This window comes from Streptomyces sp. A 4/2, from assembly GCF_940670765.1.
Taxonomy (GTDB): Bacteria; Actinomycetota; Actinomycetes; order Streptomycetales; family Streptomycetaceae; genus Streptomyces.
Map to the genome: position 1 here is coordinate 114,324 of NZ_CALNVW010000021.1, position 57,671 is coordinate 171,994.

48 protein-coding genes, 1 tRNA gene and 1 pseudogene (1 of these 50 only partly in view) are annotated in these 57,671 nt (G+C 70.9%); 29 read left to right on the top strand and 21 right to left on the bottom strand.

The annotated features are described in order from the left end of the window. The 3 genes from NBY69_RS17350 to NBY69_RS17360 form a co-directional block, all read right to left on the bottom strand. Positions 1–695 carry the 5' portion of a DMT family transporter gene (locus NBY69_RS17350; protein WP_250301887.1) on the bottom strand. The gene continues 151 nt to the left of window position 1, outside the view, so 695 of the gene's 846 nt are visible here — the first part of the coding sequence; the start codon lies at positions 693–695; the stop codon falls past the left edge of the window. Between the two features lie 250 nt (positions 696–945). After that, positions 946–2,616 carry a penicillin-binding transpeptidase domain-containing protein gene (locus NBY69_RS17355; protein ID WP_250301888.1) on the bottom strand — a complete coding sequence of 557 codons (1,671 nt, stop codon included), beginning with the start codon at positions 2,614–2,616 and terminating at the stop codon, positions 946–948. 138 nt (positions 2,617–2,754) lie between these two features. After that, complete coding sequence (locus tag NBY69_RS17360; protein WP_250301889.1) at positions 2,755–4,524, bottom strand: dolichyl-phosphate-mannose--protein mannosyltransferase; 1,770 nt, start codon at positions 4,522–4,524, stop codon at positions 2,755–2,757. Between the two features lie 61 nt (positions 4,525–4,585). Here NBY69_RS17360 and rsmI point away from each other — a divergent pair, with 61 nt between their 5' ends. The 13 genes from rsmI (at position 4,586) to NBY69_RS17425 (ending at position 20,462) form a co-directional block, all read left to right on the top strand. Continuing rightward, complete coding sequence (rsmI, locus tag NBY69_RS17365; RefSeq protein WP_250301890.1) at positions 4,586–5,476, top strand: 16S rRNA (cytidine(1402)-2'-O)-methyltransferase; 891 nt, start codon at positions 4,586–4,588, stop codon at positions 5,474–5,476. 249 nt (positions 5,477–5,725) lie between these two features. Next, entirely contained in the window at positions 5,726–6,139 is a 414-nt protein-coding gene (locus NBY69_RS17370) for a hypothetical protein (protein WP_250301891.1), read from the top strand. A 99-nt stretch (positions 6,140–6,238) separates the two neighbouring features. Then, the gene (locus NBY69_RS17375) at positions 6,239–7,132 is read left to right on the top strand and encodes a TatD family hydrolase (protein ID WP_250301892.1); all 894 of its coding nucleotides are present in this window, start codon (positions 6,239–6,241) and stop codon (positions 7,130–7,132) included. 155 nt (positions 7,133–7,287) lie between these two features. Next, positions 7,288–8,166: a 16S rRNA (adenine(1518)-N(6)/adenine(1519)-N(6))-dimethyltransferase RsmA gene (rsmA, locus tag NBY69_RS17380; RefSeq protein ID WP_250301893.1), complete on the top strand. Its 879-nt coding sequence runs from the start codon at positions 7,288–7,290 to the stop codon at positions 8,164–8,166. Positions 8,167–8,255: 89 nt separating this feature from the next. Continuing rightward, on the top strand, positions 8,256–9,188 hold the full coding sequence (locus tag NBY69_RS17385) for a 4-(cytidine 5'-diphospho)-2-C-methyl-D-erythritol kinase (protein ID WP_250301894.1): 933 nt from the start codon (positions 8,256–8,258) through the stop codon (positions 9,186–9,188). Positions 9,189–9,267: 79 nt separating this feature from the next. Next, positions 9,268–11,076, top strand: coding sequence for an ABC-F family ATP-binding cassette domain-containing protein (locus tag NBY69_RS17390; protein ID WP_250301895.1), 1,809 nt, complete (start codon positions 9,268–9,270; stop codon positions 11,074–11,076). Positions 11,077–11,306: 230 nt separating this feature from the next. Continuing rightward, entirely contained in the window at positions 11,307–13,175 is a 1,869-nt protein-coding gene (locus tag NBY69_RS17395; RefSeq protein ID WP_250301896.1) for a PQQ-binding-like beta-propeller repeat protein, read from the top strand. Between the two features lie 46 nt (positions 13,176–13,221). Then, positions 13,222–15,147 carry a PQQ-binding-like beta-propeller repeat protein gene (locus NBY69_RS17400; protein ID WP_250301897.1) on the top strand — a complete coding sequence of 642 codons (1,926 nt, stop codon included), beginning with the start codon at positions 13,222–13,224 and terminating at the stop codon, positions 15,145–15,147. Between the two features lie 243 nt (positions 15,148–15,390). Continuing rightward, complete coding sequence (locus tag NBY69_RS17405; RefSeq protein WP_250301898.1) at positions 15,391–16,092, top strand: LuxR C-terminal-related transcriptional regulator; 702 nt, start codon at positions 15,391–15,393, stop codon at positions 16,090–16,092. A gap of 249 nt (positions 16,093–16,341) precedes the next feature. Next, on the top strand, positions 16,342–17,403 hold the full coding sequence (gene galT / locus NBY69_RS17410; protein ID WP_250301899.1) for a galactose-1-phosphate uridylyltransferase: 1,062 nt from the start codon (positions 16,342–16,344) through the stop codon (positions 17,401–17,403). After that, a complete protein-coding gene (galE, locus tag NBY69_RS17415; RefSeq protein WP_250301900.1) occupies positions 17,400–18,392 on the top strand; it encodes a UDP-glucose 4-epimerase GalE in 993 nt (330 codons plus the stop codon). Before galT ends, galE begins: the two co-directional genes overlap by 4 nt. A 3-nt stretch (positions 18,393–18,395) precedes the next feature. Continuing rightward, positions 18,396–19,526: a galactokinase gene (gene galK / locus NBY69_RS17420; RefSeq protein WP_250301901.1), complete on the top strand. Its 1,131-nt coding sequence runs from the start codon at positions 18,396–18,398 to the stop codon at positions 19,524–19,526. A gap of 99 nt (positions 19,527–19,625) precedes the next feature. Then, complete coding sequence (locus NBY69_RS17425; protein WP_250301902.1) at positions 19,626–20,462, top strand: response regulator transcription factor; 837 nt, start codon at positions 19,626–19,628, stop codon at positions 20,460–20,462. On the opposite strand, the gene NBY69_RS17430 is transcribed toward NBY69_RS17425, so the two are convergent. Then, a complete protein-coding gene (locus NBY69_RS17430; RefSeq protein WP_250301903.1) occupies positions 20,424–20,918 on the bottom strand; it encodes a MarR family winged helix-turn-helix transcriptional regulator in 495 nt (164 codons plus the stop codon). The genes NBY69_RS17425 and NBY69_RS17430 overlap by 39 nt on opposite strands. Before the next feature lie 118 nt (positions 20,919–21,036). Here NBY69_RS17430 and NBY69_RS17435 point away from each other — a divergent pair, with 118 nt between their 5' ends. The 3 genes from NBY69_RS17435 to NBY69_RS17445 all read left to right on the top strand — a co-directional run bounded on the left by NBY69_RS17435 (position 21,037) and on the right by NBY69_RS17445 (position 22,974). Then, positions 21,037–21,822 carry a trans-aconitate 2-methyltransferase gene (locus NBY69_RS17435; RefSeq protein ID WP_250301904.1) on the top strand — a complete coding sequence of 262 codons (786 nt, stop codon included), beginning with the start codon at positions 21,037–21,039 and terminating at the stop codon, positions 21,820–21,822. A 10-nt stretch (positions 21,823–21,832) separates the two neighbouring features. Beyond that, positions 21,833–22,195 carry a VOC family protein gene (locus NBY69_RS17440; RefSeq protein ID WP_250301905.1) on the top strand — a complete coding sequence of 121 codons (363 nt, stop codon included), beginning with the start codon at positions 21,833–21,835 and terminating at the stop codon, positions 22,193–22,195. A gap of 149 nt (positions 22,196–22,344) precedes the next feature. Then, on the top strand, positions 22,345–22,974 hold the full coding sequence (locus NBY69_RS17445; protein ID WP_250301906.1) for a Uma2 family endonuclease: 630 nt from the start codon (positions 22,345–22,347) through the stop codon (positions 22,972–22,974). Here NBY69_RS17445 and NBY69_RS17450 read toward each other — a convergent pair. Together NBY69_RS17450 and def are read right to left on the bottom strand one after the other, a co-directional pair. Then, a pseudogene (locus NBY69_RS17450) lies at positions 22,961–23,582 on the bottom strand (Uma2 family endonuclease). The gene NBY69_RS17445 and the pseudogene NBY69_RS17450 overlap by 14 nt on opposite strands. 121 nt (positions 23,583–23,703) lie before the next feature. Continuing rightward, positions 23,704–24,363 carry a peptide deformylase gene (def, locus tag NBY69_RS17455; protein WP_250301907.1) on the bottom strand — a complete coding sequence of 220 codons (660 nt, stop codon included), beginning with the start codon at positions 24,361–24,363 and terminating at the stop codon, positions 23,704–23,706. Positions 24,364–24,448: 85 nt separating this feature from the next. Between def and NBY69_RS17460 the strand changes: the two genes are divergently transcribed. Next, entirely contained in the window at positions 24,449–25,060 is a 612-nt protein-coding gene (locus tag NBY69_RS17460; protein WP_250301908.1) for a helix-turn-helix domain-containing protein, read from the top strand. Between the two features lie 31 nt (positions 25,061–25,091). Here NBY69_RS17460 and NBY69_RS17465 read toward each other — a convergent pair whose 3' ends face one another. Both NBY69_RS17465 and NBY69_RS17470 read right to left on the bottom strand, forming a co-directional pair. Beyond that, complete coding sequence (locus NBY69_RS17465) at positions 25,092–25,781, bottom strand: TetR/AcrR family transcriptional regulator (protein WP_250301909.1); 690 nt, start codon at positions 25,779–25,781, stop codon at positions 25,092–25,094. After that, positions 25,778–26,761, bottom strand: a complete 984-nt coding sequence (locus NBY69_RS17470) for a fatty acid desaturase (RefSeq protein ID WP_250301910.1) — start codon at positions 26,759–26,761, stop codon at positions 25,778–25,780. Before NBY69_RS17470 ends, NBY69_RS17465 begins: the two co-directional genes overlap by 4 nt. 237 nt (positions 26,762–26,998) lie before the next feature. On the opposite strand from NBY69_RS17470, the gene ppc reads away from it, so the two are divergent. The 5 genes from ppc to NBY69_RS17495 all read left to right on the top strand — a co-directional run bounded on the left by ppc (position 26,999) and on the right by NBY69_RS17495 (position 32,619). Next, a complete protein-coding gene (ppc, locus tag NBY69_RS17475; protein WP_250301911.1) occupies positions 26,999–29,734 on the top strand; it encodes a phosphoenolpyruvate carboxylase in 2,736 nt (911 codons plus the stop codon). Between the two features lie 114 nt (positions 29,735–29,848). Next, on the top strand, positions 29,849–30,316 hold the full coding sequence (locus tag NBY69_RS17480) for a hypothetical protein (protein WP_250301912.1): 468 nt from the start codon (positions 29,849–29,851) through the stop codon (positions 30,314–30,316). 67 nt (positions 30,317–30,383) lie between these two features. Beyond that, positions 30,384–30,905 (top strand): hypothetical protein, encoded by a 522-nt coding sequence (locus tag NBY69_RS17485; protein ID WP_250301913.1) that lies wholly within the window; start codon positions 30,384–30,386, stop codon positions 30,903–30,905. A gap of 80 nt (positions 30,906–30,985) precedes the next feature. After that, on the top strand, positions 30,986–31,750 hold the full coding sequence (locus tag NBY69_RS17490) for a thioredoxin domain-containing protein (RefSeq protein ID WP_250301914.1): 765 nt from the start codon (positions 30,986–30,988) through the stop codon (positions 31,748–31,750). Continuing rightward, positions 31,747–32,619, top strand: coding sequence for a cytochrome c biogenesis CcdA family protein (locus NBY69_RS17495; RefSeq protein WP_250301915.1), 873 nt, complete (start codon positions 31,747–31,749; stop codon positions 32,617–32,619). The genes NBY69_RS17490 and NBY69_RS17495 overlap by 4 nt, the downstream gene beginning before the upstream one ends. A gap of 93 nt (positions 32,620–32,712) precedes the next feature. On the opposite strand, the gene NBY69_RS17500 is transcribed toward NBY69_RS17495, so the two are convergent. From NBY69_RS17500 to NBY69_RS17530, 7 genes are all read right to left on the bottom strand, one after another. After that, positions 32,713–33,177, bottom strand: a complete 465-nt coding sequence (locus NBY69_RS17500; protein WP_250301916.1) for a hypothetical protein — start codon at positions 33,175–33,177, stop codon at positions 32,713–32,715. Positions 33,178–33,242: 65 nt separating this feature from the next. After that, on the bottom strand, positions 33,243–33,836 hold the full coding sequence (gene pth / locus NBY69_RS17505) for an aminoacyl-tRNA hydrolase (RefSeq protein WP_250301917.1): 594 nt from the start codon (positions 33,834–33,836) through the stop codon (positions 33,243–33,245). Positions 33,837–34,027: 191 nt separating this feature from the next. Beyond that, positions 34,028–34,615 carry a 50S ribosomal protein L25/general stress protein Ctc gene (locus tag NBY69_RS17510; protein ID WP_250301945.1) on the bottom strand — a complete coding sequence of 196 codons (588 nt, stop codon included), beginning with the start codon at positions 34,613–34,615 and terminating at the stop codon, positions 34,028–34,030. A 198-nt stretch (positions 34,616–34,813) separates the two neighbouring features. Further along, a complete protein-coding gene (locus NBY69_RS17515) occupies positions 34,814–35,791 on the bottom strand; it encodes a ribose-phosphate diphosphokinase (RefSeq protein ID WP_250301918.1) in 978 nt (325 codons plus the stop codon). A gap of 164 nt (positions 35,792–35,955) precedes the next feature. Then, positions 35,956–37,398: a bifunctional UDP-N-acetylglucosamine diphosphorylase/glucosamine-1-phosphate N-acetyltransferase GlmU gene (gene glmU / locus NBY69_RS17520; protein WP_250301919.1), complete on the bottom strand. Its 1,443-nt coding sequence runs from the start codon at positions 37,396–37,398 to the stop codon at positions 35,956–35,958. Between the two features lie 105 nt (positions 37,399–37,503). Further along, a tRNA-Gln gene (locus NBY69_RS17525) sits at positions 37,504–37,578 on the bottom strand. A 15-nt stretch (positions 37,579–37,593) separates the two neighbouring features. Continuing rightward, the gene (locus NBY69_RS17530) at positions 37,594–38,454 is read right to left on the bottom strand and encodes a hypothetical protein (RefSeq protein ID WP_250301920.1); all 861 of its coding nucleotides are present in this window, start codon (positions 38,452–38,454) and stop codon (positions 37,594–37,596) included. A gap of 142 nt (positions 38,455–38,596) precedes the next feature. On the opposite strand from NBY69_RS17530, the gene NBY69_RS17535 reads away from it, so the two are divergent. Then, the gene (locus tag NBY69_RS17535; RefSeq protein WP_250301921.1) at positions 38,597–39,898 is read left to right on the top strand and encodes a sensor histidine kinase; all 1,302 of its coding nucleotides are present in this window, start codon (positions 38,597–38,599) and stop codon (positions 39,896–39,898) included. 60 nt (positions 39,899–39,958) lie between these two features. Here NBY69_RS17535 and NBY69_RS17540 read toward each other — a convergent pair whose 3' ends face one another. Together NBY69_RS17540 and NBY69_RS17545 are read right to left on the bottom strand one after the other, a co-directional pair. After that, a complete protein-coding gene (locus tag NBY69_RS17540) occupies positions 39,959–40,468 on the bottom strand; it encodes an SUKH-3 domain-containing protein (protein WP_250301922.1) in 510 nt (169 codons plus the stop codon). 10 nt (positions 40,469–40,478) lie between these two features. After that, entirely contained in the window at positions 40,479–40,991 is a 513-nt protein-coding gene (locus NBY69_RS17545; protein WP_250301923.1) for a YwqJ-related putative deaminase, read from the bottom strand. A gap of 275 nt (positions 40,992–41,266) precedes the next feature. Here NBY69_RS17545 and NBY69_RS17550 point away from each other — a divergent pair, with 275 nt between their 5' ends. The 3 genes from NBY69_RS17550 (at position 41,267) to NBY69_RS17560 (ending at position 46,168) form a co-directional block, all read left to right on the top strand. Continuing rightward, positions 41,267–42,250 (top strand): SMI1/KNR4 family protein, encoded by a 984-nt coding sequence (locus tag NBY69_RS17550; protein ID WP_250301924.1) that lies wholly within the window; start codon positions 41,267–41,269, stop codon positions 42,248–42,250. 7 nt (positions 42,251–42,257) lie between these two features. After that, positions 42,258–44,975 (top strand): SUKH-4 family immunity protein, encoded by a 2,718-nt coding sequence (locus NBY69_RS17555; RefSeq protein ID WP_250301925.1) that lies wholly within the window; start codon positions 42,258–42,260, stop codon positions 44,973–44,975. Positions 44,976–45,277: 302 nt separating this feature from the next. Further along, positions 45,278–46,168 (top strand): cellulose-binding protein, encoded by an 891-nt coding sequence (locus NBY69_RS17560; RefSeq protein ID WP_250301926.1) that lies wholly within the window; start codon positions 45,278–45,280, stop codon positions 46,166–46,168. Between the two features lie 36 nt (positions 46,169–46,204). Here NBY69_RS17560 and NBY69_RS17565 read toward each other — a convergent pair whose 3' ends face one another. Beyond that, positions 46,205–46,498, bottom strand: a complete 294-nt coding sequence (locus tag NBY69_RS17565; protein WP_250301927.1) for a hypothetical protein — start codon at positions 46,496–46,498, stop codon at positions 46,205–46,207. Between the two features lie 488 nt (positions 46,499–46,986). On the opposite strand from NBY69_RS17565, the gene NBY69_RS17570 reads away from it, so the two are divergent. Then, positions 46,987–47,775 (top strand): ABC transporter ATP-binding protein, encoded by a 789-nt coding sequence (locus tag NBY69_RS17570; protein WP_250301928.1) that lies wholly within the window; start codon positions 46,987–46,989, stop codon positions 47,773–47,775. Beyond that, positions 47,772–50,345, top strand: coding sequence for an ABC transporter permease (locus NBY69_RS17575; RefSeq protein WP_250301929.1), 2,574 nt, complete (start codon positions 47,772–47,774; stop codon positions 50,343–50,345). Before NBY69_RS17570 ends, NBY69_RS17575 begins: the two co-directional genes overlap by 4 nt. 94 nt (positions 50,346–50,439) lie before the next feature. Here NBY69_RS17575 and NBY69_RS17580 read toward each other — a convergent pair whose 3' ends face one another. Both NBY69_RS17580 and NBY69_RS17585 read right to left on the bottom strand, forming a co-directional pair. Beyond that, a complete protein-coding gene (locus tag NBY69_RS17580) occupies positions 50,440–51,003 on the bottom strand; it encodes a hypothetical protein (RefSeq protein ID WP_250301930.1) in 564 nt (187 codons plus the stop codon). After that, positions 50,996–51,487: a SigE family RNA polymerase sigma factor gene (locus NBY69_RS17585; RefSeq protein WP_250301931.1), complete on the bottom strand. Its 492-nt coding sequence runs from the start codon at positions 51,485–51,487 to the stop codon at positions 50,996–50,998. The genes NBY69_RS17580 and NBY69_RS17585 overlap by 8 nt, the downstream gene beginning before the upstream one ends. A 225-nt stretch (positions 51,488–51,712) precedes the next feature. Between NBY69_RS17585 and mfd the strand changes: the two genes are divergently transcribed. Further along, positions 51,713–55,243, top strand: coding sequence for a transcription-repair coupling factor (mfd, locus tag NBY69_RS17590; RefSeq protein ID WP_250301932.1), 3,531 nt, complete (start codon positions 51,713–51,715; stop codon positions 55,241–55,243). A gap of 42 nt (positions 55,244–55,285) precedes the next feature. Here the strand turns inward: mfd and NBY69_RS17595 are convergent, their stop codons facing one another. After that, positions 55,286–57,547 (bottom strand): SpoIIE family protein phosphatase, encoded by a 2,262-nt coding sequence (locus NBY69_RS17595; protein WP_374211291.1) that lies wholly within the window; start codon positions 57,545–57,547, stop codon positions 55,286–55,288. Positions 57,548–57,671 lie beyond the last annotated feature (124 nt).

The window sequence follows — 57,671 nt, forward strand, 5'->3', positions numbered from 1 at the left end:
GGGGCGCGGGTCTGGGCCCACAGGACCAGGCCGTACGCGACGACCGACATCGCGCCGCCGATCAGGCCCTTCGTGGCGTACGGCCTGAGCTGCGCGACGAGTTGGCCGCGTCGGCGGTACGCCGCGTACGCCGGGATGGCGATGCCCTCCAGGACCATCAGCCAGGCGATGTAGCCCAGCGAGGAGCCGGAGTCGCGGACGCCGACGCCGTCGACCGTGGTGTACGAGGCGATGGCCAGGCCCGTCGCCAGTGCGGCGATGATCGCGGGCCAGTGCGGGCGGGAGCCCTTCAGGCCCCATACGGCGACGCCGACCAGCCCGGTGCAGGCGACGGCCACGCCCGCCAACTGCCAGCCGTTCGGGATCTCATGGACGAAGATCGCGGCCAGCACGGTCACCACGAGGGGCGCCGTGCCGCGGGCGATCGGGTACATCTGGCCGAAGTCGCCGAGGGTGAACGAGCGCATCAGCAGCAGCATGTACGTGACGTGCAGCGACGCCGATATGAGCAGGTACGGCCAGGCGGCGGCAGCCGGGAAGGGGACGAACGGCGCGGCCAGCAGGCCGATCAGCAGTCCGCCGCCGGAGATCAGCGTGAAGGAGACCAGCTGATCCTTGATGTGGTGGGCGATGGCGTTCCAGCTCGCGTGTGTGATCGCCGCGAGGACGACCGCGAGGATGACGACCGGTGTCACGCGGTCGGCTCCCGTGCATCGGTGAGCGTGAACCGAGGATGGGCGGCAGGTTCAGGAGTGGTCATGACCTGCACGCTAGCGTTTGCTGTACGGGCCACGCGAACGTGTTACGCGGGCGGTTCAGGACAGGCCTGCGCCCCGGCCGCCGGGATCGCGACCGTGTGACGATCCGGGCAGCCGGTACCGCCGTGTTTACGGCTCGGCCGCCCGAACCCGCCGCGTTTACGGCCCGGCCGCCCGAACCGCCGCGTTACGACCCGGCTGCCAGTACCGCCGCCACCACCGGGCCCGCCGCGTCCCCGCCGTGTCCGCCGGACTGGACGACCGCCGCCGCAGCCAGGTCGTTGCTGAACCCGGTGAACCAACTGTTGGACTTCCCCTGGGCGTCGACCTCCGCCGAACCGGTCTTGGCGCCCTTGTAACCCCCGACACCGGACATGGCCACGGTGCCCGTGCCGTACGGAGCGGTCGCCGTCGTGTGCATCATGTCGCGCAGCTGCTGCGCCGTGTTGTACGGCAGCGGCTGGGCGGTCGCGACGGCCCCGTCGAGCATCGACCTGGGCACGATGACCGGCTGGTGGAAGCTGCCGCTGCGGGCGGTTGCGGTGACGGCCGCCATGTTGAGCGGGTTCATCTGGACCAGGCCCTGGCCGATCATCGCCGCCGCCGTGTTGGGGCCGGTCGTCTCCGGGACGCTGCCGTCGGCCGACGCGATGCCGACGTTCCAGACCTCACCGATGCCGAAGTACTTCTTGGCCGTCGACGGCAGCGCGGTGTCCGCGACGTGGAGGTCCGAGAGCTTGCTGAGCGGCTTGATGAAGGCGGTGTTGCAGGAGCGCGCGAAGCTCGTCTCCAGAGTGCCGCCGGCGATCGAGAAGTTGTCCAGGTTGTGGAAGGTCTGGCTGTGCCAGATGGCCTCCGACGGGCAGAGGACGGGGCTCTTCTCGGAGGCCACACCGTTGTTGATGAGCATCGCGGCCGTCATGATCTTCATCGTGGAACCGGGGGCGAGCTTGCCCTGCATGGCCGCGTTGAAGGAGTCGGCCCGGTGGTTGGCGACGGCGCGTATCTCGCCGGTGCTCGCCTTGACCGCCACCACCGAGGACTCGTCGAACTTCTTCACCGCCGTCTCGGCCGCCGCCTGCGTCCGCGCGTCGAGCGTGGTGTGCAGCAGACCGGGGGTGCCCTTGGCGAGGACCACCAGCGTCTTGGCGGGGGCCGTGTCGGCCGACGTGCCGTCCGAGGACTTCTCGATGTACGTCTCGATGCCGGGCTTGCCGCCCGCCTTGCTGCCGTACCGCTCCCGCATGGCGTCCAGGATCGGGCCGAGCGAAGGGTACTTCTCCTTCGTCAGCTCGATGTTGTTCCGGTCGACGGCCTTGACCGGGGCGGCTTTCGCCTCACCGGTCGTGAGCGTGTCGCCCTTCTTGAGCTGCGGGTGGATGACGGACGCGTCCCAGTCGACCAGCGCCCGGCCGGTCGTCAGCCCCCGTACGACCGTGAGTGACGAGGAGTACGACCAGGGCTTGGTCTTCCCCTCGAACGACAGGGTGGCCTCGACGGTGAACGGCACCTTCGCGCCCGTCGGCGCACCGGGCGTCAGCGTCACCTTGGTGACGTGCGCGTCCTCGCGGTAACCGGCCAGCAGGGGCTGCGAGTCCCCGGCGTTGTTGGTGAGCTGCGAGGCCTTCTCGGCGTCGCCGTCGGACCAGGCGGTGAGGAAGTCCTTCGCCGTCGAGCTGATCTCGTCGTCGGTCGGCGGGCCGGTGCGTACCGGCGCCGCCTGGGTCGTACTGCTCGTGCCGCTGCCCCCGCCGGAACTGTTCAGCCCGGTCCAGATGTTGTACGCGCCGTAGCCGACCCCACTGGCCACGACCGCCAGTACCCCGCTGACCATTCCTATCTTTGCCCCGTTGCGCATCGCTGCGTTCCCTCCCCAGGAATCTCCTTGAACACGTTCAAGAGAGTTACGCCGAGCAGCGTACGGGACAGCGGTGACACCCGGCCGGGGTCGTTACCCGACCGGGACCTGCGGCGGACGGGGCGTCCGAAACCGTTCCTAGATCCAGGTGTTCAGCCACATCCGGTTGTTCCACTGGCTCAGCGGAATCGCGTCCCCGGTGAACAGCGGCCAGAAATAAATGAAGTTCCACACGATCAGCAGCACCAGCACGCCCGCGCCGATCGCCCCCACCGCTCTGCGCCGCTCACTGGACCCGCGCGGCCCCAGCATCGCGCCGATCATCATGGCGACGGCCAGGCAGAGGAACGGCACGAAGACGACCGCGTAGAAGAAGAAGATCGTCCGCTGCTGGTACATGAACCAGGGCAGGTACCCGGCCGCGATCCCGCACGCGATGGCCCCGGCCCGCCAGTCCCGGCGGAAGATCCAGCGCCACAGGATGTACAGCACCGCGAAGCACGCCGCCCACCACAGCAGCGGGGTGCCCATCGCCAGGACCTCGCGGGCGCAGCTCTCGGTGCCCTTCGGGCAGCCGTCGACGCCCGGCTTGGGGGACTCGTAGAAGTACGAGACGGGGCGGCCCATCACGAGCCAGCTCCAGGGGTTCGACTGGTACTGGTGCCCCTCGGTCAGATTCACGTGGAAGCTGTAGACCTCGGCCTCGTAGTGCCAGAAGCTCCGCAGCGACGCCGGGACCCAGCTCATGTCGAACTGCGGCAGGTGGACCGTGCCCAGCACCGGGAGCTTGACGTGGTCGGGGGAGAGCCCGGCGCGGTGGGCGGCCCAGTCGCGGAAGTAGCCGCCCTTGGTCACGAACCAGCCGGTCCAGGACAGCATGTACGTCACCACGGCGACCGGCACCGTCGATACGAAGGCCGGGAGCACGTCGTGGCGGAGCACGGCCCGGTACGGGCGGACGGCGCCCGCCGTGCGGCGCGCGCCCACGTCCCAGAGCACGGCCATCACGGCGAAGAAGACCAGGACGTAGAGCCCGTTCCACTTGGTCGCCGACGCCAGGCCCAGCATCACGCCGGCCGCGATCCGCCAGGGGCGCCAGCCGAGCCGCAGGCTCCCGGCGACCGCGTTGTCGGGGCGCGGCCCGCCCTCCTCGCCGACCGGCAGGGCATCGGCGAGCCGGGCTCTGGCTCTGTCCCGGTCGATCAGCAGACAGCCGAAGGCCGCGACCACGAAGAACATGACGATGAGGTCGAGCAGCGAGGTGCGGCTCATCACGAAGTGCAGCCCGTCGACGCCGAGCAGCAGCCCGGCCAGGCACCCCAGGAACGTCGAGCGCAGCAGCCGCCTGCCGATCCGGCAGATCATCAGCACCGAGAGGGTGCCGAGCAGGGCGGTCATGAAGCGCCAGCCGAACGGCGTGAACCCGAAGAAGTGCTCACCGAGGCCGATGACCCACTTACCGATCGGCGGGTGCACCACATAGCCGGGGTCGGTGGGCACCGAGACGCGCGAGGGGTTGGCGAGGATCGCGTTGTTGATGTTGTCCGGCCAGTGGCCCTCGTACCCCTGGTGGATCAGCGCCCAGGCGTCCTTCGCGTAATACGTCTCATCGAATATCACCGCATGCGGGCTGCCCAGGTTCCAGAACCGCAGGATCCCGGCGACCAGCGTGACCAGCAGCGGACCGCCCCACGCCGACCAGCGCAGCAGCCGCTCGGCGAAGGCCGGGGAGATGCCCAGCACGGTGAACGCCTGGGGGCCCGGTGCGGCGTACGGAGGCACCAGCCGTTCGCGCAGACCGGTCCCGCGCGGGGCCGCGTAGCCGAACCGGCGCAGCCGGTGTCCCCAGCTGGGCGGCTGATTCCCGGCGTCGTGGCCCTTCGGGGGGTGAGGCGCTGTACTCGTCACCGCGCCATCGTAGGGAACCCGACTGTGTGAGTGGTGTGCACGGGGCTGGGAGAATGGAGTCGTGACAGGAACGCTGGTACTCGCAGGCACCCCCATCGGTGACGTCTCGGACGCGCCGCCCCGGCTGGCCAGGGAGCTGGAGACGGCCGATGTCGTCGCCGCCGAGGACACCAGGCGGCTTCGCAGACTGACCCAGGCTCTCGGGGTGCACACCACGGGGCGTGTCGTGTCGTACTTCGAGGGCAACGAGACCGCCCGTACGCCGGAGCTGGTCGAAGCGCTGGTGGGCGGTGCGCGGGTGCTGCTGGTGACGGACGCGGGCATGCCGTCCGTCTCCGACCCCGGGTACCGGCTGGTCGCCGCGTGCGTGGAGCAGGACATCAAGGTGACGGCCGTCCCCGGCCCGTCGGCCGTCCTCACCGCGCTGGCACTCTCCGGGCTGCCCGTGGACCGCTTCTGCTTCGAGGGCTTCCTGCCGCGCAAGGCGGGCGAGCGGCTGGGCAGGCTCCGGGAGAACGCCGCCGAGCGCCGGACGATGGTCTACTTCGAGGCCCCGCACCGGCTCGACGACACCCTCGCCGCCATGGCCGAGGTCTTCGGGGACGGGCGCAGGGCGGCCGTCTGCCGGGAGCTGACCAAGACGTACGAGGAAGTGAAGCGCGGGCCGCTGAAGGAGCTCGCCGAGTGGGCCGCCGAGGGCGTACGGGGCGAGATCACCGTCGTCGTCGAGGGCGCGGGCGACACCGGGGAGCAGGACCTGGACCCCGCTGAGCTGGTGCGCAGGGTGCAGGTGCGCGAGGAGGCGGGGGAGCGGCGCAAGGAGGCCATCGCCGCGGTCGCCGCCGAGGCGGGACTGCCCAAGCGGGAGGTCTTCGACGCGGTGGTCGCCGCGAAGAACGCGGCCAAGGACACCGCGAAGAACGCCGCCAAGGACGCCTCGAAGGATGCTTAGAAGGACGCCGCTCGCGCGGGGACGCCGGGGGGCCGTGCCGTACCCCCGGAGGAGAATGCCACCGGAAGGTAAAGGACGCGCGTGAATGGCAAAGGCCGCAACGTGATCACGGGGCCTTTGCCCACGAGCAGGCCAAATCCGCTCCAATAGTCGGCTGCCCCTGGTGCATTCCGGGAGGTGGAGGCGTCCACTGGAAGTGGGACGAAATCGTTCCACGGAAGGCTTGTCCGCAGGGCAAGAGGAGCTGGCATGAGTGAGATCACTGAAACCACCGCTCACGAGGCGTATGCGTTCGCGTGCATGCGGTGTGGCCACGGCTGGGAACAGGCGTACGAGATAGAGCATCACGTCGATGCTTCCGGTCAGGCATTTGTTGTGTACAAGGCCGATGGCGAACGGGTTCCGTCGCCGCTGTCCAACCCGAGCTGCATGAACTGTGGCGGGCACGTCATCAGGATCATGCGGTCGGGGCGCGTCTCCTCCGTGCAGAACCTGCTGTACCACCCCGAGCGGGTGACCACCGCACCCGCGACCACTCCCGCGTCGGCGCTCACGACCGCCGCCGCCCCCGAGCCGCTTCCCGCCCCGGTCGGCGGGGCGTCGCCGGCGCCGCACCACCACTGGCATCTCTCGGATCTGCTGCACCCGTTCCACCGGAAGTAGCCCGACGGCCACCGGGAGCAGCAGCCCGTCGGCCACCGGGAGCAGCCCGCCGGCCACCGGAAGCAGTCCACCGGGCGGGTGACCGTAGGATCGGGCGCCATGAGCCCGAAAGCCCCCAACGACACACCGCCGCCGCTGCCCGAACCGCTGAAGGTGCCGGTCGCGGACTCGCACACCCACCTGGACATGCAGGCCACCACCGTCGACGAGGCCCTGGAACGGGCCGCGTCGGTGGGGGTGACCGCGGTCGTCCAGGTGGGCTGCGACCTGACGGGCTCCCGCTGGGCGGCCGAGACGGCGCGGGCGTACGAGAACGTGCACGCGGCGGTCGCGCTGCACCCCAACGAAGCACCCCGCATCGTGCTGGGCGATCCGGAGGGCGGAGCGCGGCAGGGGGTCCGCGCCCCGGGCGGCGAGGCGGCCCTCGACGAGGCGCTCGGCGAGATCGAGCGACTGGCGGCCCTCCCGTACGTGCGGGCCGTCGGCGAGACGGGCCTCGACCACTACCGCACCGGACCCGAGGGCATTACGGCCCAGGAACGGTCCTTCCGGGCGCATATCGAGATCGCCAAAAGGCACGGCAAGGCGCTGGTCATTCACGACCGCGAGGCCCATGCGGATGTGCTCCGCATTCTCGAAGAAGAAGGCGCACCCGAACGCACCGTATTCCATTGCTATTCCGGCGATGCCGCAATGGCGGAAATCTGCGCGGCAAAGGGCTATTTCATGTCCTTCGCGGGGAACATGACGTTCAAGAACGCCCAGCCGCTGCGTGACGCCCTCGCTGTCGCACCGCTGGAACTCGTTCTCGTCGAAACGGACGCGCCTTTCCTCACCCCGGCTCCGTACCGTGGGCGGCCCAATGCGCCTTATCTGATTCCGGTCACGGTAAGGGCGATGGCCCAGGTGAAAAGCGTCAGCGAGGACGCCCTGGCCACGGCGATCATGGCGAATACGGTCCGGGCGTTCGGGCTGGGCGGCGAAACCGGCTGAGGCGGAGTCGGGGGCGAGCCGGGGGCGCGTCAGGGGCGATACGGAGGCGATACGGGGGCGCACCGGGGCCGCCGGACCGGTCCGATGCGCCTACGAGCCTGGCGTCCGGCCCCGGGGGCGAGCCCGGAGCCGTACCGCGGCCGTAGGCTTTACGGGTGAGCAGCACTGAACCCGACGCCCCCGAAGCCTCCGACGCCCTTCTGGGCCCCGCCGACATCCGTGAGCTGGCGACCGCACTCGGCGTACGCCCGACCAAGCAGCGCGGGCAGAACTTCGTCATCGACGCCAACACGGTGCGCAGGATCGTACGGACGGCCGAGGTGACCCGGGACGACGTGGTCGTCGAGGTCGGCCCCGGCCTCGGATCGCTGACCCTGGCCCTCCTCGAAGCGGCGGACCGGCTGGTGGCCGTCGAGATCGACGACGTGCTGGCGGGCGCGCTGCCCGCGACGATCGAGGCCAGGCTGCCCGCCCGCGCCGACCGCTTCACGCTGGTCCACGCGGACGCGATGCAGGTCCAGGAGCTGCCGGGCCCGCCGCCCACCGCGCTGGTGGCGAACCTTCCGTACAACGTGGCGGTCCCGGTCCTGCTCACCATGCTGGCCCGCTTCCCCACGATCGAGCGCACGCTGGTGATGGTCCAGGCGGAGGTCGCGGACCGGCTCGCGGCGGAACCGGGCAACAAGGTGTACGGCGTGCCGTCCGTGAAGGCCAACTGGTACGCGCACGTCAAGCGGGCGGGCTCCATCGGCCGCAACGTCTTCTGGCCCGCACCGAATGTCGACTCGGGCCTCGTCTCCCTGGTCCGGCGCACCGAACCGATCCCGACGACGGCCACCAAGGAAGAGGTCTTCGCGGTGGTCGACGCGGCGTTCGCACAGCGCCGCAAGACGCTGCGGGCCGCGCTGGCGGGCTGGGCGGGGTCGGCGGCGGCGGCCGAGGCGGCGCTGGTGGCGGCCGGGATCTCGCCGCAGGCACGCGGCGAGTCGCTCACCGTGGAGGAGTTCGCACGGATCGCGGAGGGCAAGGCGTGAGCGTCCCGGACGGTAGGCGTGTCCCGTCGACGTCGGGTACAGGCGGTACGAGTACGGACAGTACGGGCGGTACGGGGGCTCCCGCGGGCGTGACCGTCCGCGTCCCCGCCAAGGTCAATGTCCAGCTCGCGGTCGGCGGCGCACGCCCCGACGGCTTCCACGACCTGGCCAACGTCTTCCTCGCGGTGTCGCTGTACGACGAGGTCACCGTGACCCCCGCCGACTCCCTCCGCGTCACCTGCACGGGACCCGGCGCGGACCAGGTCCCCCTGGACCGGACGAACCTGGCGGCGCGGGCCGCCGAACTGCTCGCCGCGCGCCACGGGATCACCCCCGACGTACACCTCCACATCGACAAGGACATCCCCGTCGCGGGTGGCATGGCGGGCGGCAGCGCGGACGGTGCGGGCGCCCTGCTGGCCTGCGACGCGCTCTGGTCCACCGGCGCCTCGCGCGAAGAACTCCTGGACATCTGCGCCGAGTTGGGCAGCGACGTGCCCTTCAGTCTGGTCGGCGGTGCGGCGCTGGGCACCGGCCGCGGAGAGCTGCTGACGCCGCTGACGGTCGGCGGCACGTTCCACTGGGTGTTCGCGATGGCCGACGGCGGCCTCTCCACCCCGACGGTCTTCCGCGAGTTCGACCGCCTCACCCCCGACGCCGCCCCGCCGGAAGCCGCACCGGCCCTGCTGGCGGCGCTGCGCACGGGCGACACGACGGCGCTGGCGGGAGCCCTCTCGAACGACCTCCAGGCGGCGGCGGTCTCCCTGCGGCCCGCGCTCGCCGACACCCTCGCCGCCGGTACCGCGGCGGGCGCCCTGGCGGGACTGGTCTCCGGCTCCGGCCCCACGACTGCCTTCCTGGCCAAGGACGCGGAGTCGGCGGAACGGATCGCCTCCGAGCTGCGGGCCTCCGGGACCTGCCGGGCCGCCCGGGTGGCATCCTCGGCGGCGCCCGGGGCGACGGTGGTCGGCCGCCCCGCCAGGCGTCCCGGGCCCGGCAACGATCGGCCGGCCAGGTCCTAGGCCGGAGGAGGTGCGGCAAGGAGGCCCCGTCGCCGCGCCGTACCCTGGAGGCCGATCCATCCCCTTCCCAGGAGCGTCAATGGCCGTCAACCTCGTCAACGTCGAGGCCGTCAGCAAGGTCTACGGCACCCGTGCCCTGCTGGACGGTGTCTCTCTCGGCGTCTCGGAGGGCGACCGCATCGGCGTCGTGGGCCGCAACGGCGACGGCAAGACCACGCTCATCCGGATGCTCGCCAAGCTGGAGGAGCCCGACACCGGCCGGGTCACCCACAACGGCGGCCTGCGCAGCGGCGTCCTCACCCAGCACGACTCGCTGGACCCGGCAGCCACCATCAGGCACGAGGTCATCGGCGACCTCGCCGACCACGAATGGGCGGGCAACGCCAAGATCCGCGACGTACTGACCGGACTCTTCGGCGGGCTCGACCTGCCCGGCTTCCCGCAGGGCCTGGACACCGTCATCGCCCCGCTCTCCGGCGGCGAGCGCCGCCGGATCGCCCTCGCGAAGCTGCTCATCGCCGAGCAGGACCTGATCGTGCTCGACGAGCCCACCAACCACCTCGACGTCGAGGGCATCTCCTGGCTGGCGGGCCACCTCCGCGCCCGCCGCTCCGCGCTCGTCGTGGTCACCCACGACCGCTGGTTCCTGGACCAGGTCTGCACCCGCATGTGGGACGTCCAGCGCGGCGCCGTGCACGAGTACGAGGGCGGCTACAGCGACTACGTCTTCGCCCGCGCCGAGCGCGAACGCATCGCGGCCACCGAGGAGTCCAAGCGCCAGAACCTGATGCGCAAGGAGCTCGCCTGGCTGCGGCGCGGCGCCCCCGCCCGTACGTCCAAGCCCCGCTACCGCATCGAGGCGGCCAACGAACTCATCGCCGACGTGCCGCCGCCGCGCGACACCTCCGAGCTGATGAAGTTCGCCAACGCCCGCCTCGGCAAGACCGTGTTCGAGCTGGAGGACGTCACCGTCCGGGCCGGTGACAGGACGCTGCTCCAGCACCTGACCTGGCAGCTCGGCCCCGGCGACCGGATCGGCCTGGTCGGTGTGAACGGCGCGGGCAAGACCTCGCTGCTGCGCGCGCTCGCCGAGGCGGCCCGTACGCAGGGCGATGTCCAGCCCGCCGCCGGGACGATCAAGGTCGGCAGGACCGTCAAGCTCGCCCACCTCTCGCAGGAGGTCTCCGAACTCAAGCCGACGCTGCGGGTCCTCGAAGCCGTCCAGCAGGTACGGGACCGGGTCGACCTCGGCAAGGGCCGGGAGATGACCGCGGGCCAGCTGTGCGAGCAGTTCGGCTTCTCCAAGGAGAAGCAGTGGACCCCGGTCGGCGATCTCTCGGGTGGCGAGCGGCGGCGGCTCCAGATCCTGCGGCTGCTCATGGACGAGCCCAACGTCCTGTTCCTCGACGAGCCGACGAACGACCTCGACATCGAGACCCTGACCCAGCTGGAGGACCTGCTCGACGGCTGGCCCGGCTCGATGATCGTGATCTCGCACGACCGGTTCTTCATCGAGCGGACCACGGACCGGGTCTTCGCGCTGCTCGGCGACGAGGCCCTGCGGATGCTGCCGCGCGGGGTCGACGAGTACCTGGAGCGCCGCCAGAAGGTCATCGAGTCCCGCACCCCGGCCGCTGTCCAGGCCCCTGCGAAGGACGTCCCGGGCGTCGTGTCGTCGAAGGACGGCCGCGCCGCGAAGAAGGAACTCCAGAAGATCGAGCGCCAACTGGACAAGTTCTCCGACCGGGAGAGCAAGCTCCACGCACACATCACCGAGAACGCCACAGACTTCGGGAAAGTGGCCGAACTGGACGCGCAGCTGCGCGAACTGAAGGCGGAGCGTGAAGAGTTGGAGCTGCGCTGGCTGGAGCTCGCGGAGGACGCGTAGCCGTACGGCGGGACTCGCGTAACGGCGGTATCACGGGCCGGTTCTCCCTTGGGAACAGGGGTGGACCGGCCCTGCTTGTCATGAACTCCGGGTGATAGAAAGAACTCCCGCTCGACTGACGTTGATCTGTGGGATCCACACCCGATTCGCTCCTTTCCGGCGCCGCTGGCTGCCGGAATTGCGGGGGAGGCCGGTCGGGCAGCGGACCCCGCGTGAAGAGGTGTGTGCTGATGACTCAGCCGCCTGACCAGCAGCCGCCGCAGGGCGGTTTCGGCGCTCCGCAGAATCCGCCCGGTGAAGGTCCGGGCGGTTTCGGCGCCCCGCCGCCGCCCGCTCAGCCGCCGCAGATGCCGCCACCGCCGCAGGCCCCGCCGGGTCCGCCGCCCGCGCAGGGTCCGCCGCAGAGCGGACCGCCGAGCGCGCCCCAGGGGCCGCCGCCCCAGCCGCAGCCCGGTTACGGCTACCCCCAGCAGGCGCCGCAGCCCGGCCCGTACGGTCAGCCCCAGCAGGCGCCGGGACCGTACGGACAGCCGCAGGCCGGTCCCTACGGCCAGCCGCAGCAGGGCCCGTACGCGCAGCAGCCGCCGCAGGGACCCTACGGTCAGCAGCAGGGTCCGTACGGCTACCCGCAGCAGCAGTACCCGGGCGCCCCGGTCCCGCCTCAGGGCGGTGGCAAGAACCCCTTCAAGGGCAAGCCCGGCGTCATCATAGGTGCGGCCGTCGCGGGGCTTCTCGTGGTGGGCGCCGGGGTGTACTTCGCGGTCGGCGGGGGCGGCGACGACAAGAAGCCGGTCGCGAGCGACACCAAGAACTCGGACGACAAGCCGTCCCCGACGGGAAGCGTGGACCGGGGCGACGGCACCGGGGACGGCCGTCAGGGGAACGACGACCTCAACGCCGGGCGCAAGCCCGGTGAGGCCAAGGTCGACTGGCTGCAGACGAACGACGTCGCGCTGCCGCAGAACGGCGCCGAGAGCTACGGCATGTGGTTCGCCGGCGACACCGTCGTACGCGCCATGTACAAGAAGGTCGTCGGCTACGGGGTGAGCGACGGCAAGGTGAAGTGGACGCTGCCGTTCGACCACGCGATCTGCGCCGCGCCGCACCAGGCCACCGCCGACGGCAAGATCGTCATCGCGTACAAGAACAACGACACCGACAAGTCCGACTGCAACCAGTTGCAGGTCGTCGACCTCGCCACGGGCAAGGGCGGCTGGAAGAAGGAGATCCCGAAGGAGGGTCTGTTCGACATCATGACCTCCGTGGAGCTGACGATCGCGGGCAACACCGTGACCGCCAGCCGGATGGGGTCCTCCAGCGCCTTCTCGGTCACCGACGGACACAAGATCTTCGGGAAGTTCGAAGGGGCGTGCCAGCCCGACGCGTTCGCGGGCGGCAGCAAGCTCATCGCGGTCGAGGAGTGCACCAAGAACGGCCAGCCGGACGCGACGGAGCAGGTGCAGGAGCTGGACCCGGCGACCGGCAAGTCCAAGTGGACGTTCGGGCTGCCCGCGGGCTGGCAGGTCAAGAAGGTCTACTCGGTCGATCCGCTGGTCATCTACTCGACCAACGAGAAGAAGAAGTCCTGGAACATCTCCGTCCTCACGCACAAGGGCGACAGGCGTTCCCAGCTGACCACCAAGGACAGTTTCCAGCCCGAGTGCGGCATGTCCTTCATCGACCGTGACCTCCAGGGCTGCACCGGCACCGCCGCCGACGCCAACACGCTCTACCTGCCGACCGAGGCGAAGAGCGGCGCCAACGACGTCGTGGCGTTCGACCTGAACACCGGCAAGGAGAAGTGGCGGGTGCCCGCGGACGACGACCGCACGATGCTGCCGCTGCGGATGGACGGTGCCAACCTCCTCGCGTACAAGGAGCCTTCGTACGACGGCGGTGGCGCGGTCGTCAGCATCCCGCCTACGGGCGGCAAGGCCACGGTGGTCCTCCAGCACCCGGAGTCGACCGCGAGCATCGAGAACTCCTTCTTCTCGAAGACGGTCGCCTACCAGGACGGACGGTTCTTCCTGATGTCCGGGCAGGTCAGGGGCAAGAAGGGCGACAACACCGAGAAGACGATGCTGGTCTTCGGCAAGTGAGCTGTCCCCGGTCCCTCAACTCCCCTTCCGCAAAGGCAGAAAAGCGATGACGCAGCCGCCCCAGCCGCCCGACGGACCCCCGCAGGGGGGTTTCGGCAAGCAGCCCCCGGCACAGCCCCCGGCCGGGGGGTACGGCGCACCGACGCCGCCCCTCAACCCGCCACCGGCCCCGCCACAGATGCCCCCGCAGGCACCGCCCCCGCAGGCACCTCCCGTGCAGGCACCGCCGCCGCAGATGCCCCCGCAGGGTGGGCCTCCGCAGTTCGGCCACCCGCAGCACCAGCAGCCGCAGCCCGGTCAGCACCAGCAGCCCGGTCAGCCGCAGGACCCGGCGTACGGCTATCCGCAGACGCCGCCCGGCCAGCCCGGCTACGGCTATCCGCAGCACCAGCAGCCCACGCCGCCCTACGGCCACCCGCCGCAGCACCAGCAGGGTCAGCCGCCCGCGTACGGCTTCCCGACGCAGCCCACGCCGCAGTACGGCGGTCCGGGCGCCGGTCCGGGCGGCTCCGGCTCCGGCGGAGGCGGGAAGTTCGGCGTCCAGGCGAAGATCATCACCGCTGCGGCCGTAGCGATCGTGCTGATCGTCGGCGCGGGCTTCGTGTACTCGTCGAGCAAGGACGACAACAAGAACCAGGTGTCCACCGCGGGCCCGACCGGCGGCGGCAAGGACGGCAAGGGCGACGGCGGCGACAGCGGCACCGCGGGCGGCAAGGAGAAGGTGCCCGCGAACACCGACTCCAAGGTGCTCTTCCAGATCCCGGCGCCCAAGGTCGCCGACGTCACCGGTGTCAACGGCTCCTGGATGACGGACAAGCTGTACGTGAAGTCCGGCGTCAACGAGATCATCGGCTACGACGCGGTCAAGGGCAGCCAGGTCTGGAAGCTGCCGCTGCCGGGACCGCTCTGCGTGGCCAGCAGCGAGGTCAGCAAGGACCACCGGACGGCGATCGGCTTCCAGGAGAAGGTGCCGACCAAGGCCAAGCCGTACTGGGGCTGCACCGAGATCAGCGCACTCGACCTCGACACCGGCAAGCTGCTCTGGCAGAAGTCGTACAAGGACGGCGACCGCAAGGTCGACGTCAGCGAGCTCACGGTGGGCCCCGGCGTCGTCGCCGCGGGCAGCCTCAGCGGCGGCGCGGCCTGGGACCTGGAGAGCGGCGCCCTGCGCTGGTCGCCGAAGCCCACCACCGACCGGTGCGAGGACGCCGGTTACGGCGGCGGCAACGCCCTGGTCGCCGTGCGCCGGTGCGGCGACTACGAGAACCCGCAGCTCAGCATCCAGACCCTGGACCCGAAGACGGGGGCACCGGCCTCCACGTACCGGATGCCGTCGGGCATCCAGTACGGGCACATCGTCTCCTCGGACCCACTGGTGGTGGCCGCCGACATCAACGACAGCGCGGGTGACGGCAGCAGCATCTCCGACTACTTCTCCATCGACGGGAAGACCGGCAAGCTGCGCGCCCGGATCTCCGCCGACGCGGACCAGTACGGCGGCGACTGCGACAGCACCGAGGTCCAGCCGTGCACCAACCTGGCGGTCGGCAACGACCGGCTGTACGTCCCGACGGAGAAGCACGACGGTGTCGGCGAGGGCGCCGGCCAGACGAACGAGATCGTCGCCTTCGACCTGGCCACGGGCAACCTGGCCCCGGGCAAGGCCAACGCGGGACCCGGCTACGCCGCGTACCCGGTGCGGATGGACGGCTCCAACCTCATCGCGTACAAGACGGGCCCGTACGACAAGGGCGGCCAGGTCGTCTCCATCAACGGCACCACCCTCAAGGAGACGGTGCTGATGAACAACCCGGCGGACGAGGCGGTGCGCCGGGCGGAGCAGACGTTCCTGCCGGACCACGCCGAGATCCGGTTCGCCAACGGGCGGCTGTACCTGGCCGACGACACGATCAGCGACCTCACCTCCGAGTCGGAGAAGAGCTATCTGGCCATCGGCTTCGGTACGGGCTGACACCCGGTCCGACGCAGTGATGTGGGGGTGCCGCCCAGGACGGGGCGGCACCCCCACACGCATGTCCGGCCCGCGAATAGCCCTGATTGGCCGGGAATTAGACAATCCGGTGGGCTTCTGATCCGTAGAGGGCGCGCCGCGTCGAACTAGCGTGTAACTTGCCGGGGCAGGCGGGGGCCGGTGCGCCGGTGAGCCGACGGCAGGGGTGGCCCCGGTGCAGGGGTATCAGGGGGGAAGGGCTCGATGGGCGTGCGGCTCATGGTGGTCGACGACCACCGATTGCTCGCCGAGGCGCTGGCCTCGGCGCTGAAACTCCGCGGGCACCGGGTGCTCGCCGCCGCGGCGCCCACCGGGGGCGCGGCCGAACTGGTGGTGAGCCGGGCGCCCGAGGTGTGCCTGTTCGGTACGGCGATGCCCGCCGAGCCCGGGGTCTTCGACCCGATCACCCGGATCAGGCAGGAGCGCCCACAGATCGCCGTACTGGTGCTGGGACCGGTGCCCAGCCCGCGCGGCATCGCCGCCGCGCTCGCCGCCGGTGCCTGCGGGTACGTGCGCCACGACGAGCGCATCGAGGGCGTCGAGCGCGCCATGGTGAAGGCCAGGGCGGGGGAGGCGGCGATCGCGCCGCAGCTGTTACAGGGGGCCTTCGCCGAACTGCTCAACCCGGCGGCCCAGCCGGACGACGAGGGGCTGCGGCTGCTGGAGCTGCTCACCCCGCGCGAGGCCGAGGTGCTGGTACGGGTCGCGGAGGGCGAGGACACCCGGCTGATCGCGGCCGGGATGCGGATAGCGCCCAGCACCGCCCGTACCCATGTGCAGCGGGTCCTGATGAAGCTCGGTGTCGGCTCCCGGCTGGAGGCCGCGGCGCTGGCGGCGCGCACCGGGCTGCTCGACCGCGCGACGAAGCGCGCCGAGGGTGCGTCGGCCGCGCCGGAACCGAGCTGAGACCGGCCGCTCCGCCGCCGGGCCTGACCTCGGCCGGTACCGGCCGTCCGCAGCGGGGCGGCTCCGGATGCCATGAACCCGGCGCCCGTCAGCCCCTGGTGTTCTTTGTTTGATCGTGAGCGGGCGTACAGGCGTGCCCTGAGGGAAGCGCTTGCCGCAACTCAGCAATTCCCTCCCATTGACTGTTCTGTTGAGTTGTGGTTTGTTGTGTTCGGTTCTGTTGGGTGGGAGTGGGCGAGGAGCGCCAGCGTGAAGAAGACATCGACCCGACTCGCCGACGGTCGTGAACTGCTCTACTACGACTCCCGGGACGACGCGGTGCGTGCCGCCGTCGACCGGCGCCCCCTCGGCCCCGTGGCCACCGCCTCCGAGATCCGCCGCGACCCGCTGCTCGGTGACGCGGTCGCCGTCTCCTCGCACCGCCAGGAGCGCCCGTACCACCCGCCGGCCGACGAGTGCCCGCTCTGCCCGTCGCGGGACGGCAGACTGAGCGAGATCCCCGACGCGGACTACGCCGTCGCCGTCTTCGAGAACCGCTTCCCCTCGCTCGCCGGGGACTCCGGCCGCTGCGAGGTCGTCTGCTTCACCTCCGACCACGACGCCTCCTTCGCGGACCTCACCGAGGAACAGGCCGCACTGGTCCTCGGCGCCTGGACCGACAGGACCGCGGAACTCGCCGAACTCCCCCAGGTCAAGCAGGCGTTCTGCTTCGAGAACCGGGGCGCGGAGATCGGCGTCACCCTCGGCCACCCGCACGGCCAGATCTACGGCTACCCCTTCGTCACCCCGCGCACCGCGCTGATGCTCCGCTCCGCCGAGGCGTTCCAGGAGAGCAGCGGCGGGCGGAACCTCTTCGACGAGACCGTTGCCCGCGAACTGGCCGAGGGCACCCGGGTGGTGCTGACGGGCGAGCACTGGGTGGCGTTCGTCCCGTACGCCGCGCACTGGCCGTACGAGGTGCACCTCTACCCGCGCAAGCGCGTGCCCGACCTGCGCTACCTCGACGAGGAGGCGCGCACAGAGTTCCCACAGATGTATCTGGAACTGTTGAGGCGGTTCGACCGGATCTTCGGCGAGGGGGAGCCGCCGACGCCGTACATCTCCGCATGGCACCAGGCGCCCTTCGGCGAGCTGGAAGGATTCGGTGTCGACCGGGACGAATTCGCGCTGCATCTTGAGCTTTTCACCATTCGCCGTACTACGGGCAAGCTGAAGTTCCTCGCGGGTTCCGAGTCGGGCATGAACGTCTTCGTGAATGACGTGCCGCCGGAGGCCGCGGCCGAGCGACTGCGAGAGGTAGCGAGCAAGTGAGTAAGAAGTACCTGGTCACCGGTGGTGCGGGATATGTCGGCAGTGTCGTGGCCGCACACCTTCTGGAGGCCGGTCACGAGGTGACCGTGCTCGACGACCTCTCCACCGGCTTCCGGGAGGGCGTCCCGGCGGGCGCCGCGTTCATCGAGGGCCGTATCCAGGACGCCGCCCGGTGGCTCGACCCCTCGTACGACGGAGTGCTGCACTTCGCCGCGTCCTCACAGGTCGGCGAGTCGGTGGTCAACCCCGAGAAGTACTGGCTGAACAACGTGGGAGGCAGCACCGCGCTGCTCGCCGCGATGCGGTCCGCGGGCGTGCGCACGCTGGTCTTCTCCTCCACCGCCGCGACCTACGGGGAGCCGGAGAGCGTACCGATCAAGGAGAGCGCCCCCACCGCGCCGACCAACCCGTACGGCGCGACCAAGCTGGCCGTGGACCACATGATCGCCGGTGAGTGCGCGGCGCACGGCCTGGCCGCGACCTCGCTGCGGTACTTCAACGTCGCCGGTGCGTACGGGAGCCACGGCGAGCGCCACGACCCCGAGTCGCACCTCGTCCCGCTGGTCCTCCAGGTCGCGCAGGGCCGCCGCGACGCGATCTCGGTGTACGGCGACGACTACCCCACCCCGGACGGCACCTGCGTCCGCGACTACATCCATGTCGCGGACCTCGCCGAGGCCCATCTGCTCGCCCTCGACGCGTCGACGCCGGGCGAGCACCTGATCTGCAACCTCGGCAACGGCAGCGGCTTCTCGGTCCGCGAGGTCATCGAGACCGTACGGAAGGTCAGCGGCCACCCGATCCCCGAGATCGCCGCCGGGCGCCGCGCGGGCGACCCGGCCGTGCTCGTCGCCGCCGCCGACACCGCCCGCGACCGGCTGGGCTGGACCCCGTCGCGCTCCGATCTGGCCGGCATCGTCTCCGACGCCTGGACCTTCGCGCAGAACATCCGCCACGACAGTGGCATCTCACAGCAGGGGAGTTGCTGAGGCATGAGCTTCGAGGAGCTGTACGGAACCGCCCCGGAGGGCAGCTGGGCCGCACCGGGCCGGGTGAACCTCATCGGCGAGTACACCGACTTCAACGACGGCTTCGTGATGCCGCTCGCCCTGCCGCACACCGCCGTCGCGCAGGTCTCCCGGCGCACGGACGGAGTCCTGCGGCTGTACTCCGCGGACATCGAGGGCGGCATCGTCCAGCTCCGCACCGACGAGCTGGAGCCGCTCACCAACACCAGCTGGGCCGCCTACCCGGCGGGCATCGTCTGGGCGCTGCGCGAGGCGGGCCACGCGATAACGGGCGCGGACATCCACCTCAGCTCCACGGTCCCCACCGGCGGCGGGCTCTCCTCGTCGGCGGCCCTGGAGGTCGTCACCGCGCTCGCACTCAACGACCTGTACGAACTGGGCCTGAGCTGCCAGGAGTTGGCACTGGTCGCACAGCGCGCGGAGAACGCCTTCGTGGGCGTCCCCTGCGGCGTCATGGACCAGACCGCCTCGGCCTGCTGCACCGAGGGCCACGCGCTGTACCTCGACTGCCGTGACCTCTCGACCCGCCAGGTGCCCTTCGACCTGGCCGCGCAGGGGCTGCGGCTGCTGGTCGTCGACACCCGGGTGAAGCACGCGCTGGGCGACGGCGCGTACGCGGAGCGCCGCGCCGGATGCGAGGAGGGCGCGCGCATCCTGGGCGTCCCCGCGCTGCGCGACGTGCCGTACGGGGAACTGCCCGCGGCGCTGGCCAAGCTCACCGACCCCGTCGTGCACGGCTACGTCCGCCATGTCGTCTCCGACAACCACCGGGTGGAGCAGACCATCGCACTGCTCGAATCGGGCGATGTGCGCGGCGTCGGGCCGATCCTGACGGAGGGGCATGCCTCGCTCCGGGACGATCTGCACGTCTCGTGCGAGGAGCTGGACCTGGTGGTGGAGTCCGCGAACGCGGGCGGCGCGCTGGGTGCGCGGATGACCGGCGGCGGCTTCGGCGGATCGGCGATCGTGCTGGTCGGCGAGGAGCACGCGGACGCGGTGGCGAAGTCGGTGACGGAGGCCTTCGCGGCAGCCGGTTACACACCGCCGCGGATCTTCCCCGCGGTGCCTTCCGCGGGGGCGCGACGGGTCTCGTAACGGCGCACGCACGGCGCTCCCGGCCGCGCATTGTCCCCAATCACCGTACGGGCTCCAGTTACCGCCCGTACGCTGAACCACCCGCACCGGTGGGGGCCGATGCGCGCTCTGGGGGTTCATGTGGTTCGTATCCGGGTTCTGGTCGCCGACGACCACCGCATCTTCGCCGAGTCGCTCGCCGCGGCTCTCGCCGCCGAGCCCGACGTGGAGGTCACCACGGCCGGCAGCGGGCCCGCGGCGCTGCGCTGTCTGGAGCGAGCCGTCGCCGACGGGCGAAGATACGACGTGCTCCTCGTCGACGCCGACCTCGGCGTCACGGTCCCGCGGGGGCGCGTCCCGTCGCAGTCGCCGTCCCTGTCCCCGTCCGCCTCCCCGTCCCCGGACGGCGCGGAAGGCGCCCGGGAGAGCGTCCCGGCCGACGGCATCTCCCTGGTCGCCGTCGTGCGCGCGGGCCGGCCCGCCGTCCGTATCGTGGTGCTCGCCGAGCAGGACGACCCGCGCAGAGCCGCCCTCGCGCTCCAGGCGGGGGCGTCCGGCTGGGTGGCCAAGGACAGTTCGCTCCAGCGGCTGCACGCGGTGATCCGGGGCGTCCTGCGGGACGAGACGCATCTGCCGCCCGCGCTGCTCACCGGCGTCCTGCGGGAGTTGACCGCGGCCCGCAAGCACCGCACCGAGAGCGAGCGGCTCGTCGAGGCGCTGACGCCGCGGGAGCGCGAGGTGCTGCGCTGCATGGTGGCGGGCTTGGGCCGCAAAGCCGTCGCCGAGCGGCTGTTCCTCTCCCCGCACACGGTCCGTACGCACATGCAGAACGTGCTGGGGAAGCTGGGTGTGCACTCCACCCTGGCGGCGGTCGCGCTGGCCAGACGGGCCGGGGTGGGACCCGCGAGCGCCGACCCGCTAGGGGATGTTGTCGAACGGGGCGGTCAACTGGCGTAGCAGATTGGCCAGTTCGCCCCGCTGGGTGCGCGACAGCTCGGCGAGCAGCGCGCGCTCCTGGGCGAGCAGCCCGGCCAGCGCCTGGTCGGCGCGGTCACGGCCCTCGGGGGTGAGACGGACCAGGACGCCGCGCCGGTCGCTGGGGTCGGGCAGCCGCTCGACGAGGCTCTTGGTGGCGAGCCGGTCGATCCGGTTGGTCATGGTGCCGGAGGTGACGAGCGTCTGGGTGAGCAACTGACCGGGGGAGAGCTGGTACGGGGCGCCCGCGCGGCGCAGCGACGTCAGTACGTCGAACTCCCAGGGCTCCAGATTGTGCTCGGAGAAAGCCAGCCGACGGGCCCGGTCGAGGTGGCGGGCCAGCCTGGACACCCGGCTGAGCACCTCCAGCGGTTCCACGTCGAGGTCAGGGCGCTCTCGGCGCCACGCAGCAACCAGCCGGTCGACCTCGTCCTCCATGTCGATCAGTGTAAAGGGTCCCTCGACATGAAGTCTCTTGATTTCAACTATCTCGATTCCAATGATCTCAAGGATAACTATCTTGACATCGAGACACATTGGCGGGAATGCTTCCACCATGACGCCACCCACCTGGGATCCAGAGCAGTACCTGCGCCACGCGGACCATCGGACCCGCCCCTTCCACGACCTGCTCAGCCGCATCACCGGCACACCCACCCGGATCGCCGACCTCGGCTGCGGCGCCGGGAACGTCACGGCGCTGCTGTCCGAACGCTGGCCCGAGGCCCGGGTCACCGGCTTCGACAACTCCCCGCAGATGCTGGAACAGGCCCAGCGTTACGCGGGCCCGCGCCTGACCTTCCGGCCCGCCGACGCCGCGACCTGGACCCCCACCGTCCCCTACGACCTGCTCGTCTCCAACGCGCTGTTGCAGTGGGTCCCCGGCCACGCCGACCGCTTCCCCGACTGGCTGGACGCCCTCGCACCCGGCGGCACCTTCGCCTTCCAGGTGCCCGGCAACTTCACCGCCCCCAGCCACACGATCCTCGCCGACCTGCGGGAGTCCGCCCGCTGGAAGCCCCGGCTGGGCGGCGTCGGAGACCGCACCGCAGCCGTCCTCGCGCCCGGTCAGTACCTCACCCGCCTCGCCGACCTGGGCTGCGCCGCGGACGTCTGGGAAACGACCTACCTCCAGCTCCTGACCGGCGACGACCCGGTCCTGGACTGGGTCAAGGGAACGGCCCTGCGCCCGGTCCTCACCGCACTGGCCGACGACCCGGAGGCCACCGCGGCCTTCCTCGCCGAGTACCGCGACCTGCTCCGGGCGGCCTACCCGCCGGGCCCGCACGGCACGGTCTTCCCGTTCCGCCGCCTCTTCGCCGTCGCCCGCAAGAAGTCCTGAAGGAGTCCCGATGATCGCCGCGATCGACCATGTCCAGCTCGCCGCCCCGCCCGGCACCGAGCCAGAGCTGCGGGCGTACTACGCAGGGGTGCTCGGGATGACGGAGATCCCCAAACCGCCGGTCCTCGCCGCCCGCGGCGGCTGCTGGTTCCAGGCCGGGCCCGTACAGCTGCACCTCGGGACGGAGGACGGATTCCGCCCGTCCGCGAAGGCCCACCCGGCGCTGCGCGTCACGGACATCGAGGCATACGCGGAACGGCTGACGGCCCGCGGCGCGAAGGTGACCTGGGACGGCAACCTCCCCGGCCACCGCCGCTTCTACTCCTGGGACCCGGTCGGCAACCGCATCGAATTCCTGGAACCGGTGTCCTGACCGCCCGACCCCTCTGGCCTGCCAGATCTCACCCTTTCGGATGATCGGACCGCATACCGGCCCAGCGGGCCGCAGGGGCTCCTAGCTTGGCGGTGTCGCTTGTGCCGCAGTGGCGCCCGCGCCCACACTGATGGAGGAGGTGCTTCACGATGACCGCTCTCGCACACGAGGTTTCCCCGGCTGTGGACGAATACCCGGTCTCCGACCTGGACGAGGTCCTTTGGCAGGCGTGGAAAGCCATGGATCTCCCCGAGGGCTACCGGGCCGAGATCATCGAGGGGTCCATCGAGGTGTCACCTACTGGCCGTCGCCGTCACGGCGTGCTCATCGGACGAATCCGCCGGGCGCTGGACGCTCACCTGGCGGGCGGAGATCACGGAGACGTCGTCCACCATGACATCAACGTGATCCACCACCGGAAATCGTGGATTCCGGATCTCTTCGTGGCGCCGCTCGATCTGGACCAGATCCCGGACGAGGAAGGTCTCGGAGTCGATGCCGCCGGGGTCTCCATGGTCATCGAGGTTGTCTCCCCGGGGCACCGGAACGAGCAGCGGGACAGGGTCCGCAAGCGCCGTGAATACGCCCGCGCGGGCATTTCGCTCTACGTCCTCGTCGACGACCACGACGGCGACGGCACGGTCGTCGTACTGGCGTCGCCCAACTCGGAAAAGGCCAATTACGCCGACGAGCACCGAGTCCCGTACGGCACGGACGCGGTGATCCAGGAGGGCCCGGCGAAGGGCTTCGTCATCGGCGCGGACATCACCCGGAGCTGACTGCCGGGATCCCGGTCAGAGTGTCGTACGGAACGGTGACCTTGAGCTGGTCGTGATGGATGCCGGACAGCGCGTACGTCTTGGACAGCGGGTCGAGTTCGTAGACACGTACGACCGGGTGCTGGTCCGCCCCGGCCATCTCGACGAGCCAGAAGTACGGGATACCGGCCGCGGCGTACTTGCGTGGCTTGGTGTCGCGGTCACGGGACTCGGAGTCGGGGGAGACGACCTCGACGGCGAGCAGGAGGTCGGCGGCTTGGAAGCGGGTCGAGGTCGGCGGCTTGGAAGCGGGTCTGTTCAAGGTGCGCCCGTGCTTCGGCCCGAACGATGCAGATGTCGGGTTCGGGCCCATTGCGCCGGTCCAGAACCACGGTCATCTCCCGGCGGACCTTCAGCTCCGGGGGCACGGTGCGACGCAGCCCGGCCATCAGCAGGTCGATCACTGTGCTGTGAAAATCCCGCTGAGGACTCGCGAATACCAGGCTCCCGTCGATCAGCTCTGTATGAGGCGGGAGATCAGGCAGCGTGAACAGATCGTCCACGGTGTAGCCGTCCTGTGGCGGCACAGGCCAGCGGCAGCCCGGTTCGGCGATCGACTCGGCGGTCATGGCGCCTCCCATGGGGGGATTGTCGGCCTGCCCTTCCAAGGTAGCGGTCAGGATCCGGCAGCGTCATCACGAAGAGTGACACCCCGCCCGATGGCGACTTCAGCCCCCACGGGCACCTGACTCACTTGCCCAGATCCCTGGCCCTGGCGGCACGCCGGGCGAGCATCTCGTCCTTCGACGCGGCCATTTCACGGAGGGCCGTCTTCCGTTCCCGCTGGGCGAGCCGGTCCAGGTACAGGCGGCCGTGAAGGTGGTCCGTCTCGTGCTGCAGGCAGCGGGCGAAGTAGCCCCGGCCCTCGATCACCAGCGGCCTGCCGTCCTTGTCACGGCCGCGTACGACGGCACGGTCCGGTCGGGGCACCACGCGGTACGGGCCGGGCACGGAGAGGCAGCCTTCCGGCTCCTCGATCAGCTCGCGCCGCTCGGCCGGGATCTCGTCCAGGACGGGATTGGCGAGGTGCCCGACGTGGCGCACCCCCCACTCGTCCGTGATGTCCCATACGAACAACTGCAGGTCCACGTCGACCTGGTTGGCGGCGAGCCCCGCGCCTTCCGCCACCTGGTTCGTGGCGAACATGTCGTCCACCAGCTGTGACAGTTCCGGCGTGCCGAACCGGGTGACCTCCTGGCACCGGCGGTGCAGGATCTGCTCCCCGACGACGGTGATGCGGCGCACCGCACCCCGTCCGGCCTCCGGTACGAGCCGGGGGTAGGAATCGACGGGGTCGCCCAGCACGCGTACCCGGCGGTCCTGTGCGGTGTCACCGGACCGACCAGCCATGAGTATCAACGCCTTCCGCGCGTGCAACGCGTGCCCCGGCCGCCCGACTTGACCGACCGCTTTGCAAAGTAGCACTCTTTGCAAAGTGAGCGATGAGAAACGTCAAGCCGCATCCGAGAACCCGCTGCTGAACCGCGCCCGGCAGGTCCTCCCCGACCATCCCGTGCGTATCGCCCTGCTGGACCTGCTCGCCGAGACCGGCACCGTCACGTCCACGCAGGCAGCGGCCCGCCTCGGCCACAGCTCCGGGCTCTGCTCCTTCCACCTGCGCCAGCTCGCCCGGCACGGCCTCATCGAAGAAGCGCCGCACGACGGCGGGCGGGCCCGGCCGTGGCAGCTCCGCTGGGCGCCCTCCCAGCCGTCCGGTCAGCCGTCGGGCCAGCCGTCGGGGCAGCAGACGCCGGAAGAGTTCGACGCGCTCGCACGCGGACTGGAGGACGAGAGCTACCAGCACTGGCTGGCCCACCGGGAGCAGGCGCCGGCCGAGTGGCAGCAGGACGAATCCTTCAGCGCCGTACTCCACCTCACCCCGGCGGAGACGGCCGAACTGGCCGCCGCCGTCCGCCACCTGCTGGCCGGCTACCGCGAACGGGACCGGAACCCCGCCACACGCCCCGCGGGCACCGCGGCGGTAGCGGCGGTCACCCGGCTGTTCCCCCTGCTGCCCGAGAACCCAGGGCAGCCACCGTCGGCCTGAGCTGCCCGGACCGGACGGCGGGCCGGGGCCGTCAGTTCTTCCGGTGCCCTATCAACCTCGGCTTCGGCTCCAGATTCTCCAGACCGTGCCACGCCAGATTCACCAGGTGCGCCGCCACCTCCGCCTTCGGCGGCTTCCGTACGTCGAGCCACCACTGGCCGGTCAGCGCCACCATGCCCACCAGCGCCTGCGCATACAGCGGCGCCAGCTTCTGGTCGAAGCCGCGGGCCTTGAACTCGCTGCCCAGGATGTCCTCCACCTGCGTGGCGATATCACTGATCAGCGAGGCGAACGTACCCGTCGACTGGGCCACCGGGGAGTCCCGCACCAGGATGCGGAACCCGTCCGTGTACTCCTCGATGTAGTCGAGCAGCGCGAACGCGGCCTGCTCGCACAGCTCACGCGGATGGCCCGCCGTCAGCGAGCCGGTCACCAGCTCCAGGAGCTGGCGCATCTCGCGGTCGACCACCACCGCGTACAGCCCCTCCTTGCCGCCGAAGTGCTCGTACACCACCGGCTTGGAGACCCCCGCCTTCGCGGCGATCTCCTCCACCGACGTGCCCTCGAACCCCTTCTCGGCGAAGAGGGTGCGGCCGATGTCCAGCAGCTGCTCGCGGCGTTCCTTCCCGGTCATCCGGACCCGGCGCGGACGCCGCCCCGAGGCCGTTCTGTTCTTTCTGCCGCTGGTACTGCTGCCTTCGATCGCCACGTCTGTCATCATGCCGTTTCTGTGAGCTCGCTCTTGCGCCGGGCATCGATCCGGGAAGCGGACGGCCAGCGCACGTCGTACGCCCAGCCGAACTGCTCGAACCAGCGGATCAGGCGGGCGCTGGAGTCCAGCTGGCCGCGCAGGACCCCGTGCCGTGCGGACGTCGGGTCCGCGTGGTGCAGGTTGTGCCAGGACTCCCCGCAGGACAGGACCGCGAGCCACCACACATTGCCTGAGCGGTCCCGCGACTTGAACGGGCGCCTGCCCACCGCGTGACAGATCGAGTTGATCGACCAGGTGACGTGGTGGAGCAGCGCCACCCGGACCAGCGACCCCCAGAAGAACGCCGTGAACGCGCCCCACCAGGACATCGTGACCAGACCGCCGACCAGCGGCGGGATCGCCAGCGAGACCACCGTCCAGTAGATGAAGTTCCGCGAGATCCACCGGATCGCCGGGTCGTTGACCAGATCAGGCGCGTACTTGCGCTGCGGCGTCTGCTCCTCGTCGAACATCCACGCCATGTGCGCCCACCACAGCCCCTTGAGCAGGGCCGGGAAGGTCTCGCCGTACCGCCACGGCGAGTGCGGGTCACCCTCGGCGTCGGAGAACTTGTGGTGCTTGCGGTGATCGGCCACCCAGCGGACCAGCGGCCCCTCGACCGCGAGCGACCCCATCATGGCCAGAACGAGGCGCAGCGGACGCTTCGCCTTGAAGGCGCCGTGCGTGAAATACCGGTGGAAACCGATCGTGATGCCGTGGCACCCGACGTAATACATCACCACGAGCAGCCCCAGGTCGAGCCAGCTCACACCGCCCCAGCTCCAGGCCAGCGGCACCGCCGCGACCAGAGCGAGGAACGGCACGATGATGAAGAGCAGAAGACCGAACTGCTCCACGGAGCCCTTGCTGTCCCCGCCCAGTGTCGCGGAGGGGAGTGGAGTGCCGGTCGGGGTCTGGGCGTCATCGATCAGATCGGGACCAATGGTCATGAGTGGACGTCCCCCGTGAGGTGAGGAGTGCGGCTGATGCCCGGCTACGGTTCCGTAACCTACGGCCTCGTAAGTATGTCAGCGGGGAGCCTCGCGGCAAGAGGCTGTGGGTGACGCCCCGAGGCGGACACCTATCCTGGGTGCGTGTCGTCGGACAGCGCGGTCCGTTCTGTGACTTCTGGGAATGACACCCAGACCCCTTTGCCAGTCGTGCCAACACTGCAAGGAGCCGCACCTGTGAGCAGTGCCGACCTGACCCCCACCCCGACCGCCAGCCCCGAGCTGCGCGCCGATATCCGCCGGCTCGGCGATCTGCTGGGCGAGACCCTCGTACGGCAGGAAGGCCCCGAACTCCTCGAACTGGTGGAACGCGTACGCGCGCTCACCCGCGAGGACGGCGAGGCAGCAGCCGAACTCCTCGGAGACACCGGCCTGGAGACCGCAGCCAAGCTGGTGCGCGCCTTCTCCACCTACTTCCACCTGGCCAACGTCACCGAGCAGGTGCACCGCGGACGCGAGATGCGCGCCGTACGCGCCGCCGAGGGCGGCCTGCTGGCCCGCACCGCGGACCGGCTCAAGGACGCCGACCCCGACCACCTGCGCGAGACCGTCAAGAACCTCAACGTACGGCCCGTCTTCACCGCGCACCCCACGGAAGCCGCCCGGCGTTCCGTACTGAACAAGCTGCGCCGTATCGCCGAACTCCTCGAGACCCCCGTCATCGAAGCCGACCGGCGCCGCCACGACCTGCGGCTGGCCGAGAGCATCGACCTCATCTGGCAGACCGACGAACTGCGCGTCGTACGTCCCGAGCCCGCGGACGAGGCGCGCAACGCCATTTACTACCTGGACGAACTGCACGCGGGCGCCGTCGGCGACGTCCTGGAGGACTTGGCCGCCGAACTGGACCGCGTCGGCGTGGAACTCCCCGCGGGAACCCGCCCATTGACCTTCGGCACCTGGATCGGCGGCGACCGCGACGGCAACCCCAACGTGACGCCCGCCGTCACCTGGGAAGTGCTGATCCTCCAGCACGAACACGGCATCACCGACGCGATCGACCTCATCGACTACCTGCGCGGTCTGCTCTCCAACTCCATCCGCTACACCGGCGCCACCCAGGAACTGCTCGACTCCCTCCAGCTCGACCTGGAGCGACTGCCCGAGATCAGCCCCCGCTACAAGCGCCTCAACTCCGAAGAGCCGTACCGCCTCAAGGCCACCTGCATCCGGCAGAAGCTCGTCAACACCCGCGAGCGCCTCGCCAAGGGCACCCCTCACCAGGACGGCCGCGACTACCTCGGCACCGCCGAACTGCTGACCGACCTGACGCTCATCCAGGTCTCCCTGCGCGCACACCGCGGCGGACTCTTCGCCGACGGCCGCATGGACCGCACCATCCGCACCCTCGCCGCGTTCGGGCTGCAGCTCGCCACCATGGACGTACGTGAACACGCCGACGCCCACCACCACGCCCTCGGCCAGCTCTTCGACCGGCTCGGCGAGGAATCCTGGCGCTACGCCGACATGCCCCGCGAGTACCGGCAGAAGCTCCTCGCCAAGGAACTCAGGTCACGGCGCCCGCTGGCCCCCACCCCGGCCCCGCTCGACGCCGCGGGCGAGAAGACCCTCGGCGTCTTCCACACCGTCAAGCAGGCCTTCGAGCGCTTCGGACCCGAGGTCATCGAGTCGTACATCATCTCGATGTGCCAGGGCGCCGACGACGTCTTCGCCGCCGCGGTACTGGCCCGGGAGGCCGGACTGCTCGACCTGCACGGCGGCTGGGCCAAGATCGGCATCGTGCCGCTCCTGGAGACCACCGACGAGCTGCGCGCCGCCGACGTCATCCTCGACGAAATGCTCGCCGACCCCTCCTACCGGCGCCTCGTCTCGCTGCGCGGTGACGTCCAGGAGGTCATGCTCGGCTACTCCGACTCCTCCAAGTTCGGCGGCATCACCACCAGCCAGTGGGAGATCCACCGGGCCCAGCGCCGACTGCGCGACGTCGCCCACCGCTACGGCGTGCGGCTGCGGCTCTTCCACGGCCGCGGCGGCACCGTCGGCCGCGGCGGCGGCCCCTCGCACGACGCGATCCTCGCCCAGCCCTGGGGCACCCTGGAGGGCGAGATCAAGGTGACCGAGCAGGGCGAGGTCATCTCCGACAAGTACCTGGTCCCCGCACTGGCCCGGGAGAACCTGGAACTGACGGTGGCCGCCACGCTGCAGGCCTCCGCGCTGCACACCGCGCCCCGCCAGTCCGACGAGGCGCTGGCCCGCTGGGACGCCGCGATGGACGTCGTCTCCGACTCCGCCCACACCGCGTACCGCAGGCTCGTCGAGGACCCCGACCTGCCCGCGTACTTCTTCGCGTCCACCCCCGTCGACCAGCTCGCCGAACTGCACCTGGGCTCCCGCCCCTCCCGCCGCCCGGACTCCGGCGCGGGCCTCGACGGGCTGCGGGCCATCCCCTGGGTCTTCGGCTGGACCCAGTCGCGGCAGATCGTGCCCGGCTGGTTCGGCGTCGGCTCGGGCCTCAAGGCCCTCCGCGAAGCCGGACTCGACACGGTCCTGGACGAGATGCACGAGCAGTGGCACTTCTTCCAGAACTTCATCTCCAACGTCGAGATGACCCTGGCCAAGACGGACCTGCGGATCGCCCGGCACTACGTCGACACGCTCGTGCCCGACGAACTCAAGCACGTGTACGCCGACATCGAGGCCGAACACGAACTGACCGTCCGGGAGGTCCTGCGGATCACCGGCGGCCAGAAGCTGCTCGACTCCCACCCGGTGCTCCAGCAGACGTTCGGCATCCGCGACGCCTACCTGGACCCGATCTCGTACCTCCAGGTCTCCCTGCTCGCCCGCCAGCGGGCAGCGGCCGAACGGGGCGAGGACCCGGACCCGACCCTCGCGCGGGCACTGCTGCTCACCGTGAACGGCGTCGCGGCGGGACTGCGCAACACCGGCTGAGCCGACCGCCCGGCCCAGGCCCCCGGCCACCCCGGCCGGGGCACCGGACTTCTGTCCGGTGCCCCGGCCGGTGGCCTATCGTGGGTCCACCTGCACCCCCACGGATCGGCGATCATGAAGCGACCGGCGGCACCCGGAACGGCACACGCCGGCTTCCGCGGCCTGCTGGGACTGCTCGTCGCCGTCGTGGCGTTGCTCTGCGCGTTCGGCCACACCGAGCGCGGCGGACGCGTGGCCGAACGGGCCACCACCTCCGCCACTTCGCCCGCCGCCGCTTCTCCCGCCGCCGCTTCTTCCGCTGTGCCTTCTGCCGTGTCTTCCGCGGGCACCGCCCTGCACCACGTCCGGAACGCCTCCGTACACGCCACGGAAGCCGACGGCTCCACCCCCGCGTGCGGCAAGAAGATGCTCCCGGACCCGCGAGCCCAGCGGGCGGAGAACCACCGGCACGCCGACAACTGCGCCGCCCGGCCCACCGGTCCGACACCGGTCACGCCCGAGCGGACCCCCCGCCCCGCGACGTCCCCCATAGGGCCCGCACCACCACCCCCACCAGCCCTCCTCTCCGTTCTGCGGATTTAGGACCTGCCCGGTCCTGGACCGACCTCTGAGTCGCGTCCGTGAATCCTCGGAATCGGAGCAACTGAACATGTCCTCTTCCCCGCGCTCCCTGAGCCGGGCGGGTTCGGCACTGCGTCACTGGCAGCGCCACCAGTGGTTTGCGGCAGGCGCAGGCACGCTGCTGACCGCCGTACTGGTCGGCGTGCCCACCGACGTGATCCCCACCCCGCTGTTCTCCCGGTCGGTCCCCGTACAGGGCTGGAACTACCCGGCCCTCGCCGTCACCGCCGCCCTCGCAGGCATCGTCCTGAGCACCTACGTACGCGGGCCAGCGACATCCGCGACACCCGCGACACCCACGGCCCCCTCGGCCCCGGACCCCGCGACCGGCGGCCGACTCGGCTCGCTCGGCGGCATCCTGTCGTTCCTCGCGGTCGGCTGCCCGGTCTGCAACAAACTCGTCCTGCTGCTGCTCGGCGCCTCCGGAGCGCTCAGCTACTGGGCACCCCTGCAACCACTGGTGGCCCTCGCCTCCGTCGTCCTGCTCACCGAAGCCGCACTGCGCCGCCTGGCGGGCCAGACCGCCTGCCCTGTACCGGCATCCGCCTGACTCCGGGCCCCCTTCACCCCTTTCTCGTCCTCCGCATCAGGACCTCCGCATCAGGACCTCCGCATCAGGAGAGGCACGCCATGCCCCACAACAGCACCACGCCCGCACCCCGCAGGAACCGCAAGCGGACCGTCCTCGCGTCCGCCGTCCTCGTGGCCGCAGCCGCCACCGCCACGTTCGCCCTCACCCTGAACGGCACCGACAGCCACACCCCCGAACCCGCCGCACGGCCCGCACCCAGCGCCACCACGAGCGCCCCCGGCGACACCCCGTCACCGGACAACGAACTGGCCGCCCTGGCCCGCCGCGAGAAAACCGACCCACAGGCCACCGGGCGCGCCGACGCACCGGTCGTACTGATCGAGTACTCCGACTTCCAGTGCCCGTTCTGCGGGCAGTTCGCCCGCGAGACCCAACCCGCACTGCAACGCTCGTACGTCGACCAAGGCATCCTGCGCATCGAATGGCGCAACTTCCCCATCTTCGGCAAGGAATCGCAGCAGGCCGCCCTCGCAGGCTGGGCAGCCGGCCGGCAACACAAGTTCTGGGAGTTCCACACCCTCGCCTACAGCGAGCCGCACAAACGGAACACCGGCCACTTCGACCAGGACCAACTGACCACCCTGGCACGCGAAGCAGGCGTCGAAGACCTCGACCGGTTCCGCGCGGACATGACCTCCGCAGCCGCACACAAGGCCGTACAACGCGACCAGGAAGAGGGCTACGCCCTGGGCGTCACCAGCACCCCCGCCTTCCTCGTCAACGGCACACCGCTGCTCGGCGCCCAGCCCACCGACACCTTCCGCAAAGCCATCGACGCGGCGGCGAAGGCGGCCCGGCCATGACCGAGGTCAGCCTCCTCATGGCCTTCCTGGGCGGACTCCTCGCCCTGCTCAGCCCCTGCAGCGCCCTGCTGCTCCCCGCGTTCTTCGCGTACTCCTTCACCAGCCGCACCCGACTCGTCGCCCGCACCGCCCTGTTCTACGCCGGACTGTGCACCACCCTGGTACCGCTCGGCGTCGCCGGCTCCTTCGCCAGCCGTCTCTTCTACGGTCACCGCGACACACTGATCACCGTCGGCGGATGGACCGTCATCGCACTGGGAGCGGCCCAGATCCTCGGCCTCGGATTCGGCTCACGCCGCCTCCAACAGGCCGCCGGCGCCCGCCGCTCGGGATCGGCGGCCTCCGTCGTCGCACTGGGCGCCGTCTACGGACTCGCCGGGTTCTGCGCCGGACCCGTCCTGGGCGGAATCCTCACCGTCTCCGCCGTCGGCGGAGACGCGCTGCACGGCGGACTCCTGCTCGCCGTCTACGCCCTCGGAATGGCCCTGCCCATGTTCGTCCTGGCCCTCCTGTGGGACCGCTTCGACCTCGGCCACCGCACATGGCTCCGCGGCAGAACACTCACCGCGGGCCCCCTGAAACTGCACACCACGTCACTCGTCGGCGGAACCCTGTTCATCCTGCTCGGCGCCGCGTTCCTGCTGTTCGACGGCGCGTCCGCGCTGCCGCCGCTGCTCAGTACACACACCGAATTCGCCCTGGAGGAACGGGTGTCGGCCCTCGGCACCGCCGTCCCGGACCGGGTGGCGCTCCTCGTCCTCGCGGGGCTCGCGGCCGTGGCAGCCGTCGCCGTTCTGCTGACACCCCACGGTCGGCGCACGGCCGACGACACCGACGCGCACGCTCACGGCCCGAAGGAGAGCGACTGACACCGCCGGGCCCGTACGGGACCCCCGCCACCGCACGGGCCCGGCCTCAACTCCGCTCAGCTCCGCGACGTACACCGCCCGGAGCGAACCCGCTCACAGCGCGAGGAACGCCGCCGCCAGCAACGCCGCACCCGCGCCGCCCGCCACCCACGCCGTACGCGTCATCCGCAGTCCACCACCGATCACCAGCGCCGCCAGCACCAACGCCCCGCCCAACGGCACCCAGGCGTGCAGCACCCCGGCCCACCCGGTCCGGATCGCCTCGTCCGACCCGGGACGGACCACCACCGGCAGCTCCTCGCCCTTCTTCGCCGCCGTCGACTTGTCGATGCTCAACCCCGAGTGCGGCTCCGACCCCGCCGACGGCGTGTACGGGCCGGTACAGGTGTCGCCCGCGCAGGAGGCCACCGTCAGCGTGCCGTGGTCGCGGCCCTTCGCGAGGATCACGTGCTGGGCCGTCCCCCACGAGGACCAGAACCCGGCGACCAGGATCAGCGCCGCGACACAGCCCATGGCTGCCCGGCGCGCGTACAGCAGGACGCCACGACTCCGCTTCATGGGGCGCGATCCTTGGCCATGCAACCGCATCCGGTCAACCCGGGCGGGAAGAACGCCCGGGGGAGTCAGGAGTTGTACGTGGTCTGCGCGCGCTCCAGCCCCTCGATGATCAGCGCCTCGACCGCGTCCGCCGCCCGGTCCACGAAGTACCCCAGCTCCTTGCGCTCCGCCGAGGAGAAGTCCTTCAGCACGAAATCGGCGACCTGCATCCGCCCCGGCGGACGCCCGATACCGAACCGGACCCGGTGGTAGTCGGGGCCCATCGACTTGGTCATCGACTTCAGACCGTTGTGGCCGTTGTCGCCACCGCCCAGCTTCAGCCGCAGCGTGCCGTAATCGATGTCCAGCTCGTCGTGGACGGCGACGATGTTCGCCGTGTCCACCTTGTAGAAGTCGCGCAGCGCGGTGACCGGACCGCCCGAGAGATTCATGTACGACATCGGCTTCGCCAGCACCACCCGGCGGTTGGCGGGACCCGGCGGACCGATCCGCCCCTCCATGACCTGGGCACGGGCCTTGTGCGCCTTGAACCTGCCCCCGATGCGCTCCGCGAGCAGATCGGCCACCATGAAGCCGACGTTGTGGCGGTTGGCCGCGTAGTCGGGGCCGGGGTTGCCGAGACCCACGACGAGCCAGGGCGCGGTCGGATCGGTCGTCATCTGCACGTCTCCCAGGGGCAGCCGGTGAAGCGGGTGAAGCCGGAAAGCGAGTGAAGCCGGAAAGCGGGTGAACCGGAAAGCGGGTGAAGCCGGGAAAGCGGGTGAACAGCCAGCCGCCGCCCGCGCCTTGCGGCACGGACGGCGGATTCAGCGAAGTCCCGGAACAACGCGGCCCGGGATCAGAGCGAGGCTCAGGCCTCGGCGCTCTCGCCCTCGGCGGCGTCGGCAGCGGGCTCCTCGGCCTGCGCGGCCACGATCTGGATGACCACGGCGTCCTCGTCGATGGCGAGGGTGGTGCCGGCCGGCAGCGGGATGTCCTTGGCCAGGATCGACGCACCGGCGTCCAGACCCGCGACCGAGACGGTGACCGACTCGGGGATGTGGGTGGCCTCGGCCTCGACGGTCAGGGTGTTGAGCACGTACTCCAGCAGGTTGGAGCCCGGCGCCAGGTCGCCCTCGGCCTGCACCGAGACCTCGACGGTGACCTTCTCGCCCAGCTTGACCGCGAGCAGGTCGACGTGGGTGATGGTGCGCTTGATGGCGTCACGCTGGACGGCCTTGGGGATGCAGAGCTCGGTGCGGCCCTCGATGTCCAGGCTGAGCAGAGCGTTGGCGGTCTTGAGCGCCATCATCAGCTCGTGGCCCGGAAGGGTGATGTGCACCGTCTCGGCGCCGTGACCGTAGATGACCGCGGGAACCTTGTTCTCACGACGGGTCTGACGGGCGGCGCCCTTGCCGAACTGGTTACGGACTTCGGCGCTGAGCTTGACCTCGGCCATGTGGCACTCCTCGTAGGTGACGAAAAACGGCTGGGTCACCCGGCCACGTATCGCGGCCTGCTACGAAGAGCGCGTCGATAACGGAGCGCCGTACCTATGAGTACGGCCTCCCTCGCCGAGCAACTCCGTGAGTCTACCCGGCGGGGAGGCCGTCCCAGAAATCGATCTTCAGGCTGCCCTCGGGCAGCCTTCAGACGGTTACTCCTGCTCCTCGAAGAGGCTGGTCACCGAGCCGTCCTCGAAGACCTCGCGCACCGCGCGGGCGATCGTCGGCGCCATCGAGAGCACCGTGATCTTGTCCAGGTCCAGATTGCCCGGGTCGGGCAGCGTGTTCGTGAAGACGAACTCGCTGACCTTCGAGTTCTTCAGACGGTCGGCCGCCGGACCCGAGAGGACACCGTGCGTCGCCGTCACGATGACGTCCTCGGCGCCGTTGGCGAACAGCGCGTCGGCCGCGGCGCAGATCGTGCCACCGGTGTCGATCATGTCGTCCACCAGCACGCAGACGCGGCCCTCGACCTGACCCACGACCTCGTGAACGGTGACCTGGTTCGCGACGTCCTTGTCACGGCGCTTGTGGACGATCGCCAGCGGCGCACCGAGACGGTCGCACCAGCGGTCGGCGACCCGTACCCGGCCCGCGTCGGGCGAGACGATGGTCAGCTTGGAGCGGTCGACCTTGGCGCCCACGTAGTCCGCCAGGATCGGCAGCGCGAAGAGGTGGTCCACCGGGCCGTCGAAGAAGCCCTGGATCTGGTCGGTGTGCAGATCGACCGTGAGAATGCGGTCGGCGCCCGCGGTCTTCATCAGGTCCGCGATGAGACGGGCCGAGATCGGCTCCCGGCCGCGGTGCTTCTTGTCCTGGCGGGCGTAGCCGTAGAACGGCACGATCACCGTGATGCTCCGGGCCGAGGCCCGCTTCAGGGCGTCGATCATGATCAGCTGTTCCATGATCCACTGGTTGATGGGAGCCGTGTGGCTCTGCATCAGGAAGCAGTCGGCACCACGGGCCGACTCCTGGAAACGGACGTAGATCTCGCCGTTCGCGAAGTCGAAGGCCTTAGTCGGCACCAGGTCCACACCCAGATTGGATGCGACCTCCTCGGCCAGCTCGGGGTGGGCGCGGCCGGAGAAGAGCATCAGCTTCTTCTCGCCGGTCGTCTTGATCCCGGTCACAGCACAGTCTCCTCAGACGTGTTGATTGCTGCTGGGCGAGCCAGCCGGTGCGATATGTCCGGGGCGAACCCCGTAAATCCGGCCCGAGAGCCGGGGCATGTCCGGCCCGTGGGCCGGTGCGTGTATCTATCACGGTACGCGCAGATGAACACACCTGTTTCCGGTCAGCTTTCGCTGACCGGCTCCTCCGACGCCGAGAGAGCGGCCTCCGCGGCGGCGCTTCCCGGACGCTTCCTGGCCACCCAACCGTCGATATTCCTTTGCTGGCCCCGGGCGACGGCCAGTGCGCCCGGCGGCACATCCTTCGTGATCACCGAGCCGGCGGCGGTGTAGACGCCGTCCCCGACCGTGACAGGCGCCACAAACATGTTGTCCGAACCGGTACGGCAGTGCGATCCGATCGTGGTGTGGTGCTTGTGCTGCCCGTCGTAGTTCACGAAGACGCTCGCGGCGCCGATGTTCGTGTACTCGCCGATCGTCGCGTCGCCGACATAGGAGAGGTGCGGCACCTTCGTGCCCTCGCCGATCGTGGCGTTCTTCGTCTCGACGTACGTGCCGATCTTGCCCTTGGCCCCGAGCCGCGTACCGGGCCGCAGATAGGCGAACGGGCCCACGGTCGCCTGCTCGCCGACCTCCGCGCCGTCCGCCACCGTGTTGTCCACCCGGGCGAACTTGCCGACCGTGGTGTCCTTGAGCCGTGAGTTGGGGCCGACCTCGGCGCCCTCCGCGAGGTGGGTGGTGCCGAGCAGCTGCGTGCCGGGGTGGATGATCGCGTCCGGCTCGAAGGTGACGGTCGCGTCGATGAACACCGACGACGGGTCGATCACGCTCACCCCGTCCAGCATCGCCCGCTCCAGCAGCCGGGCGTTCAGCAGCGCGCGCGCCTCGGCCAGCTGCACCCGGTTGTTGATGCCGAGGATCTCCCGGTGGTCACCGGCGACGGACGCCCCGACCCGGTGCCCGGCCTCGCGCAGGATGCCCAGCACGTCGGTGAGGTACTCCTCGCCCTGGCTGTTGTCCGTACGCACCTTGCCCAGCGCGTCCGCGAGCAGCTGCCCGTCGAACGCGAACACCCCGGAGTTGATCTCCCGGATCACCAACTGCGTGTCGGAGGCGTCCTTGTGCTCGACGATCGCGGTCACGGCGCCGCAGTGGTCCCGCACGATGCGCCCGTAGCCGGTGGCGTCGGGCACCTCGGCGGTCAGCACGGTCACGGCGTTGCCGTCGGCGGTGTGGGCGGCCGACAGGGCGCTCAGCGTGGCGCCGGTGAGCAGCGGGGTGTCACCGCAGACGACGAGGACGGTGCCCCCGGGCACCGAGCCCAGCTCTTCGAGCGCGGTCCGGACGGCGTGCCCGGTGCCCTGCTGGGTCTGCTGCACGGCGGTACGGACGTCCGCGTCGATCTCGCCGAGGTGGGCCTGCACCTTCTCGCGCTCGTGCCCGACGACCACGACGAGGTGCTCGGGGTCCAGCTCACGGGCGGCGGCGACGACGTGCCCGACGAGGGAGCGGCCGCTGATCTCGTGCAGGACCTTGGGGACGGCCGACTTCATACGGGTGCCCGCACCCGCTGCTAGGACGACGACGGCCGGGGGGTTGGCGCTCACGGTGGTGCCCTTCGGCTGCGGGGGGTGGACACCCGCAGGATACCGGGGGGGTTTCGGGACGGAAACGAAGGCGGGTCCCGGCCGTGGAGGCCGGGACCCGAATTGTGGCTCCGCCGGCTGGATTCGAACCAGCGTCTCAAGACTCCAAAGGTCTGCGGGATGCCGCTACCCCACGGCGGATCACAGCGTCAGACCCTACCTGAGGAGAGACCGCGTCTCATCCACGATGCCATGCCACCAGCCTTCGATGCGTCGGTACAGCTCAGCTCCCTGCGCGACGCGGATGACGAGGCAGCCCCGGTAGTTCTCACCGGTGTTCTTCCGAACCGTCTTCGGATTGTGTTTCTTGAGGGTCGTCTTCTGGAAGACGGAGACATCGACGCCTATCAGCTCGGCCCAGTAGAGCTTGGCTGTCTCCACATCGGCTGTCTCGTGAATCATCAGCCGGTAGCAGATACGCTCCGGGGCCACTTCGAGCAGCCTGAGCCATGCCAGGTAGACCTCGATCACCCCAGGGTCGCTGTTGACGAAGGTGACGTTCTCCCGGCGGTCGTACGGCTTGTCCTTGGTGCCTTCTGCCCAGTACAGGGCTACGCCGACGAAGAAGAGCTCCCGGTCGGACAGGGTGCCGATTTCGTCTGCCGCAGCGGCCTTGGTCTTCTGGCGCTCGATGTCGCGTACCGCCAGTTCGTGCTCCCATCGCAGACGGCCGGCGAGTTTCGCCTGCTCGGTGGTAGTGCGTCGGGGAGGCTTCGGCAGATCCCGCACCCACAACGAGATCGAACCTTTCGAGCACCCCAGCTCCACCTGTATCTGGTCGTACGTCATCCCCTGGAGCCGCAGCTCCCGTGCCTTCGCCCGCAGGCCGTCCTTGGCGCGGGGGCGTTTCGTCCACTCCGGCGCGGGCTCGCCCTGCAACAGGCGGTTGAGGATGTCGTTGTTGTCGATGTACAGCCGATCGCGGATCTGGCGGCGGCTCAGCCCCTCCCTCCGCAGAGCGACCGCCCGCTCACGCAACCCCTCGAAGTCGCTGTATTTGCTGCTGGTGTCCGTCATGTGACGAGCCTCATCCGATATGCGCTCACCCGCTTCGAAAGCTTGGCCGATTCACTGGTTCGGGTGGTCGTCGCGTATCGCACGTAACCTCCCGCATCGAAATTCGTGAGCCCGGGTCCGGCCCGCCCGTACGCTGGACGGCATGACCGCAACGGGGGCGTACCAGGACGCCACGGCCACGGGACTGACCGCCCGTGGCTGGTGGTGGTGGGAGCGGCGGCGCAGCGCCGTGCTGGATGTGGGGCTGGGGGTCGTCTCGGCGCTGGAGTGTGCGCTGGAGGGGGTCGACTTCTCCGGGCAGGCGGGGCTTCCCCTGCCGTTCGGGGTGGTGTTCGGGCTGCTGGCCGGGGCGGTGCTGGTGTTGCGGCGGCGGTGGCCGATCGCCGTGGTGCTGGTGTCGGTCGCGGTCACGCCTGCCCAGATGGGCTTCCTCATGGGCATCGTCGGGCTCTACACGCTCGCGGCGTCCGATGTGCCGCGCAGGCTGACCGGCGCGCTGACGGCGATGTCGCTGCTGGGCACGCTCATCGTGACGTTCGTGCAGCTCCGGCACGGACTGGGTCCGCGTGACGGCCTGTTCGTGGTGCTGGGGTCCGTCTTCATGTCGCTGGGTCTGACCGCGCCGCCGGTGCTGTTCGGGTTGTACATAGGGGCGCGCAGGCGGCTGATGGAGAGTCTGCGGGAGCGCGCGGACAGCCTGGAGCGTGAGCTGTCGCTGCTGGCGGACCGGGCCGAGGAGCGTGCCGAGTGGGCGCGTACCGAGGAGCGGACGCGGATCGCCCGGGAGATGCACGACGTGGTGGCGCACCGGGTGAGTCTGATGGTGGTGCACGCCGCGGCGCTCCAGGCGGTGGCGTTGAAGGACCCCGTGAAGGCGTCGAAGAACGCGGCGCTCGTCGGGGACATGGGTCGTCAGGCGCTCACGGAGCTGCGCGAGATGCTGGGGGTGCTGCGTACGGGGGATGCGGTGCGGGCTCCGGCGCCGGTGCCGTTGGCGGCTGTCGGAGCTGCGGCTGCCGCGGCTGCTGCGGCGGCCGGGGGTGACGGCCCGTGTCTGGACGAGCTGGAGGCGTTGGTCGGGCAGTCGAGGGCGGCGGGGATGGTCGTGGAGCTGGTGGTGGAGGGCGAGGCGGGGCGGTACGACGAGGTGGTCGAGCGGACCGCGTACCGCGTGGTCCAGGAGGCGCTCACCAATGTGCACAAGCATGCGGCGGGTGCGAAGACCTGGGTGCGGCTCGCGCACCGGGGGGCCGAGGTGGCCATGCAGGTGGAGAACGGTCCGTCGGACGCGGGAGTGGCCGATGCGGGGCTGCCCAGCGGGGGGAACGGCCTGGTGGGGATGCGGGAGCGGGTGACCGCGCTGGGCGGGGCGTTCGTCTCGGGGCCGACGGATGCCGGGGGTTTCCGGGTGTCGGCGCTGCTGCCGGGGCGGCAGGCGGCCTGAGCCGGTCGTGGTTCGTGAGGGCCCGGGTCGCGGGTGCGGGTGCCCCGGGCCTGCCGGGGGTCAGCCCGAGGTGAGCCGGAGGGGTTGCAGCCCGGTGATCAGCGTGGCGAGGCCTTGGTCGATGTCGGGGCCGAGGTACCAGTCGCCGGTGTGGTCGATGCTGTAGATCCGGCCGTCCGAGTCGATCGCGAGGAGGGCCTGGCCGTCTCCTTCTTCGCCGAGCGGGGCGATCTCGGTACCGAGGGCGCGTCCGAGGTCGGCGAGTGTACGGGCGAGGTGCAGGCCGGTGAGCGGGTCGACGAGGAACGGGGCCGGGGCGTTCTGGCGGCCGGGTGCCGGGCCGGTGATCCGCAGTCCGCCGAACTCTGCCCAGGCCTCGACGGCCGCGGGGAAGACGGCGTGCCGGTGGCCTCCGGGGGAGACGTGGGCGCGCAGGGCGTCGGCCCACTGCTCGGCGCCCCGGATGTCCCAGCGTCCGGGCAGCCAGCCCGCTGTGCGCAGCGCGGCGTCGACGGTGTCGGGGAAGCGGGTGCTGGGAGCGTCCGGCGCGTCCTGCGTGTGCGGCGGCATCTGCGGTGGTTCAGCCCTTCTCGGTGGTCGGATCGACTGCGCGTACCCCGAAGTGGGCGAGCATCGCCGTACAGGAGCGGCACGGCGGTGCGTAGCTGCCGTGCAGCGGGTCGCCGTCCTCGCGGATGCGGCGGGCGGTGATCTTGGCGTGTTTCAGGGTACGGCGGGCTTCGCCGTTGGTGAGGGGCTTGCGGGCGGCTCGTTTGGAGCGGGTGCCCTCGACGGCGGTGAGGTGCCGGGAGAGCAGGATCGCTTCGGGGCAGCGTCCGGTGAACCGTTCCCGCTGGCCGCTGGTGAGGGTGGCGAGGAAGTCCTGGACGAGGGGGTGGAGCGCGGGTGGCTGGTCGGCCTTGCCCGCGGTCGAGGTGAGGGTGTCGGCGCCGCGTACGGAGAGTGCCGCGGCGACGGTGGGCAGGATGCCGTCCCGGCGGTGCAGGAGCTCCGGCGGGCGGGATTCCGTACTGCTCCAGCGCAGGCGTGGGTCGCCCGATGGCCCGGTTTGTGGTGACTGTGCCGTGTGCATGGCTGTGATACCCCTCCCACCCCCTGCAGCTGTTGCTGCCGGTGTTGCGCCCCCCGTGTTGCGGGGTCAGCCTGCCAAATGGGACGGGTGGTGCGGAAGCTGGGGCTGTTGATCGGGGTGTTGTGTCGCTTGCGGGTCACTCGAACGTGACGGTCCGTTACGGCTGTGGGCCGGTGGGAACTGGGGCGGGGCCTCTTCTTGCCCCACCGCATAGGCTGTCCGTCACTAAGACCGCCCCGGGCGGTCTAAGCCATTCGCAGCAGGGGGCAACCGCCATGACGACAGGTCGGCTCGGGCAGCAAGCCGCGCCACCGAATGCGGCCTACGCCGGGCAGCTCGTGAACTTCCCGGACCCGGTGCGGGCCGCGCGCCACCCCCGTGGTGTGCGGGTGGACGGAGACGGCTTCCCGGATTTCTCGCCGTACGCGCGTGCCGCCGCGGAGATCGCGGAGCCCCCCGAGGGGTTCGGTGTCGATGAACTGCGGCTGACGGACTACGTGTCGGCCAATGCGGCGCTGGCCGCTTCGGGGCACGAGTTGTGGGACACGATCCCGGCTGTTGCCACTCCGCACGGCTGGACCTGGCACCACGTGCCCGGGGGGCGTCGGCTCGAACTCGTACCGGTCGAGGTCAAGGCGTTGCTGCGGCACCACGGTGGGCTCGCGACGGCGGCTGTCGACCAGGAGAAGAGGGGTACCCGCCCGCTCCAGGACACGCGTCCGGCGCACTTCGGGCTGCCGAAGGGGTCGGTGGCGGTCGGTGAGCAGCAGGTTCTGGGTGTCGAGGAGGATCTGGGGTACCGGTTGCCTGCCGCGTACCGCTCGTTCCTGAAGGCGGCGGGCGGTTGCGCGCCGGTCGGTGCCGCGCTGGACGCGGAGTTGGGGCTGTTGGTGGACCAGCCGTTCTTCACGGTGCGGGACGAGGCCGCGGTCAATGACCTGGTGTACGTGAACAAGTGCTTGCGGGACCACCTGACGAAGGATTACCTGGGTGTCGGTTTCGTCCAGGGCGGGATCCTCGCGGTGAAGGTGAAGGGCGGCGGGGTCGGCTCGGTCTGGTTCTGTGCGTACGACGATGCGCGTGACCAGGATGCCTGGCCGCCGGCCGAGAGGGTGGAGCGGCTGTTGTTGCCGTGCGGTGCGGATTTCGATGCGTTTCTGGAGCGTCTTGCGGGGAACCCGCCGGAGCTGGAAACGGTGGCGAACCTGATGGTGGACGGCGGCTTCGCGCAGGCCGTCCCGGTCTCGGCCGAGGGGTGAAGAGCCGATGGTGACCTTTGCGCAGGCGCAGGAGCGCGCGGAAGAGTGGGTCAACGGGGACGTTCCCGCGTATCAGCACCGTGAGGTGCGGGTGCGGGAGTTCGACCTCGGGTTCGTGGTGTGGGCGGAGGACCGTGCGGAAGGCCCTTCGGGTGGTGGTGGCCGGCAGCGGCTGGTGATCGCGCGCGACAGTGGTGAGGCGACGCTGTGGCCGGGGCTCGCGGTGGGTGAGGTCGTCCGCCGTTTCGAGGAGGAGTACGGGGTGGCGGGTGAGGCGGCTGCCGCGTCGCCGGAACCGCCGCAGCGGATCGATCTGAACCAGACGTCGTTCCTGCTGACTCCGCCGGAGTGGTTGCAGGACGCGGCGGACAAGCTGGGGATTCCGGACCGGCGGTCCGGGTCGGGGTCCGGCTCGGATGCCGGTTCCGGTGCCGGGAGTCCTGTGGGCGCCGGTACGCCGTCGTCGGGCGGGAGTTGGGGTACGTCCGGCGGGACCCCGTCCGCCGATGCGGGCGGGTCGTCCTGGCCGAACGCCGGTGGCCCCGGTGCCGATCACGAGCCGACGGCCAATGACGGCGTTCCCGTGGACGGCACTCCGTGGGCCGGGACGGACACGAGCGCCGTTCCCGGCGGGGAGGACGCGTCCGTACCGCTGCCCGCGACGGTGTTCGCGCCGCCGCTGGCCGGTTCGGACGACGAGAGCGACGCGCCGCCCGTGGTGGCGCCGGAGGCCAGGACCGCGCTGATGTCGGGCGGCAGCGGGTTGCCGTCGACGACGGTCGCGCCCGCGCTGGACGGTCCGGGGAAGCGGCCGGAACCGCACTCGCCGCAGTCCCAGGCGCCGCAGCAGTCCCAGGTACCGCAGTCGCCGTTGCCGTCGCAGCCGCAGCCGCCGTCTCAACCGCAGTCGCCTCAGCCTCCGCAGCAGCAGTCCCCGCTGCCCCCGCCGATGCCGTTGCCCGAGCGTTCGGCGCCGACGGCTCCGCCCGTAGCGCCCGCTGCCCGTCCCGGCCCCCTCCCCGCGCCCGGTCCTGCCGCGGGTGCGAGTGACATCGCCGACGCCGCGACCAGCAAGGCCACGGCGCCCCCGCGCGTGCCCAGGGGGGCCCGGGGTGCGGGTGCCGGTACTCCGCCGCCGCCCGGCGCCCCGGGTACGCCGGGTGCGCGTGCCCCCGAGGGTCCGCCACTGCCGCCCGGGGTTCCGGCCGGTGGATACGTCCCGACGCAGCTGGTCTCGCAGCTCGGCGCCGACCGGCCGCTGCCGCCCGGTGTCCCGGGCCCGCCCGGTATCTCGGGTGCGCCGCGACCGCCCGGTCCTCCGAAGCCGCCGTCCAGCGGCGGTACGGGTGGCGGCGGTACGGGCGGCGGGGGTGGGGTCCACCACGCCGCGACGATGCTGGCCACCCCGAGCCTGGGCGGCCAGGGCAGTCTCGGCGGGGCCCGGCCCCCCGGTCCGCCGCAGCCCCCGGGCCCGCCCGGTGTTCCCGGCGCGCCGCAGCCGCCCGGTCCGCCCGGTGTTCCGGGTGCGCCGCAGCCGCCCGGTCCGCCCGGTGTTCCGGGTGCGCCGCAGCCGCCCGGTCCGCCTGGTCCTCCGGCGCCGCCGTCCGGCGGCAGCATGGGCGGCGGGGTGCACCAGGCGGCGACCATGCTGGCCGGTCCGGCCGTGTCCGGTCCCGTAGCGCCGCCCGGTCCCGTGCCGCCCCAGCAGGGTGCCGCGTACGGGTATCCGCAGCAGCCGCCGACCGGGCTGCCGACCGTGGGCCCCGGTTACCAGGCGGTGCTGCGCTTCCGGGCGCCGGACGGGTCCGAGCAGCAGCTCATCCGGCGTTCCGCGCCCGGCACCCCGCACCCGGAGTGGCAGATGCTGCACGAGCTGCGTGCCATGAACGTGCCGCCGCAGCAGGTCATCGAGCTGCACACGGAGCTGGAGTCGTGCGAGCTGCCCGGCGGGTACTGCGCGCGGATGATCCGGGAGACGTGGCCGCAGGTGCGGATCACCAGCGTCGCCCCGTACGGCAGGGACCATGCCAGCCGTCAGCAGGGGATGCAGCACCTCCTGACCCACCAGGGTGAGCTGCACCAGGTGGCGGACGGTCCGGCGCGGCCCGCGCCGGTGCGTGCGCCGCTGCCCGCGGTGCAGCCGGCGCCGCCGCTCCCGCCGCAGGGCGTCGCGCAGGAACTGGCGCAGAGTTTCGGGCCGCAGGGTGTCTTCCGCTTCGATCAGCGGGCCGTTTCGCGTCAGGGTGTCCCGGACGTCGTGGCGCAGACGCTGGTGTGGGCGGGGCTGCCGGTGGACTTCGGTCCGTTCTTCTGGGCGCAGGCGGTGCCCGGTCAGCCGGTGCCGACACTGGCTGAACTGGCCGCCCAGCGGCAGGTGCAGGCCGCCTCGGACGCCGGTTCGTATCTGGTGATGGGGTCCGACTTCGGCCGGGCGCTCTGTGTCCAGTACGGGACGGCGAACATCGTGGCCGTGCCGGTGGAGGCGGGTCCCGGGGGGCAGCCGGTGCCGCCGCAGTTCGTGAACTCGGGGCTGCCCGAGTTCGTGCGTTCGCTGGCGCTGCTGGGCCGGATGTGGCGGCTGCGTTTCGGGCTCACCCCGGAGCAGGCGGGCCGCTGGACCGTCGATTTCCAGGCACAGTTGATGATGCTGGACCAGGCCGCGCTCGGTTCACCGGACAACTGGTGGTCGGTCCTGCTGGAGCAGATGTGGGACGGGCTGCTCTGACACAGCCTTCCTGGCACTGCCCTTCCTGACACAGCCCTTCCTGAGGCGCCCGGCCGCGATGCGCGGCCGGGCGCCTCTGTCGTGTGCGGGTGCCGGGAGCACCCGGTCCTGAGGGTCGGCCGGGGGCCGGATCCGGCCGCTGTCGGACCGCGATGCCGGCTTCCGGGACGGAGTGCCGCATCCTGGGTGGATGAGATGGGCGGAGTGTCGCGTTATGAGCGCTTCGCGATGATCTACCAAGATGTGCGCCGGGCCGTGTGGAATGCCGGGCCGCACATCGTGTTCGAAGAGGGGCTTGAAGGATGAGTTCAGCATCGGTGTCACCTCATGGCTTCACCGGCGTGCGGGGCCGCGGGTACCGGGCGGAGCAGGTCGACCGTTTCGTCGCGGGACTCTCGCAGGAGCGCGACGAGGCGTGGGAGCGGGCGGCGCGGCTGACCGTACTCGCGAAGGAGATGGAGGCCGCCGCCGTCGCCCTGGGTGAGCAGGTGGCCGCGCTCGCCCCGCAGACGTACGAGTCGCTCGGCGCTCGGGCGCAGACGCTGATCACGCTGGCCACGGAGGAGGCGGAGGGCCTGCGCTCCGAGGCGCTCGCGGCGGCTCAGCGGCTGTACGACGAGGCCGGAGCGGCGGAGCGCGCGCTGCGGGACGCGGCACGCACGGACGCGGACGCGGTACGGGCCGCCGCCGACGCGTACGCCCAGGAGCTGCTGGCGGGTGCGCAGGGCACGTCCGACGAGCTGCGGATCGGTTCGCGCCGGGACGCGAAGCAGTGGCGGGGCGAGTCGCTCGGCGTGCTGCGGGAGATGCGGGCGCGTACGGCGGACCTGCTGGCGGAGCTGGAGAAGGAGCAGGGCGAGCGGGGTGAGGCCGCGGAGCACGAACTGGCGTCCAGGGAAGCCGACTTCGACGCCCGTCACGCCGAGCTGATCTCCCGCGCGGAGGCCCGCCTGGCGGAGGCGCAGCGCGCCCTGTCGGTGACGGAGGAGCAGGCGCGGCACGGCCAGGAGGACGCGGAGGCGCGCGGCGCCGAGCTGATCGCGCAGGCGCGGGTGCGGGCGGAGCGGCTGGAGCGCGAGACGGAGCGGGTCCTGCGGGAGAACACCGAGGCGCAGGAGGAACTGCGCGCGCACATGGCGCACGTACGGAGCAGCCTGGCGTCGCTCACCGGCAAGGCGCCGGCGGAGGGGTGAACGCCCCGGCCGGGGCGCGCACCTCTCGGGGCCGGGTCAGGGCTGGGCGAAGAGCTCCCCGGCGGATGCGACGGACCAGGCCCGGTCCAGCCAGGCGGCGAGAGTCGGAAGGTTCGTGCAGCGGTTGACGCGGTCCCGCACCTCGGGGGGAACGGCGACACCGCGCCGCTCCAGCACCATCAGCACGGCACCGGCCTGCGCTTCCGCCCGGCCTTCTTCCCGGCCCTCTTCCCGGCCTTCCTCCCGGCCCTCTTCCCGGCCTTCTTCGCGTCCCTCTTCCCGGACCTGCTGGGCGGCCTCGGACTGGAAGAAGTAACTCAGGGTGGTCATCAATTCCCTCCAGATCTGTCGTGCCCGGGTGGTGCCTCCCGGGAACTGACCACGCGAGACGGTATTTCCCCGGCAAGCGCCGTGCATGGGTGCGGACTTGCCCTCGCCCCAACGGGTCATCCCCTGCACGGCGTTGACGCCAACGGGATGAGTCCCCGCACTACCGCGGCCCGGTCGTCGTGCGCACCCGTATGTCCCGTCGTGCGTACCCGTACGTCCGCGGCCCGGTCCCCGGGGAACCCCTAGGGTCCGCCCCTTACACATGGCCGGGGAGCGTTCGTCCCGGCGGAGGACGAGCGGGACCGGGGCTGTTCCTTAACGTTTGTTCATGGCCGCTCGCACGACCGGGCGGCCCGCCGCAGGGGTGGGGTGGGGAAAACCCCAGGGCGGAGACGGAGACGTGCACCAGTGCGCCGGTGCACCCCGGATCGACAGACTTCTTGCCTGCTTGCTGACAAGCGGGTGTTGACCGACATAGGAGACTTACCGTGACAACGGCTGTGACCATTCCCAGGCACGGGGGTACTGGAGGGCGTACGGCTGTTGCCGCACGGGCGCGGCAGGTCGTCAAGGCGTACGGCTCGGGGGAGACCCGGGTCGTCGCCCTGGACCATGTCGATGTGGACATCGCCCGGGGGCAGTTCACCGCGATCATGGGGCCTTCGGGCTCCGGCAAGTCGACGCTGATGCACTGCCTCGCCGGGCTCGACACCGTCAGCTCCGGGCAAATCTACGTGGACGAGACCGAGATCACCGGGCTGAAGGACAAGAAGCTCACCCAGTTGCGACGCGACCGGATCGGCTTCATCTTCCAGGCGTTCAACCTGCTGCCCACGCTCAACGCGATCGAGAACATCACGCTGCCGATGGACATCGCGGGCCGTAGGCCCGACGCCGAGTGGCTGCGGCAGGTCGTGGAGACCGTCGGGCTCAAGGACCGGCTGAAGCACCGGCCGACGGAGCTCTCCGGCGGGCAGCAGCAGCGCGTCGCGGTGGCGCGTGCGCTGGCCGCCCGGCCCGAGATCATCTTCGGTGACGAGCCGACGGGGAACCTCGACTCCCGTGCGGGCGCCGAAGTGCTGGGCTTTCTGCGGAAGTCGGTCTCCGAGCTGGGGCAGACCATTGTGATGGTCACGCACGACCCGGTCGCCGCCTCGTACGCGGACCGGGTGCTGTACCTCGCGGACGGCAGGATCGTCGACGAGATGTACGGCCCCACGGCCGACCAGGTCCTCGACCGTATGAAGGACTTCGACGCGCGCGGGCGGACGTCATGACCGTCTGGAAGACCTCGATGCGCAACTTCTTCGCGCACAAGGGGCGGATGGCGCTGTCCGCCGTCGCGGTCCTGCTGTCGGTCGGCTTCGTGTGCGGCACGCTCGTCTTCACCGACACCATGAACACCACGTTCGACAAGCTCTTCGCGGCCACCGCGGCGGACGTCACGGTCAGCCCCGAGGCCGCGAAGGGGGCCGACGAGAACCCGCTGAACGGCAGGCCCGACTCGCTGCCCGCCTCCGTACTGGCGAAGGTCGGGAAGGCCGACGGGGTGAAGTCGGCGGTGGGCGGCGTCTCCAGCATGAGCGTGACCGTCGTCGACCGCCACAACACGGACATGGGCTCCAGCAGCGGCGCCCCGACGATCGCGGGCAACTGGACGGCCGACGACAGCAAGTCGATGGCGGTCACCTCCGGCCACCGGCCGCAGGGCCCCACCGAGGTGATGGTCGACGCCGACACGGCGAAGAAGCACCACCTGAAGCTCGGTGACGAGCTGCGCACCATCACCGCCACCGGTGACATCCGGGCGAGGATCAGCGGCATCGCCACGTTCAAGGTGACCAACCCCGGTGCCGCCGTCGTGTACTTCGACACCGCCACCGCGCAGCGGGGACTGCTGGGCGCCCCCGACCGGTTCACCAGCATCGGGGTCACCGCCCGACCGGGTGTCAGTGACATCGAGTTGAAGCGGAACGTGGCCGCCGCGCTGCCCGGACCGTACAAGTTCCAGACCCAGAAGGAGAACGCGGACGCCAACCGCGCCGACGTCGGCTCCTTCCTCGACGTCATGAAGTACGCGATGCTCGGCTTCGCCGGGATCGCCTTCCTCGTCGGCATCTTCCTGATCATCAACACCTTCTCGATGCTGGTCGCCCAGCGCACCCGGGAAATCGGCCTGATGCGGGCGCTCGGCTCCAGCCGGAAGCAGATCAACCGCTCGGTGCTGGTCGAGGCGCTGCTGCTCGGCTTCTTCGGCTCGGTACTCGGCGTCGGCGCCGGTGTCGGCCTGGCCGTCGGGCTGATGAAGGTGATGGGCGCCACCGGCATGGACCTGTCCACGGACGATCTGACGGTCCTCTGGACGACCCCCGCGATCGGCATGCTCCTCGGCATCGTCGTCACGGTCGTCGCCGCTTACATCCCGGCCAGGCGGGCCGGGAAGATCTCCCCGATGGCCGCGCTGCGGGACGCAGGCACACCGGCCGACGGCCGGGCCGGCCGGCTCCGGGCAGTCATCGGCCTGGTGCTCACCGGCGCCGGTACGGCGGCGCTCCTCGCCGCCGCGGGAGCGGACAAGTCGGGCCAGGGATCGGCGTATCTCGGGATCGGCGTGGTCCTCACGCTCATCGGTTTCGTGGTCATCGGCCCGCTGCTCGCGGGTGTCGTGGTCCGGGCGATCAGCGCGGTGGTACTGCGGGTGTTCGGCCCGGTCGGCCGGATGGCCGAGCGCAACGCGCTGCGCAACCCGCGGCGTACGGGGGCGACGGGCGCCGCCCTGATGATCGGGCTCGCGCTGGTGGCCTGCCTGTCGGTGGTCGGCTCCTCGATGGTGGCCTCCGCCACGGACGAGCTGGACAAGTCGGTGGGTGCGGACTTCATCGTCCAGAGCCCCCGGGGCGCGCTGATCGTGCCGCAGGCCCGGAAGGCGCTCGCGGCGACGCCGGGTCTGGAGCACGTCACCGACTACAAGGCGGTCGACTCCGAACTGACCGCCCCGGACGGTACGAAGGAGAAGCAGCCGGTCGTCGCGGCCGACCCGACGTACGCGCAGGACCTGCGGCGCGAGACCGTCTCCGGTGATCTCTCGGCGGCGTACGGCAAGGACGCCATGTCGGTCGGTGACGCCTACGCGAAGAAGCACGGCATCAAGGTCGGAGACACCCTGACCGTCGCGTTCGAGGGCGGGCGTACGGCGAAGCTGCGGATCGCGGCCGTCACGTCCGACGACACGAGCGTCGACAAGGGCGCGATGTACATGAACATCACGACGGCCGAGCGGTACCTGCCCGCCGCGAAGGTCCCGCTGAACGTCATCATGTTCGCCAAGGCCAAGGACGGCCAGGAGAAGGCCGCTTACGCCGCGCTGAAGAAGACGCTGACCGACTACCCGCAGTACAAGGTGCAGGACCAGACCGACTTCAAGCAGACGCTGAAGGACCAGATCGGCCAGCTGCTCGACATCGTCTACGGGCTGCTCGCCCTGGCGATCATCGTGGCCGTGCTGGGTGTGGTGAACACCCTTGCCCTGTCGGTCGTCGAGCGGACCAGGGAGATCGGCCTGATGCGGGCGATCGGCCTCTCGCGCCGTCAGCTGCGCCGGATGATCCGGCTGGAGTCGGTGGTCATCGCGCTCTTCGGTGCGCTGCTCGGTCTGGGGCTGGGGATGGGCTGGGGCACGTCGGCCCAGAAGATCCTCGCGCTGGAGGGCATGGGCGTCCTGGAGATCCCGTGGACGACGATCCTCACGGTCTTCGTCGCCTCGGCGTTCGTGGGTCTGTTCGCCGCGCTGATACCGGCGTTCCGGGCGGGCCGGATGAACGTACTGAACGCGATCGCGACCGACTAGGACAGGTCCTTGGACCGGGGGAACGGGGGAACGGGGGAACGGGGAGACGCGGCCCCGGCAGGCGCACCAGGCGCCTGCCGGGGCCGCGCCGTCGTCAGCCCCCCGGGGGCGGGTCGGTCGAGAGGAAGGTGGTGGACGGTGTCGTGGGGATGCTGCTGGGCCAGTCGGACGGGGAGGCCGTGGCGGAACCCGACCAGGGGCTCGTCCGGTCGCCGCGGACGGAGCTCTGCGGGCCCGGCGGGGCGGCCGGAAGTACGGGGGCGGCGGACCGGAACTGGACCGCGGCCACCGCGGCGCCGCTCGCCAGCACGCACACCGCGCAGGCGGCGGCCGAGGCGAGCACCCGGCGCCGGCGCCGGGCCCCGCGCGCCGAGACCAGCGCGGCCGGTGCGGGCACGACGGCCCGGCTGCCCGCGTCGGCGGCCTGCTTGAAGGCGCGGGCGAGGGCGTCGTCGGGCTGGTACTCGTAGGTGTGCGTGCCGGCGGATCCCGTCCCGGATCCCGCCCAGGCGGATCCTGCTCCGGCACCTGCCCCGGATCCTGCTCCGGCGTTCGCTCCGGCGCCTGCCCCGGAGCCCGCCCCGTATCTCTCCCCGGCGCCGCTCCCGGAGCGGTCGTCCCACCCGTCGTCCTCGTGCTGGTACTCGGTCTCAGGCACCGTGCTCCTCCTCGGAGAGATGCGGCGCGAGCGCGGCTCGGGCGCGGGAGAGATGGGTCTTGACCGTGCCCGTCGATATCCCCGTCTCGGCGGCGACCTGCTCGACGGTGAGATCGCACACGTAGTGCAGGACCGCCACCCGCCGCTGCCGCTCGGACAGCTGCCGCAGGGCGGCGATCAGTACGACCGTGCCCGGATCGGGCTCGGACACCGCGGCCGGGCGGGCGTCGCTGTGGCGGCGCCAGGCGTCGGCGCTCCGGCCGCGCCCCCGCCACCGGCTCACCGCGAGCCGCCAGGCCACCGTCCTGATCCACGCCTCGGGCCCGGCGTCCTTCCGCAGCGCGGAGCGCCGGCCCCAGGCCCGTACGAAAGCCTCCTGCACCACGTCCTGGGCCTCATGCAGGTCCCCGGTCATCAGGTAGACCTGCCCCACCAGCTGCTTTACGGAGTGAGCGTAGAACTCCTCGAACTCCTCGACAGTCATGCAGCTCCCTGGCGGACGTGGTCCCATCTCATGAGGACATACGACCAGACGGCCACTCCGGTTGACACAGCACACCGACTTTGCCCGGAAGTCGTACGCTGGAGAACCCCGGCCCGTGACACGTGTCGGGTCCTTCGCGTTGCGCACCGCAGTACGGCCGCGCCACGCCCGCACGATGCCCGCCACCACCGGATCTCCGGATCTCCCGGACGGAAAGCGTTCTTCATGAGTCTGCACGGTCTGCTCGATGCCGCCCTCTCGGACCCCGCGCTCGCCGAAGCGGTGAAGGCCGCCACCGACGGGCACCGCATGCATGTCGACCTGGTCGGCCCGCCCGCCGCGCGGCCCTTCGCCGTCGCCGCGCTGGCGCGCGAGACCCGGCGGACCGTGCTGGCGGTGACCGCCACCGGCCGGGAGGCGGAGGACCTGGCGGCGGCGCTGCGCTCGCTGCTGCCGGAGGACGGGGTGGTGGACTACCCGTCGTGGGAGACGCTGCCGCACGAACGGCTTTCGCCCAGGTCGGACACCGTGGGGCGGCGGATCGCGGTGCTGCGCAGACTCGCGCACCCGCGTGCCGACGACCCGGCCGCCGGGCCGGTCAGTGTGGTCGTCGCGCCGATCAGGTCCGTACTCCAGCCGCAGGTCAAGGGGCTCGGCGACCTGGAGCCGGTGGCGCTGCGGTCGGGGCAGTCGGCCGATCTGGGTGAGGTCACCGGGGCGTTGGCTGCTGCCGCCTACGCCCGGGTCGAACTGGTCGAGAAGCGCGGCGAGTTCGCGGTCCGGGGCGGCATCCTCGATGTGTTCCCGCCGACCGAGGAACACCCCCTCCGGGTGGAGTTCTGGGGTGACGAGGTCGAGGAGATCCGCTACTTCAAGGTCGCCGACCAGCGCTCCCTGGAGATCGCGGAGCACGGGCTCTGGGCACCGCCCTGCCGTGAACTGCTGCTGACCGACGAGGTACGGGAGCGGGCCGCGGCCTTGGCGCTGGCCCACCCGGAGCTGGGCGAACTGCTCAACAAGATCGCCGAGGGGATCGCCGTCGAGGGCATGGAGTCGCTGGCCCCGGTCCTCGTCGACGACATGGAGCTGCTGCTCGACGTGCTGCCCGTGGGGTCGATGGCCGTGGTCTGCGACCCCGAGCGGGTGCGGACCAGGGCGGCGGACCTGGTGGCCACCTCGCAGGAGTTCCTGCAGGCCTCGTGGGCGGCGACGGCGGGTGGCGGAGAGGCGCCGATCGATGTGGGTGCGGCCTCCCTGTGGGGGATCGCCGACGTCCGTGACCGGGCCCGTGAACTGGGCATGATGTGGTGGGCGGTGAGCCCCTTCGCCGCGGACGAGGACATCGCGGACGACATGATCAAGCTGGGGATGCACGCCCCGGAGTCGTACCGCGGCGACACCGCCCGTGCGCTGGCCGACACCAAGGGCTGGATCGCCGACGGCTGGCGCACCGTGTACCTCACGGAGGGCCACGGCACCGCCAGCCGTACGGTCGAGGTCCTCGGCGGCGAGGGCATCGCGGCCCGTCTCGACGCCGATCTCGTCGAGCTGACCCCGTCGGTCGTCCATGTCTCCTGCGGCTCCGTCGACCACGGGTTCATCGACCCGGCGATCAAACTCGCGGTGCTCTCCGAGACCGACCTGACCGGCCAGCGCACCGTCTCCAAGGACCTGGGCCGGATGCCGGCCCGGCGCCGGAAGTCGATCGACCCGCTGACGCTGGAGACGGGCGACTTCATCGTCCACGAACAGCACGGCGTGGGCCGCTACATCGAGATGGTGCAGCGCACCGTGCAGGGCGCGACCCGTGAGTACCTGCTCGTGGAGTACGCCCCGGCCAAGCGCGGCCAGCCCGGCGACCGGCTGTACATCCCCACCGACCAGCTGGAGCAGGTCACCAAGTACGTGGGTGGCGAGGCCCCGACGCTGCACCGGCTCGGCGGCGCGGACTGGACGAAGACCAAGGCGCGCGCCAAGAAGGCCGTCAAGGAGATCGCCGCCGATCTGATCAAGCTGTACTCGGCGCGGATGGCGGCGCCCGGCCACTCCTTCGCCCCGGACACCCCGTGGCAGCGCGAACTGGAGGACGCCTTCCCGTACGTGGAGACGCCCGACCAGCTCTCCACGATCGCCGAGGTCAAGGAGGACATGGAGAAGACGGTCCCGATGGACCGGCTGATCTGCGGTGACGTCGGCTACGGCAAGACGGAGATCGCGGTGCGCGCCGCGTTCAAGGCCGTCCAGGACGGCAAGCAGGTGGCGGTCCTCGTCCCGACCACGCTCCTCGTCCAGCAGCACTTCGGCACGTTCACCGAGCGGTACGCGCAGTTCCCGGTCACCGTCAGGGCGCTCAGCCGCTTCCAGTCCGACACCGAGGCGAAGGCGACGCTGGAGGGCCTGCGGGACGGTTCGGTCGACATGGTCATCGGCACGCACCGGCTCTTCTCCTCGGAGACGAAGTTCAAGGACCTGGGCCTGGTCATCGTCGACGAGGAGCAGCGCTTCGGCGTCGAGCACAAGGAGCAGCTGAAGAAGCTCCGCGCCAACGTCGACGTCCTGACGATGTCGGCGACGCCCATTCCCCGTACGCTCGAAATGGCGGTGACCGGCATCCGCGAGATGTCGACGATCACCACACCCCCGGAGGAGCGCCACCCGGTGCTGACCTTCGTCGGCCCGTACGAGGAGAAGCAGATCGGGGCGGCCGTCCGGCGCGAACTGCTGCGTGAGGGCCAGGTCTTCTACATCCACAACCGGGTCGACTCGATCGACCGTGCCGCGGCCCGGCTGCGGGAGATCGTCCCCGAGGCGCGGATCCAGACCGCGCACGGGCAGATGGGCGAGAGCGCGCTGGAGCAGGTCGTCGTCGACTTCTGGGAGAAGAAGTTCGACGTGCTGGTCTCCACGACGATCGTGGAGTCGGGCATCGACATCTCCAACGCGAACACGCTGATCGTCGAGCGCGGTGACAACTTCGGCCTCTCGCAACTGCACCAGCTGCGCGGCCGGGTCGGCCGTGGCCGGGACCGCGGTTACGCCTACTTCCTGTACCCGCCGGAGAAGCCGCTGACGGAGACCGCGCACGAGCGGCTCGCGACGATCGCCCAGCACACCGAGATGGGCGCGGGCATGTACGTCGCGATGAAGGACCTGGAGATCCGCGGCGCGGGCAACATGCTCGGCGGTGAACAGTCCGGCCACATCGCGGGCGTCGGCTTCGACCTGTACATCCGGATGGTCGGCGAGGCGGTGGCCGACTACCGCACGCTGGTCGACGGCGGTACGGAGGAGGAGCCGCCGCTGGAGGTCAAGATCGAGCTGCCGGTCGACGCGCACGTCCCGCACGAGTACGCCCCCGGGGAGCGGCTGCGCCTCCAGGCGTACCGGTCGATCGCGTCCGCCACCACGGAGGCGGACATCAAGGCGGTACGCGACGAGCTGACCGACCGCTACGGCAAGCTGCCCGAACAGGTGGAGAATCTGCTGCTGGTGGCGGGGCTGCGGATGCTGGCACGGGCCTGCGGGGTCGGCGAGATCGTCCTCCAAGGTCCCAACATCCGTTTCGCACCGGCGGAGTTGAGGGAGTCCCAGGAGCTGCGCCTGAAGCGGCTCTACCCGCGTACGGTCATCAAGGCGCCGGCCCGCCAGATCCTGGTCCCGCGCCCGACGACGGGGAAGGTCGGCGGGAAGCCGGTGGTGGGGCGTGAACTGCTGGCGTGGACCGGGGAGTTCCTGACGACGATCCTGGGGTCGTGATCACGGGCTCGTGATGACGGGGTTGCGATCTCCGGGGTGGGATCACGGGGGCGTGAACCCTGGGGTGCTCTCCGTCCCAGGGGTGCGGGTCGGGATCCCGGGGGTGCTCTCCGTGTCCGGCGCGCGGTAGTCGCGGGTGCGGGCGATGAGCAGTGCGACGTCGTCGTGGTTGCCCGGGTGCCGCAGCGCGCGGAGGAGGTGGTCGCAGGTGTCCTCCAGGGTGTTCTGTTCCTGGGTGAGCAGCGACAGCAGCGCGTTCAGCCGTACGTCGATGGCCTGGTCGCGGGTCTCGACCAGGCCGTCGGTGTACAGCACCAGCCGGTCGTCGAGGCCGAGTTGCAGGGTGGTCTCCTCGAAGGGGACGTCGCCGACGCCGAGCGGGGCACCGGTGGGCAGGTCGAGCAGTTCGGGTCCCCGGCCGCGGCGGACCAGGACCGGCGGCAGATGGCCCGCCATGGCGATGGAACACCGGGTGCGCTCCGGGTCGTACAGCGCGTAGACGCAGGTGGCGAACGCCGGATCGAGGTCGGCGGCGACGCGGTCCAGGTGCTGGAGGACGTCGGTGGGGCAGAGGTCGAGCCCGGCCAGGGTCCGGGTGACGGTGCGCAGCTGTCCCATGGTGGCGGCGGCGTTGACGCCGCTGCCCATCACGTCGCCGATCACCAGGGCGGTCTTGTTGCCGGCGACCGGTATGGCGTCGAACCAGTCGCCGCCGACCTCGACGGCCGCCTGGGCGGGCTGGTAGCGGTAGGCGAGTTCGAGGCCGTGCCGCTGCGGCGGCCGGGGCGGCAGCAGATGGCGCTGGAGGGTGAGGGCGGTGCGGCGTTCGCTCTGGTACAGCCGGGCGTTGTCGATGTACACCGCCGCGCGCGCGGCCAGTTCGCGGGCCAGGACGACATCGTCCCGGGTGAACGGCGCGGGGTTGCGGGCCCGTACCAGGTCCAGGGCGCCGAGGACCTCACCGCGGGCGATCAGCGGGACCGCCAGGTAGGAGTGCAGGCCCTCCGTCGCCAGCTGCTCGGCGGCCTCCGGGCCGGAGGCGATGCGCAGCAGGTCCTGTGCGTTCACGTGCTCCACGAGTACCGGACGGCCGGTGGTGACGCACTGGGTGATCAGACGGTTGGCGGCGTACGTGGCGATGTGGCCGACCGGGTCGGCGGCGTCGACGGCGGGCGTGGGGTACGCGGAGGTGACGGCCATCGCGCGGAAGAGCGTCGGCTCCCCGGGCGACGGGGCGGTGTGGCGGCGGCCGTCCAGGATGCTGTCGAGGATGTCCACCGCGGCCAGGTCGGCGAGTTCGGCCACGGCCACGGCGGCCAGTTCGTGGGCGGTCTGCTCGACGTCCAGGGTGGTTCCGATGCTGGCGGACGCGTCGGCGATGACGGCGAGCCGCCTGCGGGCCTGGGCCGCTTCCAGGGTGGCCCGGTGCTGTTCGGTCACGTCCACCACGGAGGTCGCCACGCCGATGACCCGCCCGGCGGGATCCTCCAGGCGGTAGTAGGACACCGACCAGGCGCGGTCGTCCTGCGCGCCGGGAGGGCGGCCGACCGTGAACAGGTTCAGTGCCGGTGTGCCGGTGTCCAGTACCTGGCGCATCGTGGCCGCGGCGGCCCCGGTGTCCAGGAACGGGAGGGTTTCGCGGACGTCGCGTCCGATGTGCTGCTCGGCGGACAGGGCGTTCATGGTCTCCAGCGCCGGGTTGACCATCACGTACCGCAGGTCGGTGTCCAGGACGGCGAGGCCGATCGGGGACTGGGCCACCAGCCGCACCGACAGCGCGAGATCCTGCTCGACCTGGCGCAGGACGTTCTGGTCGGTGGCGATACCGAGGGCGTAGGAGTTCGCCTGTTCGTCGAGGAGCCGCATGTTGCGGAACTCGACCGGACGGGTGCTGCCGTCCTTGTGGCGGATGGGGAAGACCCCCGCCCAGGTCTCGCCCCCGCCGATGACCTGCGCGAACAGCTTCAGCGCCAGAGCGACGTGCTCCGGGGCCACCAGGAGTTCGGCTGCGAACCGGCCGAGGGCCTCCTGCGCGCTCCAGCCGAACAGCGCCTCGGCCTGCGGGCTCCACAGGGTGATCCGGCCGTCCGCGTCCAGCATCACCGCGGCCACACCGAGTACGTCCAGCAGACCGCCGGGTTCGGACGGGCCTGCCTCCACCGGGCCCACCTCCACCGGCGCGGGATTGCCTGCGGCGGGATCCCCTGCGGCGTGATCGCCTGCGGGGGAATCGTCTGTGGCGGAATCCTCCGAGGTGGAATCCCCCGGGGCGGAATCCTCCGGGAACGTGCCGGTCGCATCCATCGGAACACCTTCCTCCGCGCCCGGTCACCCGGTGGTGAGAGGTAGCCGGCTCTGGCCGTCCTGAATCCGCACGACCAGGATAGTTCGCCGGTACGGATCGGACGCGGTGTCCGGCGGACATTCC

Coding starts and splice junctions, on each gene's coding strand:
- NBY69_RS17355 (WP_250301888.1), bottom strand. CDS start 2,616: ATGCGCAACGGGGCAAAGATAGGAATGGTCAGCGGGGTACTGGCGGTC.
- NBY69_RS17370 (WP_250301891.1), top strand. CDS start 5,726: ATGAGTGAGATCACTGAAACCACCGCTCACGAGGCGTATGCGTTCGCG.
- NBY69_RS17375 (WP_250301892.1), top strand. CDS start 6,239: ATGAGCCCGAAAGCCCCCAACGACACACCGCCGCCGCTGCCCGAACCG.
- NBY69_RS17390 (WP_250301895.1), top strand. CDS start 9,268: ATGGCCGTCAACCTCGTCAACGTCGAGGCCGTCAGCAAGGTCTACGGC.
- NBY69_RS17395 (WP_250301896.1), top strand. CDS start 11,307: ATGACTCAGCCGCCTGACCAGCAGCCGCCGCAGGGCGGTTTCGGCGCT.
- NBY69_RS17400 (WP_250301897.1), top strand. CDS start 13,222: ATGACGCAGCCGCCCCAGCCGCCCGACGGACCCCCGCAGGGGGGTTTC.
- NBY69_RS17405 (WP_250301898.1), top strand. CDS start 15,391: ATGGGCGTGCGGCTCATGGTGGTCGACGACCACCGATTGCTCGCCGAG.
- galK (WP_250301901.1), top strand. CDS start 18,396: ATGAGCTTCGAGGAGCTGTACGGAACCGCCCCGGAGGGCAGCTGGGCC.
- NBY69_RS17425 (WP_250301902.1), top strand. CDS start 19,626: ATGCGCGCTCTGGGGGTTCATGTGGTTCGTATCCGGGTTCTGGTCGCC.
- NBY69_RS17430 (WP_250301903.1), bottom strand. CDS start 20,918: ATGGAGGACGAGGTCGACCGGCTGGTTGCTGCGTGGCGCCGAGAGCGC.
- NBY69_RS17435 (WP_250301904.1), top strand. CDS start 21,037: ATGACGCCACCCACCTGGGATCCAGAGCAGTACCTGCGCCACGCGGAC.
- NBY69_RS17440 (WP_250301905.1), top strand. CDS start 21,833: ATGATCGCCGCGATCGACCATGTCCAGCTCGCCGCCCCGCCCGGCACC.
- NBY69_RS17445 (WP_250301906.1), top strand. CDS start 22,345: ATGACCGCTCTCGCACACGAGGTTTCCCCGGCTGTGGACGAATACCCG.
- def (WP_250301907.1), bottom strand. CDS start 24,363: ATGGCTGGTCGGTCCGGTGACACCGCACAGGACCGCCGGGTACGCGTG.
- NBY69_RS17465 (WP_250301909.1), bottom strand. CDS start 25,781: ATGATGACAGACGTGGCGATCGAAGGCAGCAGTACCAGCGGCAGAAAG.
- NBY69_RS17470 (WP_250301910.1), bottom strand. CDS start 26,761: ATGACCATTGGTCCCGATCTGATCGATGACGCCCAGACCCCGACCGGC.
- NBY69_RS17480 (WP_250301912.1), top strand. CDS start 29,849: ATGAAGCGACCGGCGGCACCCGGAACGGCACACGCCGGCTTCCGCGGC.
- NBY69_RS17485 (WP_250301913.1), top strand. CDS start 30,384: ATGTCCTCTTCCCCGCGCTCCCTGAGCCGGGCGGGTTCGGCACTGCGT.
- NBY69_RS17490 (WP_250301914.1), top strand. CDS start 30,986: ATGCCCCACAACAGCACCACGCCCGCACCCCGCAGGAACCGCAAGCGG.
- NBY69_RS17495 (WP_250301915.1), top strand. CDS start 31,747: ATGACCGAGGTCAGCCTCCTCATGGCCTTCCTGGGCGGACTCCTCGCC.
- NBY69_RS17500 (WP_250301916.1), bottom strand. CDS start 33,177: ATGAAGCGGAGTCGTGGCGTCCTGCTGTACGCGCGCCGGGCAGCCATG.
- pth (WP_250301917.1), bottom strand. CDS start 33,836: ATGACGACCGATCCGACCGCGCCCTGGCTCGTCGTGGGTCTCGGCAAC.
- NBY69_RS17510 (WP_250301945.1), bottom strand. CDS start 34,615: ATGGCCGAGGTCAAGCTCAGCGCCGAAGTCCGTAACCAGTTCGGCAAG.
- NBY69_RS17530 (WP_250301920.1), bottom strand. CDS start 38,454: ATGACGGACACCAGCAGCAAATACAGCGACTTCGAGGGGTTGCGTGAG.
- NBY69_RS17535 (WP_250301921.1), top strand. CDS start 38,597: ATGACCGCAACGGGGGCGTACCAGGACGCCACGGCCACGGGACTGACC.
- NBY69_RS17540 (WP_250301922.1), bottom strand. CDS start 40,468: ATGCCGCCGCACACGCAGGACGCGCCGGACGCTCCCAGCACCCGCTTC.
- NBY69_RS17545 (WP_250301923.1), bottom strand. CDS start 40,991: ATGCACACGGCACAGTCACCACAAACCGGGCCATCGGGCGACCCACGC.
- NBY69_RS17550 (WP_250301924.1), top strand. CDS start 41,267: ATGACGACAGGTCGGCTCGGGCAGCAAGCCGCGCCACCGAATGCGGCC.
- NBY69_RS17555 (WP_250301925.1), top strand. CDS start 42,258: ATGGTGACCTTTGCGCAGGCGCAGGAGCGCGCGGAAGAGTGGGTCAAC.
- NBY69_RS17560 (WP_250301926.1), top strand. CDS start 45,278: ATGAGTTCAGCATCGGTGTCACCTCATGGCTTCACCGGCGTGCGGGGC.
- NBY69_RS17565 (WP_250301927.1), bottom strand. CDS start 46,498: ATGACCACCCTGAGTTACTTCTTCCAGTCCGAGGCCGCCCAGCAGGTC.
- NBY69_RS17575 (WP_250301929.1), top strand. CDS start 47,772: ATGACCGTCTGGAAGACCTCGATGCGCAACTTCTTCGCGCACAAGGGG.
- NBY69_RS17585 (WP_250301931.1), bottom strand. CDS start 51,487: ATGACTGTCGAGGAGTTCGAGGAGTTCTACGCTCACTCCGTAAAGCAG.
- mfd (WP_250301932.1), top strand. CDS start 51,713: ATGAGTCTGCACGGTCTGCTCGATGCCGCCCTCTCGGACCCCGCGCTC.
- NBY69_RS17595 (WP_374211291.1), bottom strand. CDS start 57,547: ATGGATGCGACCGGCACGTTCCCGGAGGATTCCGCCCCGGGGGATTCC.